Annotated in this window: 47 protein-coding genes and 1 pseudogene (1 of these 48 running past the window's edge); 39 read left to right on the top strand and 9 right to left on the bottom strand. The window is 73.8% G+C overall.

Going from position 1 to position 56,994, the window contains the following annotated elements; all coding sequences use genetic code 11:
• From ACFYS8_RS07325 to ACFYS8_RS07310, 4 genes are all read left to right on the top strand, one after another.
• A protein-coding gene (locus tag ACFYS8_RS07325; RefSeq protein WP_387637077.1) for an MFS transporter crosses the window boundary here: on the top strand, positions 1 to 1,077 show its 3' portion. Its footprint begins 315 nt before the window's first position; 1,077 of the gene's 1,392 nt are visible here — the last part of the coding sequence; its start codon lies beyond the left edge, outside the window; it ends in the stop codon at positions 1,075 to 1,077.
• Between the two features lie 85 nt (positions 1,078 to 1,162).
• The gene (gene mnmA, locus ACFYS8_RS07320) at positions 1,163 to 2,296 is read left to right on the top strand and encodes a tRNA 2-thiouridine(34) synthase MnmA (protein WP_387637075.1); all 1,134 of its coding nucleotides are present in this window, start codon (positions 1,163 to 1,165) and stop codon (positions 2,294 to 2,296) included.
• Between the two features lie 215 nt (positions 2,297 to 2,511).
• Positions 2,512 to 3,045, top strand: coding sequence for a TIGR00730 family Rossman fold protein (locus ACFYS8_RS07315; RefSeq protein WP_387637073.1), 534 nt, complete (start codon positions 2,512 to 2,514; stop codon positions 3,043 to 3,045).
• 8 nt (positions 3,046 to 3,053) lie between these two features.
• Complete coding sequence (locus tag ACFYS8_RS07310; RefSeq protein WP_387637070.1) at positions 3,054 to 3,743, top strand: SDR family oxidoreductase; 690 nt, start codon at positions 3,054 to 3,056, stop codon at positions 3,741 to 3,743.
• Between the two features lie 5 nt (positions 3,744 to 3,748).
• On the opposite strand, the gene ACFYS8_RS07305 is transcribed toward ACFYS8_RS07310, so the two are convergent.
• Complete coding sequence (locus ACFYS8_RS07305; protein WP_387637067.1) at positions 3,749 to 4,606, bottom strand: phosphotransferase; 858 nt, start codon at positions 4,604 to 4,606, stop codon at positions 3,749 to 3,751.
• Between the two features lie 424 nt (positions 4,607 to 5,030).
• On the opposite strand from ACFYS8_RS07305, the gene ACFYS8_RS07300 reads away from it, so the two are divergent.
• From ACFYS8_RS07300 to ACFYS8_RS07240, 13 genes and pseudogenes are all read left to right on the top strand, one after another.
• Positions 5,031 to 5,843, top strand: coding sequence for an alpha/beta fold hydrolase (locus tag ACFYS8_RS07300; RefSeq protein ID WP_387637065.1), 813 nt, complete (start codon positions 5,031 to 5,033; stop codon positions 5,841 to 5,843).
• Between the two features lie 83 nt (positions 5,844 to 5,926).
• Entirely contained in the window at positions 5,927 to 6,898 is a 972-nt protein-coding gene (locus ACFYS8_RS07295; RefSeq protein WP_387638826.1) for a methionine synthase, read from the top strand.
• Positions 6,895 to 9,231, top strand: a complete 2,337-nt coding sequence (gene ligA, locus ACFYS8_RS07290; RefSeq protein WP_387637062.1) for an NAD-dependent DNA ligase LigA — start codon at positions 6,895 to 6,897, stop codon at positions 9,229 to 9,231. Before ACFYS8_RS07295 ends, ligA begins: the two co-directional genes overlap by 4 nt.
• A gap of 358 nt (positions 9,232 to 9,589) precedes the next feature.
• Positions 9,590 to 11,077: pseudogene (locus ACFYS8_RS07285) on the top strand (putative bifunctional diguanylate cyclase/phosphodiesterase); the annotation flags it as partial.
• Between the two features lie 222 nt (positions 11,078 to 11,299).
• A complete protein-coding gene (gene gatC, locus ACFYS8_RS07280; protein WP_035866399.1) occupies positions 11,300 to 11,596 on the top strand; it encodes an Asp-tRNA(Asn)/Glu-tRNA(Gln) amidotransferase subunit GatC in 297 nt (98 codons plus the stop codon).
• Positions 11,597 to 11,601: 5 nt separating this feature from the next.
• Positions 11,602 to 13,095, top strand: a complete 1,494-nt coding sequence (gatA, locus tag ACFYS8_RS07275) for an Asp-tRNA(Asn)/Glu-tRNA(Gln) amidotransferase subunit GatA (protein WP_387637059.1) — start codon at positions 11,602 to 11,604, stop codon at positions 13,093 to 13,095.
• Complete coding sequence (locus ACFYS8_RS07270; RefSeq protein ID WP_387637056.1) at positions 13,092 to 13,331, top strand: hypothetical protein; 240 nt, start codon at positions 13,092 to 13,094, stop codon at positions 13,329 to 13,331. Before gatA ends, ACFYS8_RS07270 begins: the two co-directional genes overlap by 4 nt.
• Before the next feature lie 27 nt (positions 13,332 to 13,358).
• Entirely contained in the window at positions 13,359 to 14,858 is a 1,500-nt protein-coding gene (gatB, locus tag ACFYS8_RS07265; RefSeq protein ID WP_387637053.1) for an Asp-tRNA(Asn)/Glu-tRNA(Gln) amidotransferase subunit GatB, read from the top strand.
• Between the two features lie 169 nt (positions 14,859 to 15,027).
• The gene (locus ACFYS8_RS07260) at positions 15,028 to 15,333 is read left to right on the top strand and encodes a DUF6059 family protein (protein ID WP_387637050.1); all 306 of its coding nucleotides are present in this window, start codon (positions 15,028 to 15,030) and stop codon (positions 15,331 to 15,333) included.
• 122 nt (positions 15,334 to 15,455) lie between these two features.
• Positions 15,456 to 17,162 (top strand): fatty acyl-AMP ligase, encoded by a 1,707-nt coding sequence (locus ACFYS8_RS07255; protein WP_387637047.1) that lies wholly within the window; start codon positions 15,456 to 15,458, stop codon positions 17,160 to 17,162.
• Positions 17,159 to 18,910, top strand: a complete 1,752-nt coding sequence (locus ACFYS8_RS07250) for an acyl-CoA dehydrogenase (RefSeq protein ID WP_387637045.1) — start codon at positions 17,159 to 17,161, stop codon at positions 18,908 to 18,910. The genes ACFYS8_RS07255 and ACFYS8_RS07250 overlap by 4 nt, the downstream gene beginning before the upstream one ends.
• Positions 18,907 to 19,752 carry a 4'-phosphopantetheinyl transferase family protein gene (locus ACFYS8_RS07245; protein WP_387637042.1) on the top strand — a complete coding sequence of 282 codons (846 nt, stop codon included), beginning with the start codon at positions 18,907 to 18,909 and terminating at the stop codon, positions 19,750 to 19,752. The genes ACFYS8_RS07250 and ACFYS8_RS07245 overlap by 4 nt, the downstream gene beginning before the upstream one ends.
• A gap of 109 nt (positions 19,753 to 19,861) precedes the next feature.
• Positions 19,862 to 20,467 (top strand): DNA-binding response regulator, encoded by a 606-nt coding sequence (locus ACFYS8_RS07240; protein ID WP_387637039.1) that lies wholly within the window; start codon positions 19,862 to 19,864, stop codon positions 20,465 to 20,467.
• A 22-nt stretch (positions 20,468 to 20,489) separates the two neighbouring features.
• On the opposite strand, the gene ACFYS8_RS07235 is transcribed toward ACFYS8_RS07240, so the two are convergent.
• The 4 genes from ACFYS8_RS07235 to ACFYS8_RS07220 all read right to left on the bottom strand — a co-directional run bounded on the left by ACFYS8_RS07235 (position 20,490) and on the right by ACFYS8_RS07220 (position 25,712).
• Entirely contained in the window at positions 20,490 to 21,713 is a 1,224-nt protein-coding gene (locus ACFYS8_RS07235) for a sensor histidine kinase (RefSeq protein ID WP_387637037.1), read from the bottom strand.
• Between the two features lie 63 nt (positions 21,714 to 21,776).
• A complete protein-coding gene (locus ACFYS8_RS07230) occupies positions 21,777 to 23,237 on the bottom strand; it encodes a SagB family peptide dehydrogenase (protein WP_387637034.1) in 1,461 nt (486 codons plus the stop codon).
• Between the two features lie 31 nt (positions 23,238 to 23,268).
• The gene (locus ACFYS8_RS07225; RefSeq protein WP_387637031.1) at positions 23,269 to 25,545 is read right to left on the bottom strand and encodes a TOMM precursor leader peptide-binding protein; all 2,277 of its coding nucleotides are present in this window, start codon (positions 25,543 to 25,545) and stop codon (positions 23,269 to 23,271) included.
• Positions 25,542 to 25,712: a hypothetical protein gene (locus tag ACFYS8_RS07220; protein WP_387637028.1), complete on the bottom strand. Its 171-nt coding sequence runs from the start codon at positions 25,710 to 25,712 to the stop codon at positions 25,542 to 25,544. Before ACFYS8_RS07220 ends, ACFYS8_RS07225 begins: the two co-directional genes overlap by 4 nt.
• Positions 25,713 to 25,990: 278 nt before the next feature.
• Here ACFYS8_RS07220 and ACFYS8_RS07215 point away from each other — a divergent pair, with 278 nt between their 5' ends.
• The 6 genes from ACFYS8_RS07215 to ACFYS8_RS07190 all read left to right on the top strand — a co-directional run bounded on the left by ACFYS8_RS07215 (position 25,991) and on the right by ACFYS8_RS07190 (position 31,493).
• Positions 25,991 to 26,809 carry a BTAD domain-containing putative transcriptional regulator gene (locus ACFYS8_RS07215; RefSeq protein ID WP_387637026.1) on the top strand — a complete coding sequence of 273 codons (819 nt, stop codon included), beginning with the start codon at positions 25,991 to 25,993 and terminating at the stop codon, positions 26,807 to 26,809.
• 127 nt (positions 26,810 to 26,936) lie between these two features.
• Positions 26,937 to 27,707: a cyclase family protein gene (locus ACFYS8_RS07210; protein ID WP_387638824.1), complete on the top strand. Its 771-nt coding sequence runs from the start codon at positions 26,937 to 26,939 to the stop codon at positions 27,705 to 27,707.
• Positions 27,704 to 28,465 carry a thioesterase II family protein gene (locus tag ACFYS8_RS07205; RefSeq protein WP_387637024.1) on the top strand — a complete coding sequence of 254 codons (762 nt, stop codon included), beginning with the start codon at positions 27,704 to 27,706 and terminating at the stop codon, positions 28,463 to 28,465. The genes ACFYS8_RS07210 and ACFYS8_RS07205 overlap by 4 nt, the downstream gene beginning before the upstream one ends.
• A 194-nt stretch (positions 28,466 to 28,659) precedes the next feature.
• Positions 28,660 to 29,928: a beta-ketoacyl-[acyl-carrier-protein] synthase family protein gene (locus ACFYS8_RS07200; protein WP_387637022.1), complete on the top strand. Its 1,269-nt coding sequence runs from the start codon at positions 28,660 to 28,662 to the stop codon at positions 29,926 to 29,928.
• Complete coding sequence (locus ACFYS8_RS07195) at positions 29,925 to 31,163, top strand: ketosynthase chain-length factor (protein WP_387637020.1); 1,239 nt, start codon at positions 29,925 to 29,927, stop codon at positions 31,161 to 31,163. The genes ACFYS8_RS07200 and ACFYS8_RS07195 overlap by 4 nt, the downstream gene beginning before the upstream one ends.
• A 60-nt stretch (positions 31,164 to 31,223) precedes the next feature.
• On the top strand, positions 31,224 to 31,493 hold the full coding sequence (locus tag ACFYS8_RS07190; RefSeq protein ID WP_387637018.1) for an acyl carrier protein: 270 nt from the start codon (positions 31,224 to 31,226) through the stop codon (positions 31,491 to 31,493).
• A 1,155-nt stretch (positions 31,494 to 32,648) separates the two neighbouring features.
• Here the strand turns inward: ACFYS8_RS07190 and ACFYS8_RS07185 are convergent.
• Positions 32,649 to 33,089, bottom strand: coding sequence for a nuclear transport factor 2 family protein (locus tag ACFYS8_RS07185; protein ID WP_387637016.1), 441 nt, complete (start codon positions 33,087 to 33,089; stop codon positions 32,649 to 32,651).
• A gap of 169 nt (positions 33,090 to 33,258) precedes the next feature.
• Between ACFYS8_RS07185 and ACFYS8_RS07180 the strand changes: the two genes are divergently transcribed.
• The 5 genes from ACFYS8_RS07180 to ACFYS8_RS07160 are packed head-to-tail and all read left to right on the top strand — an operon-like array spanning position 33,259 to position 39,185.
• A complete protein-coding gene (locus ACFYS8_RS07180; protein WP_387637014.1) occupies positions 33,259 to 34,041 on the top strand; it encodes an SDR family NAD(P)-dependent oxidoreductase in 783 nt (260 codons plus the stop codon).
• Positions 34,042 to 34,067: 26 nt separating this feature from the next.
• Entirely contained in the window at positions 34,068 to 35,009 is a 942-nt protein-coding gene (locus ACFYS8_RS07175; protein ID WP_387637012.1) for an aromatase/cyclase, read from the top strand.
• Positions 35,002 to 37,176, top strand: coding sequence for an AMP-binding protein (locus ACFYS8_RS07170; RefSeq protein WP_387637010.1), 2,175 nt, complete (start codon positions 35,002 to 35,004; stop codon positions 37,174 to 37,176). The genes ACFYS8_RS07175 and ACFYS8_RS07170 overlap by 8 nt, the downstream gene beginning before the upstream one ends.
• Entirely contained in the window at positions 37,169 to 37,927 is a 759-nt protein-coding gene (locus ACFYS8_RS07165) for an SDR family oxidoreductase (protein ID WP_387637008.1), read from the top strand. The genes ACFYS8_RS07170 and ACFYS8_RS07165 overlap by 8 nt, the downstream gene beginning before the upstream one ends.
• Positions 37,928 to 37,952: 25 nt before the next feature.
• Positions 37,953 to 39,185: an FAD-dependent monooxygenase gene (locus ACFYS8_RS07160; protein ID WP_387637006.1), complete on the top strand. Its 1,233-nt coding sequence runs from the start codon at positions 37,953 to 37,955 to the stop codon at positions 39,183 to 39,185.
• An 87-nt stretch (positions 39,186 to 39,272) separates the two neighbouring features.
• Here ACFYS8_RS07160 and ACFYS8_RS07155 read toward each other — a convergent pair whose 3' ends face one another.
• Positions 39,273 to 40,784 carry a PH domain-containing protein gene (locus ACFYS8_RS07155; RefSeq protein WP_387637003.1) on the bottom strand — a complete coding sequence of 504 codons (1,512 nt, stop codon included), beginning with the start codon at positions 40,782 to 40,784 and terminating at the stop codon, positions 39,273 to 39,275.
• Positions 40,781 to 41,314, bottom strand: a complete 534-nt coding sequence (locus tag ACFYS8_RS07150; RefSeq protein ID WP_387637001.1) for a PH domain-containing protein — start codon at positions 41,312 to 41,314, stop codon at positions 40,781 to 40,783. Before ACFYS8_RS07150 ends, ACFYS8_RS07155 begins: the two co-directional genes overlap by 4 nt.
• 174 nt (positions 41,315 to 41,488) lie before the next feature.
• Here ACFYS8_RS07150 and ACFYS8_RS07145 point away from each other — a divergent pair, with 174 nt between their 5' ends.
• The 5 genes from ACFYS8_RS07145 (at position 41,489) to ACFYS8_RS07125 (ending at position 46,653) form a co-directional block, all read left to right on the top strand.
• Positions 41,489 to 42,556 (top strand): glucose-1-phosphate thymidylyltransferase, encoded by a 1,068-nt coding sequence (locus tag ACFYS8_RS07145; RefSeq protein WP_387636998.1) that lies wholly within the window; start codon positions 41,489 to 41,491, stop codon positions 42,554 to 42,556.
• Complete coding sequence (gene rfbB, locus ACFYS8_RS07140) at positions 42,553 to 43,536, top strand: dTDP-glucose 4,6-dehydratase (RefSeq protein WP_387636995.1); 984 nt, start codon at positions 42,553 to 42,555, stop codon at positions 43,534 to 43,536. The genes ACFYS8_RS07145 and rfbB overlap by 4 nt, the downstream gene beginning before the upstream one ends.
• Positions 43,533 to 45,134 carry an FAD-dependent oxidoreductase gene (locus ACFYS8_RS07135; protein WP_387636992.1) on the top strand — a complete coding sequence of 534 codons (1,602 nt, stop codon included), beginning with the start codon at positions 43,533 to 43,535 and terminating at the stop codon, positions 45,132 to 45,134. Before rfbB ends, ACFYS8_RS07135 begins: the two co-directional genes overlap by 4 nt.
• A gap of 93 nt (positions 45,135 to 45,227) precedes the next feature.
• Complete coding sequence (locus ACFYS8_RS07130; RefSeq protein ID WP_387636990.1) at positions 45,228 to 45,962, top strand: SDR family NAD(P)-dependent oxidoreductase; 735 nt, start codon at positions 45,228 to 45,230, stop codon at positions 45,960 to 45,962.
• Positions 45,963 to 46,038: 76 nt separating this feature from the next.
• Complete coding sequence (locus ACFYS8_RS07125; protein WP_387636987.1) at positions 46,039 to 46,653, top strand: antibiotic biosynthesis monooxygenase family protein; 615 nt, start codon at positions 46,039 to 46,041, stop codon at positions 46,651 to 46,653.
• Between the two features lie 142 nt (positions 46,654 to 46,795).
• Here ACFYS8_RS07125 and ACFYS8_RS07120 read toward each other — a convergent pair whose 3' ends face one another.
• Complete coding sequence (locus ACFYS8_RS07120; RefSeq protein ID WP_387636985.1) at positions 46,796 to 47,962, bottom strand: nucleotide disphospho-sugar-binding domain-containing protein; 1,167 nt, start codon at positions 47,960 to 47,962, stop codon at positions 46,796 to 46,798.
• 189 nt (positions 47,963 to 48,151) lie between these two features.
• Between ACFYS8_RS07120 and ACFYS8_RS07115 the strand changes: the two genes are divergently transcribed.
• From ACFYS8_RS07115 to ACFYS8_RS07090, 6 genes are all read left to right on the top strand, one after another.
• Positions 48,152 to 48,994 carry an ABC transporter ATP-binding protein gene (locus ACFYS8_RS07115; RefSeq protein WP_387636983.1) on the top strand — a complete coding sequence of 281 codons (843 nt, stop codon included), beginning with the start codon at positions 48,152 to 48,154 and terminating at the stop codon, positions 48,992 to 48,994.
• Positions 48,994 to 49,857 carry an ABC transporter permease gene (locus tag ACFYS8_RS07110; RefSeq protein WP_387636980.1) on the top strand — a complete coding sequence of 288 codons (864 nt, stop codon included), beginning with the start codon at positions 48,994 to 48,996 and terminating at the stop codon, positions 49,855 to 49,857. The genes ACFYS8_RS07115 and ACFYS8_RS07110 overlap by 1 nt, the downstream gene beginning before the upstream one ends.
• Positions 49,858 to 50,110: 253 nt before the next feature.
• The gene (locus tag ACFYS8_RS07105) at positions 50,111 to 53,158 is read left to right on the top strand and encodes an amino acid adenylation domain-containing protein (RefSeq protein ID WP_387636978.1); all 3,048 of its coding nucleotides are present in this window, start codon (positions 50,111 to 50,113) and stop codon (positions 53,156 to 53,158) included.
• A gap of 10 nt (positions 53,159 to 53,168) precedes the next feature.
• The gene (locus ACFYS8_RS07100) at positions 53,169 to 54,425 is read left to right on the top strand and encodes a nucleotide disphospho-sugar-binding domain-containing protein (protein WP_387636976.1); all 1,257 of its coding nucleotides are present in this window, start codon (positions 53,169 to 53,171) and stop codon (positions 54,423 to 54,425) included.
• Positions 54,425 to 55,672 (top strand): nucleotide disphospho-sugar-binding domain-containing protein, encoded by a 1,248-nt coding sequence (locus tag ACFYS8_RS07095; protein ID WP_387636973.1) that lies wholly within the window; start codon positions 54,425 to 54,427, stop codon positions 55,670 to 55,672. Before ACFYS8_RS07100 ends, ACFYS8_RS07095 begins: the two co-directional genes overlap by 1 nt.
• Before the next feature lie 15 nt (positions 55,673 to 55,687).
• Positions 55,688 to 56,425, top strand: a complete 738-nt coding sequence (locus tag ACFYS8_RS07090; protein WP_387636970.1) for an NAD-dependent epimerase/dehydratase family protein — start codon at positions 55,688 to 55,690, stop codon at positions 56,423 to 56,425.
• Positions 56,426 to 56,994: the final 569 nt, after the last annotated feature.

The raw sequence follows: 56,994 nt of genomic DNA, 5'->3' as shown, positions 1-56,994 counted from the left end.
CGCTTCCTACAGGGCATCGGCGGGGCGATGGCCTCCGCCGTCGGCCTCGGCATGGTGGTCGGGCTGTTCCCCGAACCCGCCGACCGGGCCAAGGCGTTCGGCGCCGTCGGCTTCACCGGCGCGGCCGGCGCCTCGCTCGGCCAGGTGCTCGGCGGCGTGCTCACCGAGGGCCTGGGCTGGCACTGGATCTTCTTCATCAACCTGCCGATCGGCGCCGCCGCACTCCTTGCCGGGCTGCGCCTGCTGCCCCGCGACCAGGTCGGCCGCGCGAAGGGCGGGGTGGACGTCCCCGGTGCGGTGCTGGTCACCGGCGGCCTGATGCTCGGCGTGTACACCATCGTCGAGGGCGGCCCGCACGGTTGGGCCCTGGCGGCCGGTGCGCTGCTGCTGCTCGCCGCGTTCGTCCTGCGGCAGGCCCGCGCCGCCACCCCGCTGCTGCCGCTGCGGGTCCTCGCCCGGCGCACCACCGCGCTCGCCAACCTGGTGCAGATCCTGCTGCTCGGCGCGATGTTCGGCTTCCAGGTGCTGGTGGCGCTGTACCTGCAGAACGTCCAGCACTACGGCGCGCTCGGCACCGGACTGGCCATGCTGCCTGCCGCGCTCACCATCGGCACCGTCTCGCTGCTGGCCGCCGCCCGCGCGATCGGCCGGTTCGGCGAACGCCGCACCCTGCTGATCGGCCTGGCCCTGCTCACCGTCGGCCTCGGGCTGCTGGTACGGCTACCCGCCGGCCACTTCGACTACGTCACCGACCTGCTGCCCACCATGCTGCTCGGCGCCGGCTTCGGACTCGCCGCCACCGCGCTCACCGCGCTCGGCATGGCCGACGCCCGGCCCGAGGACGCCGGACTGCTCTCCGGCGTGCTCAACACCACCCAGCAGGTCGGCGCGGCGCTCGGTGTAGCCGTTCTGACCGCGCTGGCCGGCGGCACCGGAGATGCGGTCGACGGGTTCCACCTGGCCTTCGGCGTGGGCGCGATGCTGCTGCTCGCCGCGTTCCTGCTGGCCACCGCACTTCCCGCGCGGACCGCTGCTGTCCCGAGCGCCGCCGAGCCGTCCGTCCTGGTGCCGAACTGACCCTCCGGGGCCGGGGCGAGCTGTCGGAGCCCGGTGCGGACTGACCGTCCGGCGCGCGCCCGGCCACCGTTAGGCTGGACTCCTTATGACTGACTTCCCCGGCGCCCCGACCACCCCGTCCACCGGCCGACTGCGCGTGCTCGCCGCGATGTCCGGCGGCGTCGACTCCGCCGTCGCCGCCGCCCGGGCCGTCGAAGCCGGCCACGAGGTGACCGGCGTCCACCTGGCGCTCGCCAGCAACCCGCAGTCCTTCCGCACCGGCGCGCGCGGCTGCTGCACCCTGGAGGACTCCCGGGACGCCCGCCGCGCCGCCGACGTGATCGGCATCCCGTTCTACGTCTGGGACTTGGCGGAGCGCTTCCGCGAGGACGTGATCGAGGACTTCGTCGCCGAGTACGCCGCCGGGCGCACCCCCAACCCGTGCCTGCGCTGCAACGAGAAGATCAAGTTCGCCGCGCTGCTCGACAAGGCGATCGCACTCGGCTTCGACGCCGTCTGCACCGGCCACTACGCCCGGATCGTCGACCTGCCCGACGGCACCCGCGAACTCCACCGGGCCGTCGACGGCGCCAAGGACCAGTCGTACGTGCTCGGCGTGCTCGACGCCGACCAGCTCGCCCACTCGCTGTTCCCGCTCGGCGACACCACCAAGGACGTCATCCGTGAAGAGGCCGACCGGCGCGGCCTGGCCGTCGCCAAGAAGCCCGACAGCCACGACATCTGCTTCATCACCGACGGCGACACCCAGGGCTTCCTCGCCGAACGCCTCGGCACCGCGACCGGCGACATCCTCGACACCGACGGCACCAAGCTCGGCGAACACGACGGCGCCTACGGCTTCACCATCGGCCAGCGCAAGGGCCTCCGCCTCGGCCGCCCCGCCGCCGACGGCAAGCCCCGCTACGTCCTCGACATCTCGCCGGTCAACAACACCGTCACCGTCGGCCCCGCCAGCGGCCTCGACGTGCACGCCCTCACCGCCATCCGCCCCCGCTGGTGCGGCACCCCGGCGAGCGGCGAAGGCCGCTACACCGCGCAGCTCCGCGCCCACGGCGAAGAGGTGCCGGTGACGGCGGTGATGACCGGCGACGAGCTGCACGTCCGCCTCGACACCCCCGCCCGCGGCATCGCGCCCGGGCAGGCCGTGGTGCTGTACGACGGCACCCGGGTGGTCGGCTCGGCGACCATCGCGAGCACCGAACGGGCCGTCGAGGCCTAGGGTCTGTCTTCAAACCCCCGCCTGCCCCACAGCGCCTGGCACGCACTCTCGCCGCACCGGGCGAAAGACCAAGTACACCCAGTACGAGGCCTTCCACCCGGCACGCCGAGAGCACGCACCAGACGCCGCGGGGCTGCGCCGCGGGTTTGAAGACAGCCCCTAGCCACTATTGGTTTGACCCGGGCGTGGCGGGCGGTGATAGGACTGTTTGCACTATGAACATCACGGTCTTCTGTTCGGCGAACCTGCTCGATGCCAAGTACACCGCTCCGGCGGCGGAGTTCGCCCGGCTGCTCGGGGCCGGCGGGCACACGCTGGTGTGGGGCGGGTCGCACACCGGGCTGATGGGCCTGCTGGCCGACGAGGTGCAGCAGGCCGGGGGGCGGCTGGTCGGGGTGTCGGTGGAGTTCCTGCGGCACAAGGCGTACGAAGGCGCCGACGAGCTGGTGGTGACGCCCGATCTGGCCACGCGGAAGGCCGAGTTGCTGGCGCGCGGGGACGCGGTGGTGGTGCTGGTCGGCGGGCTCGGGACGCTGGACGAAGTCACCGAGGTGCTGGAGCTGAAGAAGCACGGGCAGCACGACAAGCCGATCGTGTTCCTCGACACCGAGGGGTTCTACGCCGGGACGCGGACCCAGCTCGAGCGGATGGACAGCGAAGGGTTCCTGCCGCGTCCGCTCGCCGAGCTGGTGAGTTTCGCGCAGACTCCCGCCGAAGCCCTCGCCCACGCCACCGCCAAGCAGAACTGAGGAATCCCATGGGTGTCCACCTGATCACCGGCGCCGGCTCCGGCATCGGCTCCGCCGTCGCCGACAAGCTCACCGCCCGCGGCGAAGAGGTCTGGCTGCTCGCCCGGGACGCGCGCCGCGCCGCCCAGTTGCGCGAGCGCTACCCCGAGGCGCGGACGCTGGTCGGCGACCTCGACGACCCGGCCAAGCTGTCCTGGGCGTTCGGCCACCAGGCGCTGCCCGTCGAACTCGACTCGCTGCTGCACATCGCCGGCGTGGTCGAACTCGGCACCATCGGCGAGACCCCCGTCAAGGCGTGGCAGCAGCAGCTGAACGTCAACACCGTCGCGCCCGCCGAGATCACCCGCCTGCTGCTCCCCTCGCTGCGCCTCGCCCGCGGCCACGTCGTCTTCGTCAACTCCGGCGCCGGCCTGCGCGCCGACCCGACCTGGGGCTCATACGCGGCCAGCAAGTTCGCGGTCCGGGCGGTCGCCGACGCGCTGCGACAGGAGGAGCACGCCAACGGGGTCCGGGTCACCACCGTCTACCCCGGGCGGACCGCCACCGCGATGCAGGTGAAGGTGCACCAGCAGGAGGGCAAGGAGTACGACCCCTCGAAGTGGATCGCGCCGGAATCGGTCGCCACCGCGATCCTCGCCGCGCTCGACCTGCCGCGCGACGCGGAGATCACCGAGATCACGGTGCGCCCCGGCCAGTAGGGCGGTCACCCCAGGCGGTGGCGGAGCCAGGCCAGGCCGTGGGCACCGAGCGCGTCGGCGCGCAGCGTCCACAGCCCGGTGAGGGTCGCGACGAACGCAGTGACGGCCCCCGGTGAGGCTGCGCGCCACATCGACACGCCGTCGGCCCATCGTTCCGCGTTCTCGGGTGTGTGCCCCGCCTGGATCAGCCGGACGACCAGGTACGCCGTGTCGACCCAGGCCGCGCCGGGTGCGGGGAACGCCCAGTCGACGACCCGCACCGTGTCGCCGTCCACCAGGAGGTTGGGGCCGGTGAGGTCGGTGTGGACGAGAGTCCCGCCGTCGATCAGGGCCGGCGCTTCGTGTTCGGCCCCGATCAACGTGCTCAACCGCTCCACGGCCCACGCGTCGAGCCGGTCCCGGTGCCGCTCGTCGAGCGTGTGCCAGAAGTCCTGGCCGGACCACCGGTCGGCGAGCCGCAGAGTTCGTAGCGGCGGAGCCGGGGTCAGCGTCTCGGCGAGGGTCTCCAGTGTTCGGGCGATCACTGGCAGATCGGCCGATCCGGGGGACAGGTCTGCGTGCCGCCCGGGCGCGCGTTCGAATCCGAGGGCCAGCCACCCGGCGGCCTCGACCGTCCACAGCAGGCGGGGGCCAATGCCGGGCGGGAGGACGGTGTTGACGGCCGATTCCAGGCGGTGCATCCACGCCTTGGCGTTGTCCTCCCGGACCGCTTTGCAGAACACCGGCCCCCCGGCCGCGTCCAGTAGCGCAGCGAAGTCGGAGACGGTCCCGGCGGTCGGCGGCGTAGCGCGGGCAACTGGTCCGGTCCGTCCCTCGATTCCGCTTCGCAGTTCGGACGGCAGCTGGTGCCAGGCGTAGCCCATGGGAGTCCTCCGGAGTGCGGCCCGCCCCGGTCAAGTCGCGAGCGGAGCGGGCCGGTTGGTCGGTCGCTAACTGCTGTGGCAACCGCGATGGCACTGGCTGCAACTGCCGCTCCCGCTGGTGTCGCTGCCATCGCCACCGCTGCCCTCGGAGCAGTCGGCGGACATGGCCCACAGCTCGCCGTCCACGGCGAAGCCGCTGGCCTCGATGACGGCCACCCAAGGTGATCGCTCGCCATGCGTGCGACAGTACGCCGCTGCACGGTGTCCAACCAGAACGGCCAGCAGACGGCGCCTCCGCCGCGCTCGACCTGCCGCTCGACGCGGCGATCACCGTCCGCCCCGGCCAGTAGCCGGGGGAGCGCGGCTGCGGTCCACTGGAGGGACGGGGCCGTGGTCGCGGCTCCACCAGGTGAGGAGCGGTCGCATGCCTCTGGCCCGGGTGAACGGTGTCGGTCTCTACTACGAGCTGGCGGGGGACGGCGATCCGCTGGTGCTGGTCCACGGGTCCTGGACCGACCATGTCACGTGGGGCGCCGTGGTGCCCGACCTCGCCGAGCGGTACCGCGTGCTGGCCTACGACCGGCGGGGGCACAGCCAGAGCGAACGTCCCGCCGGGCAGGGGACCCGGACCGAGGACGAGCAGGACCTCGCCGCGCTGATCGAGGCGTTCGACCTGGCGCCGGCGCACGTCGCCGGCAACTCCTTCGGGGCCTCGACGGCGCTGGGCCTGGCGGCGAGGCGTCCTGAGCTGTTCCGGAGCCTGGTGGCGCACGAGCCCCCGCTGATGGGGATCGTGGGCGAGGATCCGGACCTCCGGCCGCTGATGCGAGCCATGGGGGAGAAGCTGGAGTCCGTTCGCGCGCATCTGCGCGCGGGCGAGAACCTCGCGGGTGCGGAGCAGTTCGTCGAGGAGGTCGCCCTCGGCCCCGGGAACTGGGAGCAGCTCCCGGACTGGCTCCGGGACACCCTGGTCACCAACGCCCCCACCTTCCTCGACGAACTGGCCGATCCCGACTGGCTGTTCCTCGACCTCGCCGGGCTGTCCGGTTACACCGGCCCCGCCCTGCTGACCAACGGCACCGAGAGCCCGCCGTGGTTCCCGGCCATCATCTCCCGGCTCGGCGAGGCGCTGCCCCGGGCCGAGGTCAGGACGCTGGAGGGAACCGGCCACGTCCCGCACGTCTCGCACCCCGAGGACTACCTGCGCAGCCTGACCGGCTTCCTCGCCGCCGCCTGAGGGCAAGGCTGCGTAGGCTCTGTCCCGTGACTGACGTGGACGTTTTCGGAGAACTGGCCGGGGCCGCGACCGGGGTGGGGTCGATGCCCGGTGGGGATGTGCGGGACATGGTCCGGGGGGTGATGGCCGAGCTGGAGCAGCTGCCGCACCTGCCGGAGCTGCCCGGGCGCGGGCCCGGTGCGGACATGATCGGGCGCGGGGCGGGCCTGCTGACCGAGCTGTTCGTGCAGACCGAGCCGAGCGGGTGGCGGTTCACCGACCACCCGGGGCGGGACACCAAGCGGGCCCGGTCCTGGCTGGGCGAGGACCTGGACGCACTGGAGGAGTACACCCAGGGCTACCAGGGGCTGCTGAAGATCCAGGCGGTCGGGCCGTGGACGCTGGCCGGGTCGATCGAGCTGCGGCACGGCGAGAAGGCGCTCAGCGACCCCGGCGCCTGCCGGGACATCGCGGAGTCGCTGACCGAGGGCCTGCGCCGTCACCTGGAGGACGTCCGCCGCCGGGTGCCGGGAGCGACGATCGTGCTGCAGCTGGACGAGCCGCTGCTGCCCGCCGTCCTCGCCGGTTCGGTGAAGACCGCCAGCGGCTTCCAGCGGCTGCGCGCGATCGACCGCCAACTCGCCGAGCAGGCGCTGCGCGAGGTGATCCGGGGCGTGGAAACGCCGGTGCTGGTGCACAGTTGCGCGCCGAAGGTGCCGATTCCCTTGCTGCGCCGGGCCGGTGCGGCCGGGATCAGCCTGGACTTCTCGTTCCTGACGGAGCGTGACGACGACGACCTGGGCGAGGCGGTCGAGGGCGGGACGCTGATCCTCGCCGGTGTGGTGCCCTCCACCGACACGACTGCGGTTCAATCAAAAGGCGTGTCAGACCCGGCCGGTAGTGTCCAGGGTGTCAGGACGTTGTGGCGCAGGCTCGGGCTGGCCCCGGAGCTGTTGGGCCGCCGGGTGGTGGTGACGCCGACGTGCGGGCTCGCGGGGGCGTCCCCGGTGTACGCGCGGCGGGCGTTGGCCTCGGCGGTGCGGGCGGCACGGAGCCTGGTGGACAACCCGGAGTGACGAGCGAGGAGGACGGCGCGGTGGCGGCTGTGGAGGGCTGGGAGGAGATCCCGGCGGAGGTGCGGACCCGGCACGCCGAACTGGCGACCGAGATCGAGGAGCACCGGGCCCGGTACTACGACCAGGACGCCCCGGTCATCAGCGACGCCGAATTCGACGCCCTGATGCGCGAGTTGGAGACACTGGAGGCCGAGCACCCGGCGCTGGTGACGCCCGACTCGCCGACCCAGAAGGTCGGCGGCGGGGCGAACGAGCAGTTCGCGTCCGTGGTGCACCGCGAACGGCTGCTCAGCCTCGACAACGCGATGGACGCCGAGGAGTTGGCGGCCTGGGCCGAGCGGGTCGCCACCGAACTGTCCGGCATCGACTACCACTACCTGTGCGAACTCAAGGTCGACGGGCTGGCCGTCAACCTGACGTACGAGAACGGCGACCTCGTCCTCGCGGCGACCCGCGGCACCGGGCAGGTGGGCGACGACATCACCGCCAACATCCGCACCATCAAGGGCATCCCGCACCGGCTCAAGGGCGACAACATCCCCGCGCTGGTGGAGATCCGCGGCGAGGTGTACTTCCCCACCGAGGAGTTCGACGCGCTGAACGCCTCCTTCGCCGAGGAGAACGAGCGCCGCCGGCAGGAGAACGAGGAGCGCGCCAAGGAGGGCAAGCGGCCGCGGGCGATGATCCGGCTGTTCATGAACCCGCGCAACGCCGCCGCCGGTTCGCTCCGGCAGAAGGACCCGCTGGTCACCGCCGCCCGCCCGCTGCGGATGGTGGTGCACGGCATCGGCGCCCGGGTCGGCTTCGACATCGACAACCAGTCGCACGCCTACCAGCTGCTGCACGACTGGGGCCTGCCGACCGCCAAGCACAACAAGGTGGTCGGCTCGCTCGAGGAAGTGCGGGCGTTCATCAAGTACTTCGGCGAGCAGCGGCACTCCGTCGAGCACGAGATCGACGGCGTGGTGGTCAAGGTCGACGAGATCGCCCTGCAGGGCCGGCTCGGCTCCACCTCCAAGTCGCCGCGCTGGGCGATCGCCTGGAAGTACCCGCCGGAGGAGGTCACCGGCAAGCTCGCCGAGATCAAGATCGGCATCGGCCGCACCGGCCGGGCCACCCCGTACGCGGTGCTGGCCGAGCCGGTGAAGGTGGCCGGCTCGATGGTGCAGTACGCGACGCTGCACAACCAGCAGATCGTCAAGGCCAAGGACGTGCTGCTCGGCGACACCATCGTGCTGCGCAAGGCCGGTGACGTGATCCCGGAGATCCTCGGCCCGGTCTACGACCTGCGCGACGGCAGCGAGCGGGCGTTCGAGATGCCCACGCACTGCCCGGAGTGCGGCGGCGAGCTGCGCCCGATGTCCGAGGGCGACATCGACCTGCGCTGCCCGAACGCGCAGCACTGCCCGGCGCAGATCCGCGAGCGGATCGCGTTCCTCGGCGGCCGCCAGTGCCTGGACATCGAGGGCCTCGGCTACGTCGCGGCCACCGCGCTCACCCAGCCGCTGGAGCCCGCCGACCCGCCGGTCAAGGACGAGGGCGACATCTTCGGCCTGACCGAGGAGCAGCTGCTGCCGATCAAGGTGCTGGTGCGCGACCCGAAGACCGGCATGCCCAAGCCGGACGACAAGACCGGCAAGGAGAAGCGGACGTCCTTCTTCGCCACCACCGCCGGCGCCCCGAAGAAGAACACCGGTGTTCTGCTGGACAACCTGGACAAGGCCAGGGACCGCCCGCTGTGGCGCTTCCTGAACGGACTGTCGATCCGCCACGTCGGTCCGGTGGCCGCGCAGGAACTGGCCCGCGAATTCCGTGACCTGGACCGGATCTTCGCCGCCGACGAGACCGAACTCGCCGCCGTCGAGGGCGTCGGGCCGACCATCGCCAAGGCCATCAAGGAGTGGTACGCGGAGGAGTGGCACTGCGAGATCCTCCGCAAGTGGCGCGACGCCGGCGTGCGGTTCACCGAGGAGGCCGACGAGGAGCAGGGCGAACGCCCGCTGGAGGGGCTGACGTTGGTGGTCACCGGCACCCTCGCCGGGCACACCCGGGACGGCGCGAAGGAGGCGCTGACCTCGCGCGGCGCGAAGGTGACCGGATCGGTGTCGAAGAAGACCCACTTCGTGGTGGTCGGCGACAACCCCGGCTCCAAGTACGACAAGGCGGTGCAGCTCGGCGTCCCGGTGCTGGACGACGCCGGGTTCGCGGTGCTGCTGGAGCAGGGCGCGGACGCCGCCCGCAAGCACCTCGGGCTGGACGTCGAGGGGGGCGGCGCAGAGGGCGAGGCCGGTGGGGAAAATGCCGGAGAAGTACCGGAGGAGCAGGTTTCCTGACAGGTCGTTACCGTCCTGATGCCGCGTCAGTCGGGTGTTCGGGAGCGAAATCGGGCATTGTGTCATCGAGCAGCGCGCGGATATGACGTCGCGCTCGGAGGTGACCGGAAAGTGCGCCCGTACGGCGGACCCCGGCTTACCCTGGGCGCTACGAACTGTCAGCAGGAGTGTGTGGCACCGGTTCTGCCGGAGCCCCGGGGACACGCCCTCGTCTGACGTCCACCGGCATCCCGAGGAGGGGGTGCCTCACCGTGAGGCGGCCCAGCGGGGGCGGGCCCGACGGAGGACTGGGCTTATGGATCGTACGACCGGCGGCGCGCCCACACGCCCGCCGCAGGGGATGGCGGGGGCGGTGCTGCTGCTCGGCGTCCTGCTGGCCGGGGCCGCGCCGCTGATCCCGCTGGCCGTCCTGGTGTACCGCTACGAACCCGAACTGCTCCCGCTGTTCGCGGTTCCGCTGGCCGTACTGGTCGCCGCCTGGCGGATCGCCCGGGACCGGGCCAGGGACCAGCTCACCGACCCGCTGACCGACCTGCCCAACCGGCAGGCCCTGCTGATCGCCACCCAGGAGGCGCTGGCCGCGCACGAGGGCGAGGACGGCTACAGCGTCGGCCTGATCCTGCTCGACCTGGACCGCTTCCGGTCGCTGAACGACGCGCTCGGGCACACCGCCGGCGACCGGCTGCTGGTGCACATCGCCCGCCGCCTGCACCGGGCGCTGCGCTCCGGCCCCAGCTTCGCGCCGGGCCCGGACACCGCCGTGCTGCCCCCGCAGGTGCGCCGCCGCAGCGAACGCCCGGTGGTGGCCCGGATGGGCGGCGACGAGTTCGCGGTGCTGCTCCCCGGCGTCGGCAGTCCCGAACTGCTGGAGCGGATCGCCAAGGCGCTGATCACCGAACTTGCCGCACCGATCCGGCTGGACGGGCTGCTGCTGGTGCTGGAGGCCAGTGCCGGGGTCTGTGTGCACCCGACGCACGCCCAGGACGCAGAATCGCTTCTGCGGCGCGCCGACGTGGCGATGGGCCACGCCCAGCACAGCCGCAGCGGCGTCGAACTGTACGACGAGGCACGGGACTTGGAGACCCCGTACCGGATCGGCCTGCTCGGCGACCTGCGGCGGGCGCTGGAGATGAACGAGGTCGCCCTGCACTACCAGCCGAAGGTCGCCTTCGACGGCCGGGTGGTCGGCCTGGAGGCGCTGGTGCGCTGGGAACGGCCCGGGCAGGGCCGGGTGCCCCCCGACGAGTTCATCAGCCTCGCCGAGTCCTCCGGCCTGATGCCCCGGCTCACCGACTACGTGCTGGAGAGCGCCGTCGGGCAGATCGCCCGCTGGCGCCACCAGGGCCTGATGGTGCCGGTCGCCGTCAACGTCTCGCCGCGCGACGTCCTCAATCCGGGTTTCGCCGCCCGGGTCGCCGGACACCTCACCCGGCACCAGGTCCCCGCCGAGGCGCTCCAACTGGAGATCACCGAACGGCTGCTGCTCGACGACAGCCGGCGGGCCGCCGACACACTGGCCGAACTGCGCCGCTACGGCGTGCGGATGTCGCTGGACGACTTCGGCACCGGGCACTCCTCACTGGTGCGGCTGCGCAGCCTCCCGGTCGGCGAACTGAAGATCGACCGCTCGTTCGTCTCCCGGATGGTCGCCGACGACCACGACGCGGCGGTGGTCCGCTGCTCCGTCGAACTCGCCCACTCGCTGGGCCTGACGGTGGTCGCCGAGGGCGTCGAGGACGACGAGACCTGGGAGCGCTTGCACGACCTCGGGGTGGACGCCGTGCAGGGGTGGCTGGTGTCGGCCGCGCTGCCGGTCGACCAGGCGACGGCGTGGCTGCAGGTGCGGCGGACGGGGGCGGTTTCCTCGCTGCCGCGATAGGTGATCAGGTCCGGGGTCCGTCCGGGGAGGGGAGTTCTGTCCCCGGGCGGACCTTGCTGTCGGTCCCCTTCCGCCTCGCGCAGTTCCCCGCGCCCCTGAAGGGGCACATAGGATGGCCCTCAAGACCAAAAAGGACGGGTGTGCCCAGGGCCGCCCGGTCTACCGGAACTCACCCTTGAGGATCGCTGCATGCCTGGCATCACGCGCGAGGAGGTCGCCCACCTCGCCCGGCTGTCGCGTCTGGAGTTGCAGGCGGAGGAGTTGGACCACTTCGCCGAGCAGCTCGACGTGATCATCGGCGCGGTCGCCCGCGTTTCCGAGGTCGCGGGGCAGGACGTCCCGCCGACCTCCCACCCGCTCCCGCTGAGCAACGTCATGCGGGCGGACGAGGTGCGACAGTCGCTGACCCCGGAGCAGGCGCTGTCCGGCGCCCCGGCGAGTGAGGACCAGCGTTTCCGCGTGCCGCAGATCCTCGGGGAGGACTGACCGAGATGACCGACCTGATCAAGTACACGGCGGCCGAGACGGCCTCCGCGATCGCCAAGGGCGAGGTGTCGGCCGTCGAGGTCGCGCAGGCCCACCTGGACCGCATCAACGCCGTCGACAAGAAGGTCAACGCCTTCCTGCACGTCGACAACGAGGGCGCGCTGGCCGCCGCCCGCAAGGTCGACGACAAGCGGGCCAAGGGCGAGCAGCTCAGCCCGCTGGCCGGTGTGCCGCTGGCGCTGAAGGACGTCTTCACCACCAAGGGCATCCCGACCACCTGCGGTTCGAAGATGCTCGAGGGCTGGATCCCGCCCTACGACGCCACGCTGACGCGGCGTCTGAAGGACGCGGACGTCGTCATCCTCGGCAAGACCAACATGGACGAGTTCGCGATGGGCTCCTCCACCGAGAACTCGGCGTACGGCCCGACCGGCAACCCGTGGGACCTGACCCGGATCCCCGGCGGCTCCGGCGGCGGCTCCGCGGCGGCGCTCGCCGCGTTCGAGGCGCCGCTGGCGATCGGCACCGACACCGGCGGCTCGATCCGCCAGCCCGGCGCCGTCACCGGCACCGTCGGCGTCAAGCCGACCTACGGCGCGGTGTCCCGCTACGGCCTGGTCGCCTTCTCGTCCTCGCTGGACCAGGGCGGCCCGTGCGCCCGCACCGTGCTGGACGCGGCGCTGCTGCACGAGGCGATCGCCGGCCACGACCCGCTGGACTCCACCTCGATCGACGCGCCGGTGCCGGCCGTCGTCGAGGCCGCGAAGATGCGTGACATCCGCGGCATGCGGATCGGCATCGTCAAGGAGTTCGCCGGCGAGGGCTACCAGCCCGGCGTCATGCAGCGCTTCAACGAGTCGGTGGAGCTGCTGCGCGAGCTGGGCGCCGAGGTCGTCGAGGTGTCCTGCCCGTCGTTCACGCTGGCGCTGCCCGCGTACTACCTGATCGCCCCGTCCGAGTGCTCCTCGAACCTGGCCCGGTTCGACGCGATGCGCTACGGCCTGCGGGTCGGCGACGACGGCAACCGCTCCGCCGAGCAGGTCACCGCGCTGACCCGTGAGGCCGGCTTCGGTGACGAGGTCAAGCGCCGCATCATCCTCGGCACCTACGCGCTGTCCTCCGGCTACTACGACGCCTACTACGGCTCGGCGCAGAAGGTCCGGACGCTGATCTCCCGGGACTTCGACGCCGCGTTCGCCGGTGTGGACGTGCTGATCTCCCCGACCACGCCGACCACCGCGTTCCCGATCGGCGAGCGGGCGGACGACCCGATGGCGATGTACCTCGCCGACCTGTGCACCATCCCCTCGAACCTGGCGGGCAACGCGGCCATGTCGCTGCCCTGCGGGCTCGCCCCGGAGGACAATCTCCCGGTCGGCCTGCAGATCATCGCCCCCGCGATGGCGGACGACCGCCTCTACCGCGTGGGCGGCGCCGTCGAGGCCGCGCTCAACGACAAGTGGGGTCACACCCTGCTGGAGGAGGCACCGGCACTATGAGCAAGATCGAGAAGGCCAAGGGCTGGAAGCACTCGAAGCCCGGCCTGTGGCTGTCCATCGGCGGAAGCGCGTTCGGGGCGATCTCCATCGTCAAGGACATCCGCCACGCCCGTGAGGACAACGACACCCTCAAGCTGATCAACGCCGTGGTCGGGGCCGCCGCCCTGATCACCGGGACCGCGCTCCTCGTCCGCGAGCTCAAGCGTCTCGGCGACGACGACGTCCTGCTCGGCTGAACCTCCCATGACTGAAGAAGGGACGCTGTGAGCGTCATGAGCCTGGTCTCCTACGAGGAGGCACTCGCCTCGTACGACCCGGTGATGGGCCTTGAGGTCCACGTCGAGCTGGGTACCAAGACCAAGATGTTCTGCGGCTGCTCCACCGAGCTGGGCGCGGAACCGAACTCGCAGACCTGCCCGACCTGCCTCGGCCTGCCCGGCTCGCTGCCGGTGGTCAACGCGGTCGGTGTGGAGTCGGCGATCCGGATCGGTCTCGCGCTGAACTGCGAGATCGCGGAGTGGTGCCGGTTCGCCCGGAAGAACTACTTCTACCCGGACATGCCGAAGAACTTCCAGACCAGCCAGTACGACGAGCCGATCGCCTTCAACGGCTACCTCGACGTGCAGCTGGAGGACGGCGAGGTCTTCCGCGTGGAGATCGAGCGCGCCCACATGGAGGAGGACACCGGCAAGTCCACCCACGTCGGTGGCGCGACCGGCCGCATCCACGGCGCCGAGTACTCGCTGCTCGACTACAACCGGGCCGGCATCCCGCTGATCGAGATCGTCACCAAGCCGATCGAGGGCGCGGGCCACCGGGCCCCCGAGGTCGCGAAGGCGTACGTCGCCGAGCTGCGCGAGCTGATCAAGGCGCTGGGCGTCTCCGAGGCCCGGATGGACAAGGGCCAGATGCGCTGCGACGTCAACCTGTCGCTGCGCCCCAACGGCACCGAGAAGTTCGGCACCCGCAGCGAGACCAAGAACGTCAACTCGCTGCGCAGCGTGGAGCGGGCCGCCCGGTTCGAGATCATGCGCCACGCCACCGTGCTGACCGACGGCGGGACGATCGTCCAGGAGACCCGGCACTTCCACGAGGAGGACGGCTCCACCACGGCCGGCCGGATCAAGGACAACGCCGAGGACTACCGGTACTTCCCGGAGCCCGACCTGGTCCCCGTCGCCCCGGCCCGTGAGTGGGTCGAGGAGCTGCGGGCCGAACTGCCCGAGCTGCCGCGGGTCCGCCGGGCCCGGCTGCAGGCCGAGTGGGGTCTGAACGACCAGGACATGCAGTCGGTGCTGAACGCCGGCGCGGTCGAGCCGATCACCGAGACCATCGCGGCCGGCGCCCCCGCCGACCAGGCCCGCAAGTGGTGGATGGGCGAGCTGGCGCGGCGCGCCAACGAGACCGGCACCGAGCTGTCCGAGCAGCCGATCACCCCGGCGCAGGTGGCCCGGGTCTGCGCGCTGGTCGCCGAGGGCAAGCTGAACGACAAGCTGGCCCGCCAGGTCATCGAGGGCGTCCTCGCCGGCGAGGGCGAGCCGGACCAGGTCGTCGAGAAGCGCGGCCTGGCCGTGGTCTCGGACGACTCGGCGCTCGGCGCGGCCGTCGACCAGGCGATCGCCGACAACCCCGACGTCGCCGCGAAGATCCGCGACGGCAAGGTGCAGGCGGTCGGCGCGCTGGTCGGCGCCGTCATGAAGGCCACCCGCGGGCAGGCCGACGCGGCGAAGGTCAAGGACCTGATCCTGGAGAAGCTGGCCTGAGGCTGCTGCTCCGTACGGTGCCCGTCCCCGAACCGGGGGCGGGCACCGTCGTTCTCCGGCACCGTCGGTTTTCGGCACGGTTCGTTCTCCGGCGCGGTTCGAGCGGCGCTCCAGCCGTCGGCCGGATCCTGCCCACCGCGATACGCCGGAGACGAAGCGAGGTGGAGTAATGGCCGGGGTGACCCGTTCGGGACGGAGGCTGCTGGGGGCGGCCGTGAGACGGCTGCTGTGGGGACTGTCGCTGCTCGGCGACATGTATCTCTGTACGGCGGCGTCCCGGTACGAGGCGATGCTGCTGGGGCGGCCGGTGGAGCGGCCGTGGCCGCTGGAGCCGCCGATCACGCTGCTGCCGCCGCCGCCCGGGCACCCCGAGCAGCTGATCCCGGACGTTCCGCTGAGCGCGGTCGAACTCGAGCTGCGGTCCGAACTGCTGCACCTGAGGCGGCTGCTGCCCGGTGACGGGGTGCGGCGATGACCGTGCGGGAGCGGCCGAGCCGGAGGAGAGCGGGCTTCAAGAGGCGGTTGAGCGGCCCACCGGAGACTGGACGCAGCGCCGCCCGACGAGCGGGCCGGGCGCGGAAACCCCGGAGGTGCGGAATGCGGGAGCCGGCGACTCTGACCGAGGCCCTGGCCGAGCGGTTCGCCCGTGCGGCCGCCGACCCTGCGGTCCTCGAACCGGGCGATCCACACGATCCCGCTCCCGGTGCGCGCGCCGCGAGCTACGGCGAACTCGACCGTCGGGCCCGCGAGTTGGGCCAATGGCTGACGGAACGCCAGGTGACCGGCCGGCCGGTGCTGGTGGCGCTGGAGACCGGCGTCGACCTCGCCGTCGCGGTGGTGGCCTGCCTGTACGCGGGCGCCGTCGCGGTGCCCGTCCCGCCGCCGTCGACGTCCGCGGCCGCCGCCGAGCGGACCACCGCGATCGCCCGGGAGACCGGCGCGGCCGTGGTGCTCACCGTCGCCCGGCACGCCGCGGACGTCTCGCGCCGGCTGTCCGACGCGGGGCGCGGCGCGGTGCTCTGCCTGGCCGTCGACACGGCGCTGCCGGCGGCGGACGGGTGGCAGCTGGCCCGGCTCGGCCCGGAGGCGGTCGCGCTGATCCAGTACACCTCCGGCACCACCGCCGCCCCGCGCGGCGTCCAGGTCACCCACGCCAACCTGCTGGCCACCATGCGGGAGATCCAGCAGGCGCTCGGCACCCACGCCGGTTCGCGGATCGGCGGCTGGCTGCCCTGCTACCACGACCTGGGCCTGATCGGGCAGTTGCTGCACCCGCTGTGGCTGGGCGCGACCGCCGTGCTGATGCCGCCCCGGCTGTTCCTGGGCCGTCCGGCGCGCTGGCTGGAGGCGATCGACCGGTACGGCGTGACGGTGGCCGCGGCCCCCGACTCGGCGTACGCCCGGTGCGCCGCCGAGGTCACCGACGCGGAACTCGCCGGACTCGACCTGTCGCGCTGGGAGACCGCCGTGAACGCCGCCGAGCCGGTGTCCGCCGCCACCGTGGAGGCGTTCGCCGGGCGGTTCGCCGCGGCCGGGCTGCGGCCCGGGGCGATGGTCGCCGGGTACGGGCTGGCCGAGGCCACCCTGCTGGTCAGCACCACCGGCGGCGGCCCGGTCGCGGTCCGGACCGGGCTGCCGGTGGGCGCGGGCGACGGCCGGCGGGTGGTCAGCTGCGGCCGTCCGCGCGGTGGCGAGGTGCGGATCGTCGACCCGGCTTCCCGGGCCGAGTTGCCCGACGGCGCCGAGGGCGAGGTGTGGGTGCGCGGGGCGGCCGTCGCCGCCGGCTACTGGCAGCGGCCGCTGGAGACCGCCGAGGTGTTCGGCGCCGTCACCGCCGACGGCGCCCGCGGCTTCCTGCGCACCGGTGACCTCGGCGTCCTCAGCGACGGCGAGCTGTACCTGACCGGACGGCTCAAGGACACCGTGGTGGTGGCCGGGCAGAGCGTCCACCCCCAGGAGATGGAACGCCGCCTGATCGACTGCGGCGAACGCCTGGCCTCCGCCGTGGTGTTCGGCGCCGACCAGCCCGACCGGCTGGTCGTCGTCCAGGAGGTCCGGCACCCCGGCCGCGACCAGGCCGCGCTGGCGGCGCTGGCCGCGCGGGTGCGCGGCTGCCTGGCCGACGAGTTCGGCGCCCGGCCGGCCGGCGTGCTGCTGGTCCGCCCCGGCTCGGTGCGCCGCACCACCAGCGGCAAGGTCCGGCGCTCGACGATGCGGCAACTGTTCCTGCGCGGAGACCTGCGACCGGTGTACGCCGAACTCGACGAGACGCTGCCGGCGCCGCCCCGGGAGGTGGTCCGGTGAACGTGATCGAGCAGCAGGACGAGTGGGCCGAACTCGCCGTCGCCGCGGGCCCGGTGGGCGTCACCGAGCAACGGGTCCGGGAGCGCGTCGCGGAGTGGGAGCGGCGGCTCGGGGATCCCGACGACCCGGAGAATCCGGCCGGGTTCCGGGCGCTGCTGGCCGCCGACGAGCGGGCCGAGCCCGCCGAGGGCGCGGTGGCCGTGCTGCACGAGGGCGGGTTCGGGGCCGAGCTGGTGCCGGTGGAGCTCGGCGGGCGCTTCGAGCGGGCCGACGTGCTGGCGCGGGTGCTGCGGCCGGTGTTCCGGCGGGACGTCTCGCTGGGATTCGGGCACGGGATCACCTCGCTGTTCGCCGCCGCCCCGGTGTGGGCGGCCGGCAGCCCGGGGCAGCGGCGCCGGCTGGCCCGGCTGCTGCTGGACGGGCGGCCGGTGGCGATCGCGCACCACTCGCTGGCGCACGGCAACGCGATGTGGCAGGGGGAGTTCAGGGCCGTCGCGGACGGCGACGGGTACCTGCTGCGCGGGCGCAAGGACGTGGTGATCAACGCCGACCGGGCCGGTGCGGTGGTGGTGTACGCCCGCACCGGGCAGCAGGGCGGCAGTCACTCGGTGCTGCTGGTGGACCCGGCGGAGGCCGGCGGCGCGCTGACGGTGCTGCCGCGGCGGATCAGTACGGGCCTGCGCGGCTGCCGGTTCGCGGGGCTGGAGTTCACCGACCTCCCGGTGCCCGAGGACGCGCGGGTCGGACCGGACGGCGAAGGCGTCCGGCTGGCGCTGCGCACCTTCCAGCTGAACCGGACGCTGATCCCGGCGGTGGTGGTCGCCGCCGCCGACACGGTGCTGCGGGCCGCCGCCCGGGCGGCCAGCGGGCCGCGCCACCGGGCGCTGCTGGCAGGGGTGTTCGCCGATCTGCTGGTGTGCGACGCGATGGCCACCGCCGTGCTGCGGGCCCTGCACCTGCTGCCGGACAGCGCCCACCTGGGTGCGGCGGCCGTGAAGTACCTGGTGCCCGACCTGTTGCAGGAGGACGTGGAGGAGCTGTCCACGGTGCTCGGCGCGGCCGGGTACGACCGGGCGGGCGGGCCCGGCAGCCTGCAGAAGCTGCTGCGGGACCTGCCGGCGGCCAGCCTCGGGCACGTCGGGACGGCCGCCTGCCAGGCCGTGCTGATCCCGCAACTGCCGCTGCTGGCCCGGGAGTCCTGGCTGCGGGCGGACGAGCCGCCGGCCGCGCTGTACGCCTGGGAGGAGCCGCTGCCGCCGCTCGACCTGGGCGGGCTCGGGGTGGCCGGCGGCACCGACTTCCTGGCGGCCACGCTGACGGGCGCGGCGGCCCGGCTGCGCGCCCGCCCGCCCGCGGGGCCGGACGGGGCGGCCCTGGCCGAACTGGCCGGGGTGCTGGCCGAGGAGCTGTCGGCGGTGCGGGAGCGGGCGCTGGCGCTGCCCGCGGACAGCGCCGCCGCCCTGGCCAGCCCGTCCTGGTGCGCGCTGGTGGAGCGGTACGCGCTGCTGGCGGCGGCGGGGGCGGCGCTCGGCGGCTGGGAGGCCCGGCGGGGCGGGGGCGGTTTCCCGGCCGACCCGGCGTGGCCGGCGCTGGCGCTGTCCCGGCTGGCCCGCCGGCTCGGCCTGCCGGTTCCGCCGCCGTCCGCGGACTGCGTGCGGCGGGTGCACGACGAGGTGCTGGAGCGGGTGGCCGGCGGGCGCTCCCTGGACCTGTACGACACGCCGCCGGCCGGAGGAGGGGCGCAGTGACGAGCTATCAGGAGGCGGTGAACGCGCCACTGCTGATGCCCGGGCCGGGCGCCAAGTGGCTGCAGGTGCGGCAGGCGATGGCCTGGCACGGGCACGCGGTGGTGTACGCCTACACCGAGCAGTGGCAGGACGCGGTGCTGGCCGAGCCGGACCTGCGGCAGTTCCTCGGCAACCGCGACTGGCAGCGGCTCAGTTCGCTGGAGCAGGTCCGCACCCGGGAGCGGTTCGCGGCGTCCCGGCTGCTCGTCAGGTACGCGGCGGGGGCCGCGTTGCAGGTGCCGCCGGACGCGGTGGAGCTGGGCTACAAGCCCGGCGGCCGGCCGTACCTGCGGGGCTGCGACCAGATCGACGTCAGCATCAGCCACACCCGGGACCTGATCGTGGTGGGGCTGAGCCGGCGCGGCCGGATCGGGGTGGACACCGAACTGGCCGACCGCAAGGTCCGCTACCAGGACATGCGGCGCCTGCTGTGCACGCCCGCCGAGCGGGGCTGGCTGGGCGGGCTGCCGGCGCGGCGGCAGGAGAAGCAGCTGCTGCGGCTGTGGACGCTGAAGGAGGCGTACACGAAGGCGCTCGGGCAGGGCATGCGGCTGGGCTTCACCGAGTTCGGGTTCGCCGAGTTCGGTTCCGGCCCGGGGACGGCCCTGCACACCCCGGACGGTGCGGCGGCCGGGTTCGGCGAGTGGACGTTCGGTACGTATGCCCTCAAACGCGGCTACCTGGTGAGCATCGCCTGTCACGACGCCGGGCATCAGGCGGTGGCGGACACCGCGGTCTCCACCATGCTCGACGGCGGCTTCCTCGCGGAGGTGGTGAACCTGTTGAAGGCCGGTGCCCGGTAGCCGCGGACCCTGAAAATCCGTTTGCCCCAGAAGATCACAAGCTGCGCTGAGATCGTTATTGTTCAGCCTGATCGTGTGTCAAGTCTGTGGAAATAACGGGGGCAAGCCAATGATTCGCGTGCTGTTGGCGGAGGACATGCAGGTGCTGCGCAGAGCCCTGGTCGCGCTACTACAGCTGGAACCCGACCTGGACGTGGTGGCGGAGACCGGGTCCGGAGCGGAGGTGGTGGCCCGGGCGAAAGAGAGCGCGCCGGACGTCGCCGTGCTCGACATCGACCTGCCGGGAATGGACGGCATCACCGCGGCCGGAGAACTGGCCAGGGAAGTGCCGGCCTGCCGGACGCTGATCCTCACCAGTCTCGGCCGGCCCGGCAATCTGCGCCGGGCCATGGCCGCGCACGTCGCCGGGTTCCTGCTGAAGGACATCGAACCGGGCCAACTGGCCGCCGCCATCCGGACGGTGGCGGCCGGCGGGCGGGCGATCGACCCGGCGCTGGCGGTCGCCGCGCTCGACTCCGAGCCCTCGCCGCTCACCTGCCGCGAGCTGGAGGTGCTCCGGCTCGCCGCGGACGGCATGGAGGCCGGGCAGATCGCCGCCCGGCTGTTCCTGTCCGCCGGGACCGTCCGCAACTATCTGACCACCGTGGTCGGCAAGTTGAACGCCCGCAACCGGGTGGACGCGATCCGGATCGCCCGGGACGCCGGCTGGCTCTGACGGTTCGCCGGAACGCGCCCGCTCAGGCCGCCTGGGCGGGCGCGTTCCGGCGGCCGGTGCCGCCGGAGCCCGACAGCGCCAGCGTCGCCGCGTCCAGGTCGATCGCGGCCTCCACCACGAACCAGCCGGTGCCGTGCGGGCCCGCGGTCAGCGTGCCGCCGAGCTCGCGCGCCCGAGTGGTGAGGTTGCCGATGCCGCTGCCGCCGCCGGTGTCCCGCACCAGCGGCGGCTGCCCGGGCACGGTGCGCCCGACGCCGTCGTTGGCCAGCCGGAACCGGACGATCCGGCCCTCGCGGACCGCCGAGATCTCGCACTGCTCGACCTTGCTGTGCCGCAGCATGTTGGTCAGTCCCTCGCGCAGCACCGTCGCCAGCACCGTCTCGACCTGCTGCGGCAGCAGCCCGAAGTCCAGCCGGGCGGTGCAGCGCACCCCGAGCGTGGCCAGCATCGCCTTGGCGCTCTCCACCTCCGCGCTGAGCGACATCTCCCGGTAGCCGCGGGCCACCGCCCGGACGTCCGACAGGGCTTGACGGGCCGTCTGCAGAATCTCCGTCAACTCCTGCTGTGCCAGCTCGTGCTGGCCTGGCACCAGCCGGTACGCGAGTTCACACTTGAGGGTGATCGCGGAGAGGCTGTAGCCGAGCAGGTCGTGCAGGTCGCGGGCGAACCGCAGACGCTCCTGCGCCACCGCCAGGTTGGCGAGTTCGGCGCGCGAGCGGTGCACCTCGATCACCAGGTCGGTCAGGCGGGACAGTCCGAAGATCACCAGGCCGTTGGTGACCGTGGCGACCGAGATGTAGAAGGTCTCACCGACCGGGTCACCCATCAGCAGCATCAGCACGTTGCTGCCCACCACCACGCCGACGAACCCGGGCCAGGCCACCACCGGCCGCAACAGCAGCAGCATCGATCCGGCCAGGAAGCTCGGGATGCCGATCCACAGCGGGCCCAGCCAGCAGAACGGCACGTAGGTGATCACCGCCTGCACGGCCAGCGTCACCGGCCAGCGCCTGGCCAGCGAGGGGACCAACCGCGGGAAGGAATGCACCAGTTGGATGCCCAGCAGCAGCGCCAGCAGGGCCAGCGTGCCGGACAGCAGCAGGCCGCTGGGGTGCAGTGCGAGGACGTAACTGGTCGCCACTCCGGTGTAGCCGAGGAACACCAGGGCGGTGATCGTCACCGCGGCCTTCGGTGCCAGCTGGTTGCCGCCCGGGTCGGGTTTCGGCCATGAAGCCTCATCGTTCACGATTTCCCCCTCGGACTCGTACGTTTCCCGCTTGCCGCTGCTCCCGGATCGTACGGGACATGCCTAGCCCAGGTCTGCTGCCGGCGGGCTCGTACCGACCACGAACTCTCCGACGCTCGACTCGACGGCCCAGTCCAGTCCGAAGGCGCGGGCGGCGGTGTCCGAGTTGCCGGAGGCGAGCGCGCACGGGGCCAGGCCCATCGCGGTCGACACCAGGTAGAGGTTCTGCATCAGCACGCCGACGTCCTTCATCAGGCTGGTGTAGGCGATGCCGCTGAAGGCCTGGGTGGCTCGCCGGAAGCGGGCGGTGATCACCAGCAGCAGCGGCGGCGGCCCGTCGGCGGCCAGCGTGGCCTGGGCGGCCTCCCGCAGCTCGGCGGTCTCGGCGGCGGGCGCGTCCAGCGGCTCCAGCAGGTGGCCGAGCGGGTCGTAGTGGTAGACGCCGGGCGGCAGTTCGGTGTCCGGGCCGGCCACCAGGTACAGCTCCAGGGCGTACACCGAGCCCATGCTCGGGTACGGCCGCCCGTCCCGGTCGGCGCCCTCGCGGATCCGGCAGGCCCGGAACAGCAGTTCGCCGATCTGACGGGTGCTCAGCGGTGCCGGGCCGTACCGGCGCAGCGAGCGGCGGCGTTCCAGCACCGAGCTGAACGGCTCGTCGGAGGTGCGCAGTTCGCCGAGGTCGGGGCGGGGCAGCGGGACGGCGGTGCGGGCGCCGAGCGGCTTGACGGCCGGCTCGGCGGGCATCCGGCCCAGGTGGGCGAAGGTCGCGCCGAACGCGCCGTCGCTGCGGCCGAGCCGGCTGCGGGCGTGCACCATCATGTCGTCGGCGGACCAGCCGGCCAGCGTCGGGTCGTCGTCCTCGGCGTACCGGGGCGCGTCGGCGCCGACGGCGGGGTGCTCGGCGGCGACCGCGATCCGGGAGGCCAGCAGGTAGCCGATCGCGGCCTCGGTCACCTCCTGGTCGAGCTGCAGGCCCACCGGCCGGTCGCCGCCGGACAGCAGGCCCAGCAGCTGCACCATCTCGGGGCGGTGCAGCTGCACCCGGTGGTGGGCGAGCGGCGACTCCAGGCGCAGCCCGCCCTCGGCCCAGCGCAGCACCGCGAACCGGGACAGCCGGCACGGCCGGTCCTCGGGCACCGGCTGCGGGACGAACCAGGTGTCGCGGGCCAGCGGGACGACGCTCAGCAGCGGGGTGCCGCCGAGCGCCAGGGTGCGCACCAGGCAGTGGCGGATCCGGCGCAGCCCGCGCAGCAGCGCGGCCACCTCGGGGGAGTGGGCCTCGGGCCGGTCGAGGTCCTCCAGGCCGGGGAAGCCCGGCAGCACGTTGCTCAGTGACACCGGGCCGAGCGTCATCCGCTCCAGTGCGGTCCGCAGCACCGGGTCGGGGTTCTCGAAGTACACCGGCCCCCAGCGGGTCTGGACGGTGAGGGTGCCGTCCGGCCCGTCGTCCGGGTCGACCAGGGTGTCCTCGCGCAGCGACCACAGCTCGTTGAGCTGCGGGGCGGCCAGGCATTCGATACGCATCAGTCATCCAGCACGGTGAGCGGGGCGCTGTTCAGACGAACAGCGGTACGGGGTTGAGCAGGTGGTACGGGGTGGGCGCGGTGAGGCGGCCCAGTCGCACCGGCACGTCGAACAGGCGGCCGGGGGCGAACCGGTTCCAGTGCGGGCGCAGGCCCGGCACCACGACCTTGGCGACCGGCAGGCCGGCCTCCGGGCGGGTCTGGTCGAGCACCAGCAGTTCCATTCCGGCCCGGCGGACCAGCTGCTCGGCGGCCGTGACGTCGTCGCGCAGGTCGTCGTGCGGGCCGAGGGCGGCGGGGGCCGGGCGGCCGGCCGGGCGGGCCGGGTCGGGCAGCAGGTACGGGAGTTCGGCGACCTTCGCGGTGCGCATCCAGTCCATCGCCTGCGGGTCGGTGAAGCCGTAGCCGGTGCCGTCGGCGCGGGCGTCCACCACGTTCGGCAGCAGCTGGTTGACCTCGGCGAGGGCGCGGCGCAGGGCGATCGCCGGGTCCAGGTGGGCGCCGAAGCCGGGCATGATGTCCTCGGCCGGCTTGTCGGTGCGGCGGGAGAACGCCGCGACCACCGGGATGCCCAGGTCGGAGGTGAGCTCGATCGCCCACACCTCGCGGTGCAGCGAGGCGTGCAGGTCGCGCAGCCGGGCGACCCACGGGTCGGGGCAGGCGTCCAGGTCGATGCCGGGCTGCGCGGTGCGGTTGTACCACCACAGCGCGATGGCGTCGCGTTCCACCAGTTCCAGGAAGCCCTGCAGGACGGCGTCCTCCAGGGTGCCGCCGGCCGCCGCGCCGTTGGAGTTGGCCAGGCAGTAGCGGCGGCCGCGCTGCTGCGGGGCGTTGTAGTAGAGGAGTGCGGCGGGCATCAGCTTCTGCCGCTGCTCGGTCAGCGACCACACCGGCAGCCAGTCGATCGGGTCGTTCTCGTCGAACGGGTCGGCGATCTGGTGGAAGGCGCCCGCCCGGGCGTTCCACTCCTCGCGGCCGGCGAACTGCCGCGGGTCGAACAGCTGGACGGTGTCGGGGTGGACGGCGTCCGCCGCCAGCTCCCGGTAGCGGCCGCGGACGATCGGCTCGCCGCCCTGCAGGTGGCCGGAGTGCCGCTCCAGCGACTCGGCGAGCGCGCCGACCTCGGCCTGCAGGGCGGTCTGGCCCTTGCCGGAGGCGTTGGCGCGCAGCCCGGCGCGGACCGAGGCCAGGCCGGCGGCGCCGCCCACCGGGTTCAGCCCGGCGTGGAAGCAGTTCAGCTCGGCGGGACCGCGCGGGTCGCGGCGGATCTCCTTGACCAGGCCGGTCAGCGGATCGACGTGGTGGCCGTAGCGCTCCATCATCTGTTCCAGCGTCAGCGCCCGGTGCCCGCCGCCGTCGGTCTGCGCCTTGGGCCGCGAACGCAGCACCACGGGTGCGTTGATGCGTGCGGCGACCAGTCCGGGGTCGCCGCACTGCGGGCACTCCGGGCGGCGGGTGACGGGGTGCCGGCGGCCGTCCAGGGTGAGCGAGTCCAGCGTCCACAGCTGCCGCTGGCCCGGATACCGGTGGCCGGCCAGCCACTTGGTGGCCTCCAGCGCGGACAGTTGCAGCGCCGCGGTGCGGGCCGCGGGCAGCGAGCAGGCGCGGCGCGGGGCCGGGCCGGTGCGCTCCAGGGTGCGCTGGACGTGCGCCTCGACCTGCCGGCCGCACCACAGCCGGTCGGCCAGGCAGCTCCAGCACGCCCCGTCGGGCCCGAAGAACGGGCCGATCCAGGACTCCACGCCGTTCGCCCGGACCGGCAGCCAGGGCCGGCCGGCAGCCCGGTGCGCGGCGTCGATCGCGCCGAGCGCCGGGTCCAGGTAGTCCTCGCAGAGCACCACCGTCAGGTCGGCGCGGAGGCCGTCGGTGACGGTGTGCAGGCCCGCGGCGTCGAGCGCGCCGCGCAGCTCGGGCCGGTCGGCGCCGTCCGGGCCGATCGCCCGTACGGTGGCCGCGCCGAGCCGCTCGCCCGCCGCGAGTTCGTCCTGCCCGGCGGCCGACCAGTAGCCGTGCTGGGCGGTGGCCGGCCCGGCCGGGCGTTCGGACACCAGCCCGGCCCGGCGCAGTTTGGCGACCAGAGCGGCGGTCTGCTCCGCGCCGAGCTGACCGGCGGTCTCCCGCTGGAGGTCGTGCAGACTCCTCGTCCCGTCCAACAGCGGTGCCAGCCGGGCGATCTGCGCTCCGTGCAGCGCGGTGACCTGCTGGTCCGAGATCAGGTAGACCGCCTCGCCGGGAACCTGCTGCACGCTCAGGTGCGGCCGGAAGGCGAGGAACGGGCCGGGGCCGGCCGGGTCGAGGAGGTCGCTCACGCCAGGCGTCCGGAGGTGGCCTCGGCCGGGGCGGTCAGGTAGGCGTCGGCGGCGCGGCAGAAGCAGAAGATGCCGGGGCCGGTCGGCCGGGCGGCGGAGGAGTGCTGGCTCAGATCCTCGATGAAGAGGTCGTCGTCCTGACCGATGACACTGGCGTGGGGGCCCATGGTCTCTCCCGTGGTCGAGTTCGAGTCGCTGTTCGCTCGATGTGACCAGAAGTCTCCTGGCGGCGGCCGGGGGGCGACCAGTGCCAGCCTCACGAGCCGGATGTGAAGGATTCACGGTCGCCGGGTGCCGAAACGCATGCCCCGCTCGGGAGCCTGGCACTGGCCGCCGCGGAGGCGGCCGAGGGAGCCTGATGACGGCAGCGGAACCGCTCCGGTCCCGCATCCCCCAGACGCGTCCCGGCAGTTGCCGGACGGGTCCATCCACGGGAGGAACCCTCATGGACATCAGAGTGCTCGGCCCGCTGAGCGCCGAGACGCGGCGCAGCTCCATCGTGCCGAGCGCCGGCAAGCCCCGGCAGATCCTCGCGCTGCTCGCGCTGTACGCCAACCAGGTCGTCCCGGTGCCGACCCTGCTGGAGGAGCTGTGGGGCATGGACGCCCCGCGCAGCGCCCTCACCACCCTCCAGACGTACATCCTCCACCTGCGCCGGCTGCTCGGTCAGGCGCTCGGCCCGGACGCCCCCTGCGGGGCCAAGGACATCCTGGTCACCCGGCACGGCGGCTACCTGCTGGAGGTCCAGCCCGGCGCCGTCGACGTGCACGAGTACGACCGGCTCGCCGAACTCGGCCGGGACACCACCGACGCCGGCGACGACGAGACCGCCGCCGAGATCTACCGCGAGGCGCTGGCGCTGTGGCGCGGCCCCGCACTGGTGGACGTCAAGGTCGGGCCGATCCTGGACATCGAACTGGCCCGGCTGGAGGAGAGCCGGCTGCGGGTGCTGGAGCGCCGCATCGAGGCCGACCTGCGGCTCGACCGGCACGCCGACCTGGTCGCCGAACTCACCGGACTGACGGTCCGCCACCCCCTGCACGAGGGGCTGCACGCCCAGGCCATGGTCGCGCTGTACCGGTCCGGCCGGCAGTGGCAGGCGCTGGAGGTCTACCAGGGGCTGCGGGGGCGCCTGGTGGAGGAACTCGGCCTGGAACCGTCGCCGCGGGTGCGCAAGCTCCAGCAGGCGATGCTGGCCGCCGACCCAGCCCTCGACGGACGGTCCGGCCGCCGCACCCCGGTCCTCGACCTGTTCGCCGCCTGACGGCCCGGCGGCCCCAGCGCCGCCCTGCCCCGCCTCGAACGAGGTTCGAGGCGGCGACCGCACAGTGCTCCCACGCGTTCCGCCGCCCACCTGGCGCGGAACCCCGCACCCGACCGTGGGGGAGAACTTGCGGATCATCGACCTGTCGTCACCGGTGGACGCGGCCGGCTGGGAGCCGGACCCGATCGTCCACGAGATCATGACGCCCGCCGAGGGCGCCCGTCACATGGCCGACGAGATGCGCCTGCACTTCGGCCTCGACTTCGACCCGGCCGACCTGCCCGGCGGTGAGCTGCTGTCCCTGGACACACTCACCCTCACCAGCCACACCGGCACCCACGTCGACGCGCCGTCGCACTACGGCTCGGTCGGCGACTACGGGACGCCCCGCCACATCGACGCCATGCCGTTGGACTGGTTCCTGCGGCCGGCCCTGGTGCTCGACGTCTCCGACGTCGGGATCGGGGTGATCGGCGTCGAACGGATCGAGAAGGCCTTCGCCGAACTCGGCCACCGGCCCGCGCCGATGGACATCGTGCTGCTGTACACCGGCGCCTCGAGGCACGCCGGTACCCCGCGGTACTTCACCGATTTCGCCGGACTCGACGGCCCGGCCACCGACCACCTGCTCGACCTCGGGGTCCGGGTGATCGGCACCGACGCCTGGAGCCTGGACGCCCCGTTCGGGCACATGATCCGCAGCTACCAGGAGACCGGCGACAAGTCCGTACTGTGGCCCGCCCACTTCGCCGGGCGGCGCCGCGAGTACTGCCAGGTCGAACGGCTCACCAACCTGGACCAGCTGCCCGGACACGGCTTCACCGTCTCCTGCTTCCCGGTCAAGATCGCCGGCGCCGGAGCGGGCTGGACCCGCGCCGTCGCCCTGGTCGAGGAGTGAGCGGCACCCCGCCACCCCGGCTGATCTGCTTCCACCACGCCGGGGCCGGGATCTCCGCCTTCGCCCGCTGGCAGTCCGTCATCGGCCCCTCCGCCGACGTGGTGCCGCTGCTGCTGCCCGGGCGCGGCCCGCGGATCAGGGAACGGCGGATCACCGACCCCGACCGGCTGATCGCCGAACTCGACTCCCTGATCGAACCGTTGCTCGACCGCCCGTTCGCTCTCTACGGCCACAGCCTGGGCGGACTGGTCGCACACGCCTGGGCCGCCGCCCGCCAACGCTCCGGCGGCCCGCAACCCGAACTGGTCGCGCTCGGCGCCGTGCTGCCCCCGCACCTGCGCTCGCCGGTGCTCGCCGCCGCCGCCCTGCCCGACCCCGAACTGCTGCGCCGGCTGGTCGGATACGGAGTACTGCCGCCCGGCGCCGTCGAGGAGGACGAGGCGACCGGACTGTGGCGGCGCCGGGTGCTGCCCGCGCTCCGCGACGACCTGTACCTGGGCCGGGCGATCTGCGAACGCGGCGGCGAGCCGCTGCACACCCGGGTGCTGGCGGTGGCCGGCGAGGGCGACCCGATCGCCCCGCTGTCCGGGGTCTCGCAGTGGGCCCGGTACGCGCCGGGCGGCTTCGAGCTGCGCACCGTCCCCGGCGGCCACTTCTTCGTCCGGGAACGGGCCGCGCCGCGGCTGCTCGCCGAGCAACTCGACGGCCCGCGGGCCGGGTCGCGAGCGCTGCCCCGCCCGGCGTCGAGCGCGGCTTGAGGACGCCGCCGCAGGCTACCGGCGAACGCGGCGCGACCGCGGACGGCGACGCAGGCCACCGGCGAACGCGGCGCGACCGCGGACGGCGGCGCAGGCCACCGGCGAACGCGGCGCGACCGCGGAACCACGAGCGGCGAAACCGCAGAACCACAAGAGGAAGGAACGGCGTTGAACAGGACTAAGGGGAGGCGGCCATGAGCCGGCGAGTGGTCATCACCGGGATCGGCGTGGTCGCCCCCGGCGGGGTCGGCAGCAAGGAATTCTGGTCGCTGCTCACCGACGGCCGGACCGCGACCAGGGCGATCTCGCTCTTCGACGCCTCTTCGTTCCGCTCGCGGATCGCCGCCGAGGCCGACTTCGACCCGGTCGCCGCCGGGCTGAGCCCGCAGGAGATCCGCCGGATGGACCGGGCGGCCCAGTTCGCCGTGGTCAGCGCCCGCGAAGCGGTCGCCGACAGCGGACTCGACCTGGCCGCGCTCGACCCGTTCCGCACCGGCGTCACCGTCGGCAGCGCGGTCGGCGCCACCATGGGCCTGGACACCGAGTACAACGTGGTCAGCGACGGCGGCCGTGGCTGGCTGGTCGACCACCGCTACGCCGTCCCGCACCTGTTCGACTACTTCGTGCCCAGTTCGTTCGCCGCCGAGGTCGCCTGGAGCGTCGGCGCGCAGGGCCCCGCCGGAGTCGTCTCCACCGGCTGCACCTCCGGCCTGGACGCCGTCGGCCACGCCGTCGAACTCATCCGCGAAGGCAGCGCCGACGTGATGATCGCCGGCGCCACCGAGGCCCCCATCTCGCCGATCTCGGTCGCCTGCTTCGACGCCATCAAGGCCACCTCCCCGCGCAACGACGACCCCGAGCACGCCTCCCGGCCGTTCGACCGCACCCGCAACGGCTTCGTGCTCGGCGAAGGCTCCGCGATCTTCGTCCTGGAGGAACTCGGCGCCGCCCGCCGCCGCGGCGCCCACATCTACGCCGAGATCGCCGGATTCGCCACCCGCTCCAACGCGTACCACATGACCGGACTGCGGCCCGACGGCAAGGAGATGGCCGAGTCCATCCGGGTCGCCCTCGACGAGGCCCGGCTGCCCGGCACCGCCGTCGACTACATCAACGCGCACGGCTCCGGCACCAAGCAGAACGACCGCCACGAGACCGCCGCGTTCAAGCGCAGCCTCGGCGACCACGCGTACGCCACCCCCGTCAGCTCCATCAAGTCGATGATCGGTCACTCGCTGGGCGCCATCGGCTCGCTGGAGATCGCCGCCAGCGCCCTCGCCATCGAACACGGCGTCGTGCCCCCCACCGCCAACCTGCACGAGCCCGACCCCGAGTGCGACCTCGACTACACCCCCCTCACCGCCCGCGAGCGGAAGATCGACACCGTGCTGAGCGTCGGCAGCGGCTTCGGCGGCTTCCAGAGCGCCATGGTGCTCACCCGACCCGAGCGGAGGACCGCATGAGCAGCGACCTGCTGGAACGTACTGGGACTGCCACGGCCGTGTTCACCGGCATCGGCGTGGCCGCCCCCAACGGCCTCGGCACCGACGCCTGGTGGCAGGCCACCCTCGAAGGCCGCAGCGGCATCCGCCCCGTCCAGCGGTTCGACGCCGCCCAGTACCCGGCCACCCTGGCCGGCGAAGTCCCCGGCTTCGCACCCGCCGAACACATCCCCGGCCGACTGCTCCCGCAGACCGACCACATGACCCGGCTCGCCCTGGTCGCCGCCCAGGAAGCCATCGGCCACGCCGGCCTCGACCTCGAACAACTCCCCGAATACGCCGCGGGCGTGGTCACCGCCGCCTCCGCCGGCGGCTTCGAATTCGGCCAGCGCGAACTGGAAGCGCTGTGGAGCAGAGGCGGCAAGCACGTCAGCGCGTACCAGTCCTTCGCCTGGTTCTACGCCGTCAACACCGGCCAGATCTCCATCCGGCACGGACTGCGCGGCCCCAGCGGCGTCCTGGTCAGCGAGCAGGCCGGCGGCATCGACGCCGTCGCCCAGGCCCGCCGCCAGCTCCGCAAGGGCAGCCGGGTCATCGTCACCGGCGGCGTCGACGGCTCCATCTGCCCCTGGGGCTGGGCCGCGCAACTCGCCGGCGGCCGGCTCTCCACCGCGACCGACCCCGCCCGCGCCTACCTGCCGTTCTCGCCCGACGCGGCCGGATACGTGGCCGGGGAGGGCGGGGCGATCCTGATCCTCGAGAACGCCGAATCGGCGCGGGAACGCGGCGCCACCGTCTACGGGCAACTCGCCGGATACGCCGCGACCTTCGACCCGCGGCCCGGCAGCGGGCTCGAACCCGGGCTGCGACGCACGATCTTGCTCGCGCTTGCCGAGGCCGGGGTGACCCCCGACCAGGTGGACGTGGTGTTCGCCGACGCCGCCGGCACGACCGAACCCGACCGGCAGGAGGCCGACGCGCTGCGCGCCGTCTTCGGGCCGCGCGGCGTCCCCGTCACCGCCCCCAAGACCATGACCGGACGCCTCTACGCCGGCGGCGGCTCGCTCGACCTGGCCGCCGCGCTGCTCACCCTCCGGGACCAGGTCATCCCACCCACCGTCAACGTCGAACACGTCGCGGACGGCCTCGACCTCGACCTCGTCCTCGGCACGGCCCGACCCGCGACGGTCCGCACCGCCCTCGTCCTCGCCCGCGGCGCCGGCGGCTTCAACTCCGCCGCCGTCGTCACCGCCTGAACCTCCCCCACATCCCACGCCCCACACCCCGCACCGCACACCAGAAAGGCACCACCAGCCATGGCCGAGATGACCCTGACCGAACTCACCGCCCTGCTCCGCGAATGCGCCGGCGAGGACGAGAGCGTCGACCTCGACGGCGACGTCCTCGACACCCCGCTCGACGACCTCGGCTACGACTCGCTGGCGGTCCTCCAGACCACCGGCCGGATCGAGCGCGAGTACAACATCGAACTCGCCGAGGAGACCGTCGCCGAGGCCCACACGCCGCGCCTGCTGCTCCAGTTCATCAACGCGGGCCTCACCGAGAACGCGGCCGTCGCCGCCTGACACCCACCACCCAGGGGCGCGAGCGCCCGCACCCGCCGGAAGGGACCCCCCGCCCCTTCCGCCGGGCGCAGGCCCTCGCGCCCCTCCGCCGTGCGGGGCCGGGGAAGCGAGTGCGCTCCGCGCCGGGGCAGTGGGTGACGAGGGGCTTTGCGCTCCGCGCGGTGACTCGCGTCTGGCGACGATCTCGCGCTGCGCGGCGGCTTGGGTCGGGCGGCGGTTCGCGCTGCGCGCGGGGGCTGCGCCGCACCAGAGTGTCGGGCTGCGCCCCTGCGTCGCCTTCGCTTCGCGCGGCCTCACGGTGTGCCCCGGCCCGCGCCGGACCGCAGTCGTCGGCTCCGCGCGGGAGGTTGCGCTTCGCGCGGGAGGTTGCGCTTCGCGCGGGAGGTTGCGCTTCGCGCGGTGATTCGCGTCTGGCGACGGTCTGCGCTGCGCGCGGGGGCTGCGCCGCACCAGAGTGTCGGGCTGCGCCCCTGCGGCGCCTTCGCTCCGCGCGGCCTCACGGCGTGCCCCGGCCCGCGCCTGACCGCAGTCGCCGGCTCCGCGCGGGGAGGTTGCGCTTCGCGCGGGAGGTTGCGCTCCGCGCGGTGATTCGCGTCTGGCGACGATCTCGCGCTGCGCGGCGGCTTGGGTCGGGCGGCGGTTCGCGCTGCGCGCGGGGGCTGCGCCGCACCAGAGTGTCGGGCTGCGGCGCCTTCGCTTCGCGCGGCCTTACGGCGTGCCCCGGCCCGCGCCTGACCGCAGTCGCCGGCTCCGCGCGGGCTTTGCGCTTCGCGTGGTGATTCGCGTCTGGCGACGATCTCGCGCTGCGCGGCGGCTTGGGTCCGGCGGCGGTTCGCGCTGCGCGCGGGGGCTGCGCCGCACCAGAGTGTCGGGCTGCGCCCCTGCGGCGCCTTCGTTCCGCGCGGCCTTACGGTGTGCCCCGGCCCGCGCCGGACCGCGGTCGCCGGCTCCGCGCGGGCTTTGCGCTTCGCGCGGTGATTCGCGTCCGGTGACGGTCTGCGCTGCGCGCGGCGGCTTGGGCCTGGGGCGGTTCTCGCTCGATGACCCTTGCGCTTCCAGCCCGGCGCGGGCATCGCGCTTCGCGCGGGTCCCGGGCGTGGCTGTGCCCGCCGGCCGGGGGAGGGGGCGGGCGGGCACAGCGGGGTGGGGGTGGGGTCAGAGGTCGTCGCGGGTGACCTGGCGGTGCTGGACGAGCCAGTGGCCGGATTCGCGGACGAGGAGGTCCTCGCAGAGGGTGCTGACGCGGATGGCGGCCTGGCCGCCCTTGGGGGTTTCGATGACGACGGCGTAGCTGCGGACGGCGGCGGTGTTCTCGTCGCGGGGTTCGACGGTGACCATGCCGAGCCAGTGGCGTCGCTGGATGCCCTTGGCGGCGTACGCGTCGGTCGCGGCCTGGGCGGCGGCGGTGATGGCAACGCGGCCGGCGGCGGGTTCGGGGTGGGCGTTGGCGGCGAAGACGCCGTCCTCGGTGAAGGTGGCGGCCCATTCGGCGACCCGGCCGCTGTCGAGCAGCTGCATCTGGGACGCGAGGAACTGCTGGACCTGGAAGTACAGCTCGGCGGTGGCGGTGGCGGGCACCTGCTCCGTCGCGGTCATGGGGGAAGTCCTTTCCTGGCCGGTGCGGTCTGTCGCAGCGTCGCCGTCCGGGGTCGTGGGGGCCTCGAACGGAACTGGAGCCGGGGGGTCCGAGCGCGGCTCGATCGGGTGTCGAGACGGCGTCGGCACGCTGTTCGCCGTTGACGAGCGAAGCGAGAGGAGTGCGCCGATGAGTGGCGAGCAGCGGGTGGCTCTGGTGACGGGTGCGACCAGCGGTATCGGTCTGGCGGTGGCCCGCGGTCTGGCGGCGAGCGGTCTGGCGGTGTTCATCTGCGCGCGCAGCGCGGACGCGGTCGAGCTGACCGTGAAGGAGCTGCGGGCGGAGGGCCTGGAGGTGGCCGGCGCGACTGCCGACATCCGTAAGCCCGAGCAGGTGAAGGCACTGGTGGACGCGGCGCTGGAGCAGTACGGCCGGATCGACGTGCTGGTGAACAACGCCGGGCGCAGCGGCGGCGGGGTGACCGCGCAGATCGCCGACGAGCTCTGGTACGACGTGATCGACACCAACCTGAACAGCGTGTTCCTGACCACCCGTGAGGTGCTGAACCGGGGTGGTCTGCAGGAGCGCGGCTGGGGCCGGGTGATCAACATCGCGTCGACCGGCGGCAAGCAGGGCGTGGTGCTGGGTGCCCCGTACTCGGCGTCGAAGCACGCGGTGGTGGGTTTCACCAAGGCGCTGGGCCTGGAGCTGGCGAAGACCGGTGTCACGGTCAACGCGGTGTGCCCGGGTTACGTGGAGACGCCGATGGCGCAGCGGGTCCGGCAGGGGTACGCGGCCGCGTACGACGCCACCGAGGAGCAGATCCTGGAGCGCTTCCAGGCGAAGATCCCGCTCGGCCGTTACTCGTCGCCGGAGGAGGTGGCCGGCCTGGTCGGCTACCTGGCGACCGACACCGCCGCTTCGATCACCGCGCAGGCGCTGAACGTCTGCGGCGGACTGGGCAACTACTGAGCCGGTCAGGACAAGGAGACAGAGACATGGCCGAGCAGCACCGCACCGTCCACAGCACCACCGTCGCCGCACCCGCCGAGGCGGTGTACGGGATCGTCGCGGACGTCACCACCTGGCCGCTGTACTTCGCGCCGAACGTGCACGTCGAGCACCTGGAGCAGTCCGAGGGCAGTGAGCGGATCCGGATCTGGGCGACCGCGAACGGCGAGGTGAAGACCTGGGTGTCGCGCCGCGAGCTGGACGCCGAGGGATTGAAGGTGACGTTCCGGCAGGAGATCTCGACGCCGCCGGTGGCGTCGATGGGCGGCACCTGGGCGGTCACCGCGATCGACGAGAGCACCTCGCTGCTCGAGCTGCACCACGACTTCACCGCGGTCGACGACCTGCCGGAGAACGTGGAGTGGATCAACGCGGCGCTGGACCGCAACAGCGCGTCCGAGCTGGCCGGGATCAAGCAGATCGCCGAACTGGGCTCCGAGCTGGACGAGTTGGTGTTCAGCTTCGACGACACGGTGCACGTGGCCGGCGCCGGTGCGGACGTCTTCGAGTTCCTCAACCGGGCCGACCTGTGGCCGGAGCGGCTGCCGCACGTCGCCGCGCTGGACCTCCAGGAGGACGTCCCCGGCATCCAGGTGATGTCGATGGACACCAGCACCGCGGACGGCTCGGTGCACACCACCAAGTCGATCCGGGTGGTGTTCGGCGAGGACCGCATCGTCTACAAGCAGATCGCCGTCCCCGCGCTGATGACCGCGCACACCGGCCGCTGGACCATCGTCCAGGTGGACGGCGGCGTGGACGTCACCTCCCGGCACTCCGTCACCCTGAAGCCGTCGGCGATCGAGAAGATCCTCGGCGAGGGCAAGACCGTCGCCGACGCCCGCGAGTACGTGCACCGGGCGCTGTCCACCAACAGCACCACCACGCTGAAGCACGCGATGGCGTTCGCGGAGGCCCGCCGTGTCTGACCGGGCACTGCCCGGCCCCGGGCGGCTGGACTCGCTGCCGGCGCGGGCCGCCGCCGACCACCCCGGGCGGGTCGCCGTCGCGGGCGTCGAGGGCGCCGAGCTGGACTTCGCCACGCTGGACGCCCGGGCCACCGCGGTGGCCCGGGCGCTGGCCGGGCGGCTGGACGGGCCCGGCACCGTCGCGGTCGCCTCCGCGCTGCACCCGGACTTCGCGGTCGCCTACTACGGCGCCGCCCGCGCCGGGCAGGTGGTCGCGGTGGTCAACCCGCTGATCCCGGAGATCGGGGTGCAGCACGTGCTGGCCACCAGCCGGGCCCGGCTGGCGTTCGTGGACGCCGGCCTGCTGCCCAAGCTGAACGCGGTGCGGGCCAACCTGCCGGAGCTGCGCGAGGTCGTGCTGATCGGCGGCGCGGAGGACGGCGAGACGGAGACGCTGGCCGCGCTGATCGCGGGCGCGCCGGACGGTGACGGCTGGCAGCCGCCCGCCGTCGAGCTGGACGACACCGCCTGCCTGCAGTTCACCAGCGGCACCACCGGCCTGCCGAAGGCCGTCCGGCTCACCCACCGCAACCTCACGGTGAACGCCGCTCAGATCGCCGCCGCGCACCTGCTGGACGCGGACGCGACCACCCTCAACCACCTGCCCACCTACCACCCGATGCACCTCAACTCGGCGGTCGCCGCGGCCGCCACCCAGGTGCTGTGCGCCGACCCCGAGCCGGTGGACGCGGTGCACGCCGCCAACGCCCACGGCGCGACGCACTTCTACAGCCTGCCGGTGCGCCTGGCCCGGCTGGCCGCCGATCCGGCCCTCGACGGGCTCGCTCTGCGCACCGTCACCCGGATCGCCTCCGGTGGCTCCGCGCTGCCCGTGGAGGCCGCGCGCACGCTGACCGAGCGGTTCGGCATCCCGGTGTTCCAGGGTTACGGCCTGGCCGAGACCTCCCCGCTGACCCACAGCGACGACCCCGAGCACCCCGTGCACGGCTCGGTCGGCCGGACCGTGCCGGGCACCGAGTGCCGGGTGGTGGACCTGGACAGCGGCGCCGAACTGGCCGCCGGGCAGACCGGCGAAGTCCAGCTGCGCGGGCCGCAGGTGATGAAGGGCTACCTCGGCGGGCCCGACCTGGCCCCCGGCGAGTGGTTCACCACCGGCGACATCGGCCGGACCGACGAGCAGGGACGGCTGTTCCTGATCGACCGGCTCGGCGACGTCTTCAAGGTCGACAACTTCCTGGTCGCCCCGTCCGAGGTCGAGCAGGTGCTCACCGCGCACCCGCTGGTGCGGGAGGCGGTCGTGGTCGGCCTGCCCGACGGGCAGGGCTACCGGGTGGCCGGCGCCCTGCTGGTGCTCGACGAGCCCGGGCGGCTCGCCGAGGTGCTCGAGCAGGTGGGCGGCGAACTGCCGTACTACCAGCGGCCGGTGCACGCCGAGGCGGTCGGGTCGATCCCCCGCTCGGGCAACGGAAAGATCCAACGACGCGTCCTGGCCGGGCAGTTCGCCGCCCGCCTGGGCCTCGCCGACCCAACGACCGAAGGGAGCCAGGAGATGGCCGCCCCGCAGTTCACCGTCATCAACACCTTCACCCTCAAGGACCCGGCCGGCGGCGACGCCTTCGAGGAGCGCTTCCTGGACCACGTCCAGTGGATGCGCGCCCAGTTCGGGTTCCGCGCGCACCAGGCCGTCCGGGCCGCCGACCGGCCCGAGGTGTACGTCAACTTCGGCTGGTGGGCCACCCCCGGCGACTTCCAGCAGGTACTCGGCAGCGACACCTTCAAGGCGCACGCCGAGGAGTTCCACCGGATCGTGGACGTCCAGGCCGAGCCGTCGATGGGCGTGCTGCGGGTGGACGGCGAGGCCACCGGCGACGGCGCGGTGCTGGTCGTGGAGCGCTTCACCGTCACCGAGGACGCCGACAAGTTCGAGGCCGCGTACGGCAGTTGGATCGAGGCGCTGGCCGGCGGCCTCGGGCACGCCGACCTGGCCAAGGCGCTGATGCGGCCCGGCGGCTACACCGCGCTCACCCGCTGGGCGAGCGAGCAGGACTGGCAGGCCGCCCGCGAACTGCCCGAGTACGCCGACCTGGCCGCGCTCGCCACCGTCGAGACGCAGCTCGCCGCGCCGGTGGCCGGCACCCGCACCGCCCCGGCGGCCGACGGTGCCTGAGCCGTCCGACCTCGGGCTGTCCGGGAAGACCGCGGTCGTCACCGGGGCGACCCGCGGCGTGGGGCTGGCGGTCGCCCGCCGGCTCTGCGCCGGGGGCGCCCGGGTGGTGCTCAACTACGCGCACTCCGAACAGGACGCCGCCCGGGCCGTCGAGGAGCTCGACGGACTCAAGGGCAGCGCGCACGCCGTCCGCGCCGACATCACCACCGCGGCGGGCCTGGACCAGCTGCTCGGCGAGGTCCGCGACCGGTACGGCCGGCTCGACGTGTTCGTGCACAACGCCGCACCGTGGCGGCCCACCCCCGCCGTCGGCGGGGACGCCGCCGCCGTCACCGCCGCCGTCGGCGCCGCGCTCGACCCGCTGCTGCGCGGCGGCGCCGCGATCGCCGAACTGATGGGCGGCGGACCGGGCCGGATCGTCGCCGTCTCCAGTTCCGGCGCCCGCTCCGTGGTGCCCCGGTACGTCGCCGCGGGCGTCGCCAAGGCCGCGCTGGAGTCCCTGGTGCGCTACCTGGCGGTCGAACTGGCCGGCCGCGGCATCACCGTCAACGCGGTCTCCACCGCGAAGCTCGACAAGGGCCCCGCCACCCCGCAGCCCGAGGTCGCCGCGATGCTCGCCGCCCGCACCCCGGCCGGCCGGCTCACCACCCCCGAGGACCTGGCCGACGTCGTCGCGCTGCTGTGCAGCCCCGAAGCGGCCTGGCTGCACGGCCAGACCGTCACCGCCGACGGCGGCCTCGGACTCCTCTGAAACCCCTGCACCGGAGAGGAACGGCATGAGCGAGGACACCGGCCGGGAGGCCGAGGCGGACGTCTGCGTGGTCGGCGCCGGGCCGGCCGGGCTGGTGCTGGCGCTGCTGCTGCTGAAGTCCGGGCTGCGGGTCGCGGTGGTCGAACGGGCCCGCGCCCACCAGCGGGAGTTCCGCGGCGAGATCCTGCAGCCCGGCGCGATGGCGCTGCTGGACCGGCTGGGCGTGCTGTCCGGCGCCCGCACCCGCGGCGCGCACGAGCACGAGCGGTTCCGGCTGGTCGAGGGCGGCCGCGTGCTGCTCGACATCGACTACCGCCGCCTGCCCGCCCCGTACGACCACCTGCTGAGCCTGCCGCAGGCCCACCTGCTGGACGAACTGCTGCTGCACTGCGAGAAGTTCGAGGGCTTCGCGTACTTCGACGGCCACCGGGTCGGCGAGCTGCTCCAGGACGGCGGCCGCACCACCGGCGTCCGCGCGGGAACACTGACCGTCCGGGCGGCCGTGGTGGTCGGCGCGGACGGCCGGTACTCCAAGGTGCGCCGGCTGGCCGGGATCGAGGCCGGCCGCACCGAGGCGTTCGACCTGGACGTGCTCTGGTTCAAGCTCAAGCTGCCCGGCCGCCGCCCGGGCGAGCGCCGCGACGTACGGGTGTTCCGCGACGGCGGCAACCCGGTGCTGGCGTACGACTCGTACCCGGACAGCGCGCAGATCGGCTGGACCCTGCCGCACAAGGGCTACCAGCAGGTCGTCGTCCACGGCATCGACCACATCCGCGAGCAGCTGGCCGCGGCGATCCCGCCGTACGCCGAACTGATCCGGGAACAGATCCGCTCCACCCGCGACGTCACCCTGCTCGACGTGTTCTCCGGCCGGGCCGACCGCTGGGCCGCCGACGGCCTGGTGCTGATCGGCGACGCCGCGCACACCCACAGCCCGATCGGCGCGCAGGGCATCAACCTGGCCGTCCAGGACGCCGTGGTGCTGCACCCGATCCTGGTGCGGGCACTGGCCGACGGGGACACCTCGGCGGCCCGGCTGGGCGAGTTCGAGACCCTGCGCGGGCCGGACATCGCCGCGACCATGAAGCTCCAGGGCCTGCAGAGCAAGGCCATGCTGTCCCGGGGCGGACTGGCCGCGAAGATCCGGCCGAAGCTGGCGGCGGTCGTCCAGCGCACCCCGCTGGGGCGCAAGATCCTCGACCGGATCGCGTTCGGCAACCGCCGGGTGCGGATCGCCGAGGAGTGCTTCACCGACTGAGCCCCGGAACCGGGTCCCGGCGAAGACGAAGAGCGCCTCCCCGCGGGGAGGCGCTCTTCGGCGTTCCGTTTCAGGCGTTCCGTTTCGTCAGTCCGTCGCCGGGACCAGGAACGGTGTCAGCAGGCCGGGCAGCACCTGGTCGGCGAGCTCCGGCAGCTGCTCGACGGGCAGGTCGATCACCTGGTACTTCTTGCGCCCGGCGGCGGTGGTCGCGGTCAGCGTCACCAGGCCGGTTCGGCGCTGGCCCCAGGAGCGGCGCAGGTTCCAGCCGATCACGCCCTCGCCCGACAGCACCGTCCGGCGGCGCACCAGCGAACCGTGCCGGGACACCAGGAAACCGTCCGCCACGGCGTGCCCCAGCGAGCGGTACCGGTCCAGGGCCAGCGGCACGGTGAACGGCAGCAGCGCCGCCCAGCCGAGCGCGCACCAGGCCGGCAGCAGGTCCAGTGCCGCCGCCGCGCCGAGCAGCGCCAGGCCCAGCGCCCAGCCGCCCAGCGCCCTGGTCAGCCGGCGGGTGCGGGCCCGCGGCCCGTGCCCGACCAGCGGCGCGCGCAGCGGCCCGTCGCCCACCACCTCCTCGGCCACCGCCAGCGCGGTCGCCAGCGGCGCGGCCGGGACCAGCGGCGGGCCGCCGCGCTCGCGGTGCGCGACCGTCGCGACGGCCGAGCAGCGCGCGCCGCCGAGCAGCCGCACCGGCAGGCTCTCGGCCAGCTCGACGCCGTACACCCGGCGCTTCTCCAGCGCGATGGCCCGCTTGCTCACCACCCCGTGCCGGATCTCCAGGGACCCGCCGGAGCCGCGCAGCAGGGCGAAGCCGACGGTGCGTTCGGCGAAGGTCAGCAGGTTGATCGCGGTGCCGACGAGCAGGATCACCAGCGGCAGCCGGACGGCCTTCGGGCCGAGCGCGTCGATGTGCAGCAGCCACTCCACCGTCGACCCGATCGGGGTCTGCTGGGTGATGCTGGACATCGGGCCGGTCAGCGACAGGCCGATCGCCAGCAGCGGCAGGAAACCGGTCAGCGCGAACGGCGCGTACCGGAGCCAGGTGGGCGAGAACCGCAGCAGTACGGTGGAGGGCTCCTGGGCGGCCACCGGGGTGGCCCGGGCGCCGGTGAGGAGTTCCTCGCGCAGCGCCAGCGCCTCGGTGCGCCGCAGCGCGTCCAGCTTCAGCCGGTCCCCGCGCGCGGTCGCCGCCTGCCCGGTGCCGACGGACACGGTGGCCAGGCCCAGCATCCGGTGGACGGCGCCGGAGTGCAGGTCGACGGTGCGCACCCGGTCGGCGGGCACCGCGATGTGACGCCGTATCAGCAGGCCGTGCCGCAGCTCCACCAGGCCCGGGGCGACCCGGAACCGGGTGGTCCACCAGCGCAGCAGGCCGGCGCCGACCGCCAGCGCCGTCACCAGGTACGCCCAGTTGTTGTGGTGCCCGGAGCTGTGCCCGAACACGAGCGCCGTGATCAGCAGCGGCAGCATCTTGACCACCTCGTGCACCGGGTGGACCAGCAGCATCCGCGGGTCGAGCCGCCGCCAGCCGTCCTGGTCGGCCGGCGCCTCGGCGGGCGGGGCGGGCGGGGCGGGCGGGGCGGGGACGGCGGTCATGTGGCGTCCCCCGTGCCGGACCTGACGGCGGCGGTGAGGTCGGCGGTGAGCCGGCTCGCGGTGTCCTCGGCCAGGCCGCGGATCTTCAGCGGGCCGGCCGAGGACGCGGTGGTGACGGTGATGGTGGTCAGGCCGAGGCGGCGCTCCAGCGGCCCGCGCTCGTGGTCGATGGTCTGCACCCGGGCGAGCGGGGCGATCCGCCGCTCCTCGACCAGCCAGCCGCTCTGGGTGTAGATCGCGCTGTCGGTGGTCTCCCAGCGGTGGACGGCGAAGCGGCGGCGCGGCATCACCGCCAGGTGGACGGCGGCCAGCACCACGGTCAGCGCCAGCGCGGCCAGCCGGGGGACCGTCGCCCAGGACGGCAGCAGCACCAGCAGCGCGATCTGCGCGGCGGCGGCGAGCAGCCAGCGGAGCAGCGCGCTCAGCCGCCACCAGCGCACCGCGCGCGGGTCGACGGAATGCTCGGGCGGCCTCAGCCGCAGTGCGGGGGCCGGGAGTTGGGACCCGGGCGGGGGCGTGGTGGCGGACATGTCGATCAGCATCGCGCAGCCCTGGCGCGCCCCGCCGGTGATTCGCTCGACTTCCGCTGGAGCCGGCCCGCGGCCCGGCCCACCGATCCTGACGGCCGGGTTCGAGGGATTCTCCACCGCGAGCTCCCATCCTCCGGCTGTCCGCGCCATTGACCGTTGAGGAAGAGGACCCCGATGAAGGCTCTGGTGCTGTCGGGCGGGTCGGGAACCCGCCTGCGTCCATTCACCTATTCGATGCCCAAGCAGCTCATCCCGGTCGCCAACCGCCCGGTGCTCGAACACGTCCTGGAGAACATCCGCGAGCTCGGGGTCACCGAGATCGGCGTGATCGTCGGCGAACGGCGCCCGGAGATCGAGGCCGTGCTGGGAGACGGCGCCCGGCTCGGGGTGCGCATCACCTACCTCCACCAGGAGCAGCCGCTCGGCCTGGCGCACACCGTGACCGTCGCCCGGGAGTTCCTCGGCGACGACGACTTCGTGATGTACCTCGGCGACAACATGCTCCCGGACGGGATCGTGGAGATCGCCGAGGAGTTCCGGGCCAACCGGCCGGCCGCCCAGGTGGTGGTCCACAAGGTCGCCGACCCGCGGGCGTTCGGGGTGGCCGAGGTCGCCCCCGACGGCACGGTGCAGCGCCTGGTCGAGAAGCCCCAGCAGCCGCGCAGCGACCTGGCGCTGATCGGCGTCTACTTCTTCACCCCGGCGATCCACCGGGCGGTCGCCGGGATCGAGCCCAGCCCCCGCGGCGAGCTGGAGATCACCGACGCCATCCAGTGGCTGGTCACCGAAGGGGCGCAGGTCAGCGCCAGTGAGTACCGGGGATACTGGAAGGACACCGGCCGGGTCGACGACGTCCTGGACTGCAACCGGCAGCTGCTGGACGGCCTGCGCCGCTCGGTCGCCGGCGAGGTGGACGAGAGCAGCGAGCTGATCGGCGAGGTGCTGGTCGAGCCCGGCGCCAAGGTGATCCGCTCGCGGATCGAGGGCCCGGCGGTGGTCGGAGCGGGCAGCGTGATCGAGGACAGCCACATCGGCCCGCACACCTCGATCGGCCGGGACTGCGTCCTGCGCGACACCCACGTGTCCTACTCCATCGCGCTGGACGGCGCGACCGTCCGCGGTGTCAGCGGCGTGCACGGCTCGTTGATCGGCCGTTCCGCCAACGTCACCAGCGTGCAGAGCACCCTGCGTCACCACCGCCTGGTGGTCGGCGATCACACTCAGGTCGAGGTGGCAGCATGAGAATCCTGGTCACCGGCGGTGCCGGTTTCATCGGGTCGCACTACGTCCGGACGCTGCTCGAGGGCGGCTACCCCGGCTACGAGGACGCGCAGGTCACCGTCCTCGACAAACTCACCTACGCCGGCAACCGGGACAACCTGCCGGCCTCCGGCCCCCGGCTGGACTTCGTCCAGGGCGACATCTGCGACTTGCCGCTGCTGCTCGAACTGATGCCCGGCCACGACGCCGTGGTGCACTTCGCCGCCGAATCGCACGTGGACCGCTCGCTGGAGTCCGCCGCCGAGTTCGTCCGCACCAACGTCGGCGGCACCCAGAACGTCATGGAGGCCGCGCTGCGCTCCGGCGTGCCGCGGGTGGTGCACGTCTCCACCGACGAGGTGTACGGCTCCATCGACGAGGGCTCCTGGACCGAGGAGTGGCCGCTGCTGCCGAACTCCCCGTACGCCGCCTCCAAGGCCGGCTCCGACCTGATCGCCCGCGCCTACTGGCGCACCCACGGGCTGAACGTCTCGGTCACCCGCTGCTCCAACAACTACGGGCCCTACCAGCACCCCGAGAAGCTCATCCCGCTGTTCGTCACCAACCTGCTGGAGGGCAAGCAGGTCCCGCTGTACGGCGAGGGCGCCAACATCCGCGAATGGCTGCACGTCGACGACCACTGCCGGGCCATCCAGCTGGTGCTGACCGGCGGCCGGGCCGGCGAGATCTACAACGTCGGCGGCGGCAACGAGCAGACCAACCTGCAGATCACCGAACAGCTGCTGGAGCACCTCGGCGCCGACTGGAGCGCGGTGCGCAAGGTCGCCGACCGCAAGGGCCACGACCTGCGGTACTCGCTGGACGAGAGCAAGATCCGTGAGGAGCTCGGCTACGCGCCGCGGATCCCGTTCGCTCAGGGCCTGGCCGACACCGTCGACTGGTACCGGGACAACCCAGGCTGGTGGAAGACCGTCAAGCACGGCCTGGAGGAGAGCCGGTGACCACCGCACAGGTCCTGGTCGTCGGCGCCGGGCCGGTCGGCCTGACCGCCGCCCACGAACTCGCCCGGCACGGCGTCACCGTCCGGCTGGTCGACGCCGCCGACGGCCCCGCCACCACCAGCCGGGCCCTGGCCACCCACGCCCGCACCCTGGAGGTCTACGACCAGATCGGCATCCTGGACGAGGTACTGCCGCGCGGCCAGCGCGTCGAACACTTCACGCTGCACCAGAACGGCCGCCGGCTGGCCCGCTTCGACACCGACTACAGCCACCTGCCCACCCGCTTCCCGTTCACCCTGATGGTCGACCAGGTGATCACCGAGGAGGTGCTGCGCACCGCCTGCGCCCGCCAGGGCGTCCAGGTCGAGTGGGGCGTGCGGCTCGCCTCGTTCGACGACCGCGGGGACGGCGTCGGGGCCGTGCTCACGCACCCCGACGGCCGCACCGAACACGCCTCGTTCGACTGGATGATCGGCTGCGACGGCGGGCACAGCACCGTCCGCAAGCAGCTCGGCATCCCGCTGATCGGCGAGAGCAGCGAGACCTGGCTGATCGCCGACGCGGTGGTCGACTGCGACCTCCCCCGGGACAGCATCCACTGGATGCGCACCCCCGCCGGCACCGTGATGATGGTGCCCTTCCCCGACCCCGGCAAGTGGCGGCTGCTGGACACCGCCGACGCCTCGTACCCCAGCGATGAGGCGGTCGCCCGGCGCTTCGCCGAGAAGATCTCGATCGGCACCGGACGGGCCGTCGAGGTCGAACTGCCCACCTGGGTCTCGGTGTTCACCATCCAGCAGCGGATGATCGAGCAGATGCGCAGCGGCCGGGTGTTCCTGGCCGGCGACGCCGCGCACGTCCACAGCCCCGCCTCCGGCCAGGGCCTGAACACCGGCATCCAGGACGCCGTCAACCTGTCCTGGAAACTTGCCGCGGTGGTCAATGGCGAGGCCGCCGAAACCCTGCTCGACAGCTACAGCGCCGAACGGGTCCCGGTCGGGGCGACCCTGCTGAAGTCCACCCGGATGGCCACCATGCTGGTGCAGCTCCGCAGCCGGAAGGCCGCCGCCGCACTGCGCACCCTCTTCACCGTGGTCCGCTCGGTACGGCCGCTGAAGTCGAAGATCGAACGCAAGATCATGGGCGGCATGTCGGCCCTGGACCTCTCCTACGCCGACGGCCCGCTCGCCCTGCCCGCCGCACCCGCCACCGGCTCCGGCCCGGCACCCGGACAGCGGGTCGCCAAGGTCACCGACCCGTCGCCCGCCTGGACCGCGCTGCTGGACGAACTGCGCACCCCCGGCTGGACACTGCTGGCCCGCGCCGTCCCCGCCCAGTACCCGGCGCTGCACCGGCTCGCCGAGGAGCACCCGGCCGTCCGGGTCCGCACCCTGGGCGAGGACGGGCCAGGACCGCTCGCCGACCCCGACGGCGCGCTCGCCGCCGACCTCGGCGTCCCGGCCGGCGGCTGGCTGCTGATCCGACCCGACGGCCACCTCGCCGCGTCCGGGCCCGGCCTGGACGCCGCCCCGCCCGCCGAGGCGTTCGCGGCGCTCGGCCTCCGCGCGGGCGCCGCGGACCGGCTCGCCGTCGGCTGACGCGGCGAGGTGGCGGGGCGGCGCACCGCCACCTCGCCACCCCACCGCGCCGGCCACTTCTTTCACCGACCACTTCGCAGACGGAGACATGTGATGGGAAAGCTGACCGGACGTACCGTCCTCATCAGCGGCGCGGCCGGCGGCCAGGGCGCCGTCACCGCACGGCGGTTCGTCGCCGAGGGCGCCCGGGTGGTGCTCGGCGACCTGCGCGAGGACGTGAAGGAACTCGCCGACGAGCTCGGCGAATCGGCTGCGGCGATCCGGCTGGACGTCCGCCGCGAGGAGGACTGGGCGGCCGCCGTCGCACTCGCCGAGCAGACCTTCGGCGGACTCGACGGCCTGGTCAACAACGCCGGCATCCTGCACCAGGGCCTGCTGGAGGCCACCACCCGCGACGACTACCTGAACGTGATCGAGGTCAACCAGCTCGGCGTGTTCCTCGGCATGCGCGCCGTCGTCCCCGCGCTGCGCGCCGCCGGCGGCGGAACGATCGTCAACATCGCGTCCGTCAACGCCCAGCAGGGCGTGCCGATGCTCACCGCCTACTGCGCCAGCAAGTTCGCGGTGCTCGGCATGACCAAGGTCGCCGCGCTGGAACTCGGCCGCGACGGCATCCGGGTCAACGCCGTCTGCCCGGGCGTGATCCGCACCGACATGACCGGCGGCATGCCCGAGCGGATCGAGCAGCGGCTGCTGGAGGGCATCCCGCTCGGCCGGTTCGGCGCCCCCGACGAGATCGCCGCCCTCACCCTGTTCCTCACCAGCGCCGAGTCCGGGTACTGCTCCGGCGGCGAGTTCGTCGCCGACGGCGGCTGGACGGCCGGCTGACACCCCGTTCGAGCGGCCCTCGACCGGCCGCGGCCAGACTCCCCGCACGGACCGAGACCACGACAGGACACCGCACATGACCGACGACCAGACCACCGACCGCCCGATCACCGTGGTCGCCACCTTCACCCTGAAGGGCGACGCCGCCGAGTTCGAGCAGCTGCTCGCCGAGCAGGCCGAACTGATGCGCGCCGGCGACGGCTTCGAACTCGGCGTCCTGGCCCGCTCCACCACCTCGCCCGACACCTACGTCAACCTCGCCTGGTGGCGCGACTCCCAGTCGTACCTGTCGGTGGTGCGCTCCTACGCCTTCGCGGCCAAGGCGATGAGCGAGCTGCCCCGGCTCGCGGACGCCCGGATCGACCGCTTCGTCCCCACCGCCGACCACGGCACGCTGCTGCCCGCCGACGGCGCCGAGCAGGGCGTGCTGGTGCTGGCGGTGCATGACGCCGACGAGTCCGCCGCCGAACAGGTCGAGGCCGGCTGGGCCGCGCACACCGAGCAGCTGGCCGGCCAGGAGGGCTTCCTGGGCGCGGCCCTCGGCCGCTCCGAGGTCCGCCCCGGCGGCCATGGACAGCTCGGCTGGTGGCGCGACGAGGCCGCGGCCGCCGCCGCGCCCGGCTACCGCGCGGAGGGCACCGAGACGCTGGTGCTCCGCCCGGTGCACACGGTCTCCGGCCGGACCGCCTGAGCCGCGCCGCAATCGCAATCGCGACCGCCCGCCCGCCGGTACCACGGCCGGGCGGGCGGCCGTCTGCGTTGGACCGGTGGCGGGCAACGAGAAGGCCCCCGCCGGGGCGGGGGCCGTTCGGGCCCGGGGGAGCGGTGAACGCTCAGGCGGCGCCGGCCAGTTCGACCAGCACCGGGACGGTCTCCGCCGGGCTCGGCTGCCCGGCCATGCCCGCGCGCAGCCGGGCCGCGCCCTCCGCGTGGGCCGGGTCGGACACCAGCGCCCGCAGCGCCTTGTGCACGGCCTCCACGTCGTTCTGCTGCGCCGCCTCGTCCAGGCTCAGGCCCGCGCCGCAGGCGACGATCCGGTCGCCGACCACGAAGGTGTCCAGGTGACCGGGCAGCACCAGCTGCGGCAGGCCGAACGCGGTCGCCGTCAACTGGGTGCCGGAGCCGCCGTGGTGGACCACCGCCGTGCAGCCGCCGAGCACCGCGTCCAGCGGCACCGGGTCGACCAGCCGCACCGAGGACGGCACCGGGCCGAGCTGCTCCCGGTACGGGGCGCCGACGGTGACCAGCGCCTCGGTGTCCGGGATGCCGTCGAAGGCGTCGACGATCCGGCGCAGCAGCGGCAGCCCGTTCATCGCCAGCGTCAACTGCCCGAGCGACACGCACACCCGGTGCCCGGCCGGCTCGTCGAACGCCCAGTCGGGCACCGGGCCTGAGCCGTTGCTCGGCACGTACCGGATCGGGGTGCCGGGGGTGACGGACGGGTCCTGGAAACCGGGCGGGCACGGGTCGAGCACCAGGTCCGGCTGCGGCAGGCCGTCCGGCAGGCCGAGGCGGGCGCACACCCCGCTCAGCGAGTGCGCGCCCACCGCGTGCGCGACCTCGCCGACCGGGTCGACGCCCCAGCGGTGCTGCACCACCGGGACGCCCAGCAGGCCGCCGACGATCAGCGCGCCGTACTCCAGCCGGTCGGAGAGCACCAGGTCCGGCTTCCAGGAGCGGGCGATCTCCAGGTACGCGCCCACCGTGTACCGGGTGTGCATGGTCCACGGGCGCACCGCGCCGGCGAACGCGGCCGGCGCCGGACGCCCGCCGGCCTCGATCGGACGCAGCCCGGCCGGCAGCCCCAGCGACATCAACTCGCCCGCGTGGAAGGCCTCGCCGACGCTGTGGCCGCTCAGCCCGGCCGCGTGCGCGGCGGCGATCACGTCCGGCTGGCCGGCCACCAGCACCTCGTGCCCGGCCCCGCGCAGCGCCCAGGCCAGCGGGGCGAGCGGGGCGAAGTGGGTTGCCACCGGGGTGGTGATGATGAGTACCTTCATCGGGGTCCTCGGCTCCTCGAACAGGTGTCAACTGACGGACGCAGACGGTCCGTCGGCGCGCTGGAGCCGCCCTCGGCGGCGGCTGGAGCCGGGTCGTCCGGCCGCTCCAGCGAACTTCGAGCGGTACCCGAGGTGCGGTCGTTAGCGTCGGCGTCGCCACCGCCCATGACCCCGGAAGGATCATCCGTCATGTCCGAATTCGCCATCCACGCCAGGGGACTGCGCAAGCGGTACGGCGACACGCTCGCGGTCGACTCGGTCGACCTGGACGTCCGGCACGGCGAGATCTTCGCGCTGCTGGGCCCGAACGGCGCGGGCAAGACCACGACCACCGAGATGCTCGAGGGCTTCCGCACCCGCGACGGCGGCGAGCTGAACGTGCTCGGCGAGGACCCCGGCAAGGCCGGCCCGGCCTGGCGCTCGCGGATCGGCATCGTGCTCCAGGGCTCCAAGGACTTCGCGGACCTCACCGTCGCCGAGGTGGTGCACCACTTCACCGCCTACTACCCGCAGCCGCGGGACGCCGACGAGGTGATCGAGGCGGTCGGCCTGACCGAGAAGCGCAAGACCCGCGCCGCCTCGCTCTCCGGCGGCCAGCGCCGCCGCCTGGACGTGGCGCTCGGCATCATCGGCAATCCCGAACTGCTGTTCCTGGACGAGCCCACCACCGGTTTCGACCCCGAGGTGCGGCGCAAGTTCTGGGCGCTGATCGCGGGCCTGCGCAGCACCGGCACCACCATCCTGCTCACCACCCACTACCTGGACGAGGTCGAGTACCTGGCCGACCGGGTCGGCGTGGTCACCTCCGGCCGGGTGGTGGAGGTCTCCACCCCCGAGCGGCTCGGCGACCGGCACCTGGCGCCCGCCACCGTCCGCTGGATCGGCGCGGACGGACCGCAGGAGATCCAGACCGCCACCCCCACCCGCACCGTCTCCGAGCTGGCCGCCCGCTTCGGCGGCGAGGTCCCGGAGCTGACGGTGACCCGCCCGTCGCTGGAAGACGTCTACCTGCAGATGATCGGAGACCGGTGATGGAAGCGACCAGGACGCCCGCGGTGGCCACCGCCACCACCGCCGGCCGGGCCCGCACCGCGGCCGGGCCCGCGCTGCTGAGGATCGCCGCCGCCCGCGCGGTGCTGGAGATCCGCGGCTTCTTCCGCTCCCGCGGCCAGATGATCCTCACCTTCTCGACGCCGATCGTGCTGCTGATCCTGTTCAGCGCGATCTTCGGCGGCAAGGTCGAGGGCACCGACCTGCAGATGTCCCAGCTGTACTCGACCGGCATGCTCGCGGTCGGCGTGATGTCCACCAGCTTCCAGACGCTGGCCCTGCAGGTCGCCGCCGAGCGCCGCAACGGCGCGCTCAAGCGGCTGCGCGGCACCCCCATGCCGCCGGTCGCCTACTTCCTCGGCAAGATCGCCATGGTGCTGGTCTCCAGCCTCGGCCAGGCCATCGTGCTGATGGTCATCGGCTCGCTGTTCTTCGGCCTCAAGCTGCCCACCGACGTGACCAGTTGGCTGACCTTCGGCTGGATCTACCTGCTCGGCATCTCCGCGTGCAGCCTGCTCGGCCTGGCCTTCTCCTCGCTGATCGGCGGCGAGGAGGGCGGCGGCCCGATCGTGATCCTGCCGTTCATGGCGCTGCAGTTCATCTCCGGCGTGTTCGTGCCGTTCCAGACCCTGCCGCACTACCTCCAGCAGATCGCCTCGTTCTTCCCGCTCAAGTGGCTGTGCCAGGGCATGCGTTCGGTGTTCCTGCCGGACACCTACCTGTCCCAGGAGCTGGCCCACTCGTGGGAGCTCGGCCGGGTCGCGCTGGTGCTCGGCGGCTGGGTGGTGGTCGGCCTGGTGATCTGCCTGACCACCTTCCGCTGGAAGACCCGCCACGACGGCTGAGCCACCCCGTCCCCCACACGTACGACACCGGCCCGCCGGGGCAGACCGCCCCGGCGGGCCTCGCCGTGCCCGCGCCCGGCCCGGAGCTCCCAGCGGGATTCGAGCAGCCGTCGTCCGGGCGGCAGCAGGCTGATGGCCGAACCGGCATGGGCCGTGCGGCCGGTGTCGACCCGCGGACGAAACAGGAGAGCACGAGATGGCGAACCCGGTGCAGCCGGATCCGGCTCCAAGCCCCTACCGACGGGGCGGGACCATGCACGACCTCTTCCGGTGGAGCGCCGAGCGCACCCCCGACGCGACCGCCCTGGTGGACGGCGAACGGCGGATCGGTTACCGGCAGCTCGACGACGCCTCCGACCACTTCGCCGCCGCCCTGGAGGACGCCGGCGTCGGCCCCGGCCGGATCGTCCCGCTGCTGCTGCCGCGCGGCCCCGAACTGGTGGTCGCCATGCTGGCCGTGCTCAAGCGCGGCGCCGCGTACGCCGCCCTCGACCCGCGCTGGCCCGCCGACCGCACCGCCGGCCTGGTCGCCCAGCTGGACGCGCCGCTGCTGGTCACCGACCTGCCCGGTGACTGGCCGGTCCCGGTGGCCGCCCCGCCCGCCGACCCGGCCGCCCCGCCCGCCGGACCGCAGCGCCGCCCCACCCCCGTCGAGGTGCGCGGCGAGGACGTCAGCACCGTCTTCTTCACCTCCGGCACCACCGGCGCCCCCAAGGCCGTGCTCTCGCCGCACCGCGGCACCGTCCGGCTCTTCGACGACTGCGCGTTCTCCGACTTCGGCCCCGGCAGCGCCATCCTGCAGATCGCCGCCGCCCCCTGGGACGGCTTCACGTGCGACTGCTGGGGCGCGCTGCTGTGCGGCGGCAAGGTGGTGTTCACCGACTCGCTGCTGATGCCCGACACCCTGCGCGCGCTGATCGCCGCCGAGGGCATCACCCACGGCTTCATCACCACCTCGCTGTTCAACATGATCGTCGACGAGGGCGTGGACGCCTTCGCGGGCCTGCGCAAGGTGCTGATCGGCGGCGAGAAGGTCTCGCCCCCGCACGCCCGCCGCTTCCTGGAGCGCCACCCCGGCATCCCGCTCGGCAACGGCTACGGCCCGGTCGAGTGCACCGTGTTCGCCACCGAGTACGAGATCACCGCCGCCGACTGCGACTCCCCGGACGGCATCCCGCTCGGCCACCCGCTGCCGCACACCGAGGTGTTCGTGCTGGACGGCGACCGGCTGTGCGCGACCGACGAGGAGGGCGAGCTCTGCCTGGCCGGCGACGGTCTCGCGCACGGCTACCTCGACCCGGAACTGACGGCCCGCAAGTTCACCGAGGTCACCGTCGAGGGCCGCACCGTCCGGGTCTACCGCACCGGCGACCGCGGCCGGCGGCGCGCCGACGGGCTGCTGCGCTACGGCGGCCGGATGGACCGGCAGGTCAAGATGCGCGGCCTGCGGATCGAGGTCGAGGAGATCGAGGCGCACGCCGCCGCCGTCCCCGGCGTCGCCGATGCCGTGGTCGTCCCGGTGCTCGACCCCGGCGGCGCGTGCACCGCGCTGAACCTGTTCTTCACCGCCCTGGGCACCCCGCCGCTCGACCCCGACGGCCTGCGGGCCGCGCTGTCCGCGGCCCTGCCCGGCTACCTGGTGCCCGCCCGGCTGATCCGGCTGGAGCGGATGCCGCTCACCGCCAACTCCAAGCTCGACCGCAAGGCCCTGGACGCCCTCGCCGCCGCCCCGGACGCCCCCGAGGAGGCCGAGGAGGAGACCGCCGACCCCACCGAACGCGCCGTCGCCGAGGCCTTCGCCGCCGTCCTGCGCCGGCCGCACGTCCCGCTCGCCGCCTCGTTCTTCGACCTCGGCGGCAGCTCGCTGGACGCCGCCCGGCTGTGCGCCCGCCTCGGCGCGCACGGCCACGCCGTGGTGGCCGCCCAGCTGTACCGCACCCCGACCGTGCGCACCCTCGCCGCCTGGCTCGACCGGGCCGACCCCGCCGCGCCCTCCGCCACCGGCCCCGCGCTGCCCGCCGGCGCCGTCGAACTCACCTCCATGCAGGACGTGTTCCTGGTGCTCGACGACATCTCGGTGTCCGCCTGGGGGCTCGACGGCGACCTCGACCCGGCCGCGCTGCGGGCCGCCGCCGGCGACCTGCACCGCCGCCACCAGGCCCTGCACGCCCGTTACCAGGCCCGCGGCCGCTCCGTCGCGGTGCTGCCCGAACAGCCCGGCGAGGCCGAGTTCGCACAGCTCCCCGACGCGGACGGAGCCACCGCCGCCGCCCGGGCGCTGCGGGCCCACCTGGCGAGCCCGCTGTCGGTCGGCGCCGGCCGGATCTGGCGCACCGCCGCCGTCCGGATCCGGGAGACCGGCAGCTGGCTGATCGGCGTTGCCGTGCACCACATCGCCTTCGACGGCTGGTCCCAGGCGCTGCTCGCCGAGGACCTCTCCACCGCGTACGCCGCCCGGGCGCGCGGCGAGCAGCCGGTCTTCGCCAGCCCCGCCGGCACCCTCGCCGAGGCGGCCGAGGAGCACCGCCGGCACCTCGCCCGGGTCGACCTGGACGCCCAACGGGCGTTCTGGCGCGAGGAATTGACGGGCCTCGCGGCGCTGGAGCTGCCCGGAGCGCAGCCGGTACGCGCCGCGCAGCTCGGCCCGGTGCGCACCGACCGGATCCGGCTGACCGCCGAGCAGCGCGCCCGGCTGGAGGAGGCCGCCCGGGAGTCCGGCAGCACCCCGTTCACGCACTGGTACGGCGCGCTGGTCGGCGTGCTGCGGTCGCTGACCGGGCAGGAGGACGTGACCGTCGGCGTGCCCGTCGCCCGGCGCGGCGGCCCGCGGATGGACGCCACCGTCACCACCCGCGTCGACCTGCTCTGCCTGCGGGCCCGCCCCGGCGGCGGGGACCTCGCGCAGGTCGTCGGCCGGGCCCTCGCCCACCAGGAACTCCCGTTCCGCGACGTGGTGATGGCGCTCGCGCTGGCCGGCCAGGACATCGGCCGGCTGCTGGCCGTGCCGCTGTTCGTCCTCCAGGACAACGCGCTGCCCCGGCTCACCCTGCCCGGCCTGCCCGCCACCCCGCTCGACCTGGACGAGGAGCAGTCCGCGCAGGCCCTGGTGATCGAGGTCGGCCCGCTGCCCGACGGCGGCGCCGAGGTGACCGTCCGGACCCGCACCGACCTGCTCCCGGACGGCCTGGGCGACCGGATCGGCCGCGAACTGGTGGCAGCGGCACAGGAATTCGCGCGGCCCGCAGCAGCGGGTCGCGCCGGGACGGGACGCGTGCCGGCCGGCGCGGCGTCCGCGGTGTGAGGAGCGAGTCGTGCGGGTGTTGTTCACGGTGTCGGACTGGTTCGGCCACTGGTCGGCGATGGTGCCGCTCGGCTGGGCGCTTCAGGGCGCCGGCCACGAGGTGCGGGTGCTGTGCGCGCCCTCCCAGGCGGACGCGCTGACCCGGGCCGGACTGACCGCCGTCCCGGTACTGGACGGCTGGGACATGGCCTTCCAGGGCCGGCTGCAGAACTACTTGAACGCGGGGAAGGGCCTGTGGTCCTACCCCGAGCCGCCGCCGCACCCCGTCACCGGGCAGCCGCTGGCCGATCTCGCCGACTTCGACCTCGGCGGCTGGTTCGGCGCGAACCTGCCCGCCCTGGCCGAGCGCGCCCGGCGGTCCACCGACGCCGCCGTCGCGTACGCCCGCCGCTGGCAGCCCGACGTCCACGTCCACGACCTGGTCAGCATCGAGGGACTGCTGCTCGGCCGGGTGCTGGACGTCCCGTCCGCCATCCACCTGTGGGGGCCGGCCGGGACCGACGAGCAGGAGCCCGGGCTGACCCTGGTGCCCGTCGACATGAGCAAGTCCTTTGAACGGTACGGCGTCGGCGAACCCGGGTTCGAGCAGGTCACCCACGTGATCGACGCCAACCCGGCGAGCCTCGCCCCCGCCGTCCAGGGCGCCGAACGGCTGCCCGTCCGGTTCGTCCCGTACAACGGTCCCGGCGCCGAGCCGGACTGGCTGGCCGGGCTGCCCGAGCGGCCCCGGGTCTGCGTGGTGTGGGGGACCTCGGTGTCCGAGATGTTCGGCGAGGTGTCCTTCACCGTGCCGCAGGTGATCGAGGAACTGGCCGCGCTGGACGTCGAGGTGGTACTCACGCTGACCGGCGCCGACCGCGAACGCCTCGGCGAACTCCCGTCGAACGTCCGCCTGTTGGAGCGGGTGCCGCTGCACCTGCTGCTGCCGCACTGCGACCTGGTGGTGCACCACGGCGGCGCCGGGTGCGTGATGACCGCGCTCGCCGCCGGCACCCCACAGCTCGCCCTCACCAACGGCGTCGAGCAGCGGCTGAACGCCGACCGGATCGCCGCCGCCGGGGCGGGCCTCGGCCTGCCCAACGCCGGCCTGGAGCCCGGGGCGGTCCGCGCGGCCGCCGCCGCGCTGCTCGGCGACCCCGCCCACCGGGCCGCCGCGAGCAGGCTGCGCGAGGAGAACGACCGGCGGCCCGCCCCAGCCGAACTGGTCAGCGTCCTGGAGGAGTTGGCCGCCGCCCGGCAGCCCGCCACGGTCGGCGGTGGCCGCTGATGCGGGTGCTGTTCACCGTCTCCGACTGGCCCGGCCACTGGTCCGCGATGGTGCCGCTCGGCTGGGCGCTGCAAGGCGCCGGCCACGAGGTGCGGGTGCTGTGCGCGCCCTCGCAGACCGAGCCGCTGACCCGGGCCGGACTGACCGCCGTCCCGCTGCTCGGCGGCTGGGACATGGCCGTCCAGGGCCGGCTGCAGAACTACGTCTCCGCCCGGGACGGCCAGTGGCGGTTCGCCGAACCCCCGCCGCACCCCGTCACCGGGCAGCCGCTGGCCCGGCTCGCCGACTTCGACCTCGGCAGCTGGTTCGCCCAGTACCACCCCACCCTGGTCGCCGACGCCACCCGCTCCACCGACGCCGCCGTCGGCTACGCCCGGCACTGGCAGCCGCAGCTGGTGGTGCACGACCAGCTCAGCATCGAAGGGCCGCTGGTCGGCCGGGTGCTCGACGTCCCCGCCGTGCTCCAGCTCTGGGGCCCGGTCGGGCCCGCCGACGAGGGCGAGGGGCTGATCATGCTGCCGCCCGACTACAGCGGCGCCTTCCGCCGCCACGGCGTCGGCGACCACGGGCCGCAGCACTACGCGTACGCCATCGACCCCTGCCCGCCCGCCGTCGCCCCGCCGCTGCGCGGCGCCGCCCGCCGGCTGCCCGTCCGGTTCCTGCCGTACAACGGGCCCGGCGCCGAGCCCGGCTGGCTGGCCGGGCTGCCCGAGCGGCCCCGGGTCTGCGTGGTGTGGGGGACCTCGGTGTCCGACATGTTCGGCGAGGTGTCCTTCGCCGTCCCCAAGGTGATCGAGGCACTCGCCGCGCTGGACGTCGAAGTGGTGCTCACCCTGACCGGCGCCGACCGCGAACGGACCGAACGCCTCGGCGAACTCCCCCCGAACGTCCGCCTGTTGGAACGGGTGCCGCTGCACCTGCTGCTGCCGCACTGCGACCTGGTGGTGCACCACGGCGGCGCCGGATGCGTGATGACCGCACTCGCCGCCGGCACCCCGCAACTCGCCCTGCCCAACGGCCTCGACCAGCACCGCAACGCCGAACGGATCACCGCCGCGGGCATCGGCCTCGGCCTGCCCAACGCCACCGCCCGGGCCGACGACATCCGGACGGCCGCCACCACCCTGCTCGGCGACCCCGCCCACCGGGCCGCCGCGAGAAGGCTGCGCGAGGAGAACGACCGGCGGCCCGCCCCGGCCGAACTGGTCCGCACCCTCCAGGAGCTGGCCGCCGTCGCCGCCCGCTGAAGGGACACACAGACAATGCACATCGTGGGAACCGGGTTCCTCGCCCGCAGCCTCACCCCGATCGCCGACGCCCACCCCGACACCGTCGTACTCGCCGCCGGCGTCTCCTGGGCCTCCGGCACCTCCGACACCGACTTCACCCGCGAGGCCGACCTGCTGGCCGACACCGCCCGCCGGTGCGCCGCCGACGGACGCCGGCTGCTGTTCTTCTCCACCGCCTCCACCGGCATGTACGGCAACGCCCACGGCCCCGGCCGGGAGGACGAACCCGTCGAACCCTGCACCCCCTACGGACGCCACAAGCTGGCGCTGGAACGGCAGTTGCAGGACTCCCGAGCCGAGTACCTGATCCTCCGCCTCGGCCACCTGGTCGGCCCCGGCCAGCCCCCGCACCAGCTGCTGCCCGCCCTGCTCCGGCAGGTCCGCTCCGGCGCCGTGCAGATCCACCGCGGCGCCGCCCGCGACCTGATCAGCGTCGCCGACGTGATCACCGTCATCGACCGGCTGCTCGGCCGCGGCCTGCGCGGCGAAGTCGTCAACGTCGCCTCCGGCTTCGCCGTCCCCGTCGAACGAATCGTCGACCACCTGGAACAGCGGCTCGGCCTGCACGTCGACCGCGGATACGCCGACTCCGGGGCCGCCCAGCACGCCATCGCCACCGACCGGCTGGCCGCCCTGGTGCCCGACGTGGCCCGGCAGTTCGGACCCGAGTACTACCGGCCGGTGCTGGACACCTTCCTGGCCGCTGCCTGACGGAGCGCGGGGCTGCCGTGCGCGGGTGGACGGTCAGGCCCACGGCCGGGACGTCCGGGCCTGCCGCGAAGGTCTGCCCGGAGGTATCCGGTGGCCACCGGGCCGGCCGGGCCACGCAGCTGCCTGACGGAGCGCGGGGCTGCCGTGCGCGGGTGGACGGTCAGGCCCACGGCCGGGACGTCCGGGCCTGCCGCGCAGGTCTGCCCGGAGGCGTCCGGTGGCCACCGGGCCGGCCGGGCCACCGGGTGCGGGAACCGGCCGGCCCCGCAGGACGCAGGCCGGGACGGGTGCCCGCCGTCCGCCCCGAGCGGCCCAGCCACCCCCATCAGCCGGTCCGGCCCGAACGCGCCCGCGCCGGAGCCGTCGGGCGCCGCTGTGGTGTGGCGGCATTGCCTTCCGCGCGGCCCGGGTCGGCATCCCGGTCTGCTGGGCCCACTGCGTGTCCGGGTCGTGCAAGCCGCCGCCTGCGCCGGCCGTCGGGCGCCGCTGTGGTGTGGCGGCATTGCCTTCCGCGCGGCCCGGGTCGGCATCCCGGTCTGCTGGGCCCACTGCGTGTCCGGGTCGTGCAA

The organism is Kitasatospora sp. NPDC004615, assembly GCF_042873545.1.
GTDB lineage: Bacteria > Actinomycetota > Actinomycetes > Streptomycetales > Streptomycetaceae > Kitasatospora.
The sequence above is the reverse complement of the archived record's forward strand: the minus strand, read 5'-3'. Positions and strand labels throughout refer to the sequence as shown.

Bases quoted from the DNA above. Each gene is read 5' to 3' on its own strand.
- ACFYS8_RS07175 (WP_387637012.1), top strand. From the start codon at position 34,068: ATGGCCGAGCAGCACCGCACCGTCCACAGCACCACCGTCGCCGCACCC.
- ACFYS8_RS07130 (WP_387636990.1), top strand. From the start codon at position 45,228: ATGGGAAAGCTGACCGGACGTACCGTCCTCATCAGCGGCGCGGCCGGC.
- ACFYS8_RS07240 (WP_387637039.1), top strand. From the start codon at position 19,862: ATGATTCGCGTGCTGTTGGCGGAGGACATGCAGGTGCTGCGCAGAGCC.
- ACFYS8_RS07215 (WP_387637026.1), top strand. From the start codon at position 25,991: ATGGACATCAGAGTGCTCGGCCCGCTGAGCGCCGAGACGCGGCGCAGC.
- ACFYS8_RS07190 (WP_387637018.1), top strand. From the start codon at position 31,224: ATGGCCGAGATGACCCTGACCGAACTCACCGCCCTGCTCCGCGAATGC.
- ACFYS8_RS07255 (WP_387637047.1), top strand. From the start codon at position 15,456: ATGCGGGAGCCGGCGACTCTGACCGAGGCCCTGGCCGAGCGGTTCGCC.
- ACFYS8_RS07270 (WP_387637056.1), top strand. From the start codon at position 13,092: ATGAGCAAGATCGAGAAGGCCAAGGGCTGGAAGCACTCGAAGCCCGGC.
- rfbB (WP_387636995.1), top strand. From the start codon at position 42,553: ATGAGAATCCTGGTCACCGGCGGTGCCGGTTTCATCGGGTCGCACTAC.
- ACFYS8_RS07180 (WP_387637014.1), top strand. From the start codon at position 33,259: ATGAGTGGCGAGCAGCGGGTGGCTCTGGTGACGGGTGCGACCAGCGGT.
- ACFYS8_RS07220 (WP_387637028.1), bottom strand. From the start codon at position 25,712: ATGGGCCCCCACGCCAGTGTCATCGGTCAGGACGACGACCTCTTCATC.
- gatA (WP_387637059.1), top strand. From the start codon at position 11,602: ATGACCGACCTGATCAAGTACACGGCGGCCGAGACGGCCTCCGCGATC.
- ACFYS8_RS07145 (WP_387636998.1), top strand. From the start codon at position 41,489: ATGAAGGCTCTGGTGCTGTCGGGCGGGTCGGGAACCCGCCTGCGTCCA.
- ACFYS8_RS07300 (WP_387637065.1), top strand. From the start codon at position 5,031: ATGCCTCTGGCCCGGGTGAACGGTGTCGGTCTCTACTACGAGCTGGCG.
- gatC (WP_035866399.1), top strand. From the start codon at position 11,300: ATGCCTGGCATCACGCGCGAGGAGGTCGCCCACCTCGCCCGGCTGTCG.
- ACFYS8_RS07120 (WP_387636985.1), bottom strand. From the start codon at position 47,962: ATGAAGGTACTCATCATCACCACCCCGGTGGCAACCCACTTCGCCCCG.
- ACFYS8_RS07155 (WP_387637003.1), bottom strand. From the start codon at position 40,784: ATGACCGCCGTCCCCGCCCCGCCCGCCCCGCCCGCCCCGCCCGCCGAG.
- ACFYS8_RS07195 (WP_387637020.1), top strand. From the start codon at position 29,925: ATGAGCAGCGACCTGCTGGAACGTACTGGGACTGCCACGGCCGTGTTC.
- mnmA (WP_387637075.1), top strand. From the start codon at position 1,163: ATGACTGACTTCCCCGGCGCCCCGACCACCCCGTCCACCGGCCGACTG.
- ACFYS8_RS07095 (WP_387636973.1), top strand. From the start codon at position 54,425: ATGCGGGTGCTGTTCACCGTCTCCGACTGGCCCGGCCACTGGTCCGCG.
- ACFYS8_RS07105 (WP_387636978.1), top strand. From the start codon at position 50,111: ATGCACGACCTCTTCCGGTGGAGCGCCGAGCGCACCCCCGACGCGACC.
- ACFYS8_RS07160 (WP_387637006.1), top strand. From the start codon at position 37,953: ATGAGCGAGGACACCGGCCGGGAGGCCGAGGCGGACGTCTGCGTGGTC.
- ACFYS8_RS07295 (WP_387638826.1), top strand. From the start codon at position 5,927: ATGCCCGGTGGGGATGTGCGGGACATGGTCCGGGGGGTGATGGCCGAG.
- ACFYS8_RS07115 (WP_387636983.1), top strand. From the start codon at position 48,152: ATGTCCGAATTCGCCATCCACGCCAGGGGACTGCGCAAGCGGTACGGC.
- ACFYS8_RS07185 (WP_387637016.1), bottom strand. From the start codon at position 33,089: ATGACCGCGACGGAGCAGGTGCCCGCCACCGCCACCGCCGAGCTGTAC.
- ACFYS8_RS07305 (WP_387637067.1), bottom strand. From the start codon at position 4,606: ATGGGCTACGCCTGGCACCAGCTGCCGTCCGAACTGCGAAGCGGAATC.
- ACFYS8_RS07090 (WP_387636970.1), top strand. From the start codon at position 55,688: ATGCACATCGTGGGAACCGGGTTCCTCGCCCGCAGCCTCACCCCGATC.
- ACFYS8_RS07200 (WP_387637022.1), top strand. From the start codon at position 28,660: ATGAGCCGGCGAGTGGTCATCACCGGGATCGGCGTGGTCGCCCCCGGC.
- ACFYS8_RS07315 (WP_387637073.1), top strand. From the start codon at position 2,512: ATGAACATCACGGTCTTCTGTTCGGCGAACCTGCTCGATGCCAAGTAC.
- ACFYS8_RS07110 (WP_387636980.1), top strand. From the start codon at position 48,994: ATGGAAGCGACCAGGACGCCCGCGGTGGCCACCGCCACCACCGCCGGC.
- ACFYS8_RS07260 (WP_387637050.1), top strand. From the start codon at position 15,028: ATGGCCGGGGTGACCCGTTCGGGACGGAGGCTGCTGGGGGCGGCCGTG.
- ACFYS8_RS07125 (WP_387636987.1), top strand. From the start codon at position 46,039: ATGACCGACGACCAGACCACCGACCGCCCGATCACCGTGGTCGCCACC.
- ACFYS8_RS07150 (WP_387637001.1), bottom strand. From the start codon at position 41,314: ATGTCCGCCACCACGCCCCCGCCCGGGTCCCAACTCCCGGCCCCCGCA.
- ACFYS8_RS07310 (WP_387637070.1), top strand. From the start codon at position 3,054: ATGGGTGTCCACCTGATCACCGGCGCCGGCTCCGGCATCGGCTCCGCC.
- ACFYS8_RS07230 (WP_387637034.1), bottom strand. From the start codon at position 23,237: ATGCGTATCGAATGCCTGGCCGCCCCGCAGCTCAACGAGCTGTGGTCG.